Genomic DNA, 57,671 nt, shown 5'->3' with positions numbered 1-57,671 from the left:
GTATCTATCAAGGCGACCACGTTTAGATTGCATAGCTAACTTTACGACTCAAAATCAAGATAACGGTGCGATTCGGTAAGCGCAGCGACGGGCCCCTTCGACAATATGCTCTTCGCGACTCACACTGGCGACATCGGCAAACAATTGCTGGAATAATTGCAGTTCTGAGCGACAAAAATTTTGGCATTTCGTTGCCGCGCTACAGATAGGGCAATGATTTTCAAACAACCAGAACACCCCATCCATTTCCCCCTGCGATGCCATATAGCCCTCAAGGGTTCGCAGCTCCGCCAGTTTAGCGAGACGACTCGCAATATCGGCCATACCAAGCATTGCCGCACTATACTGCTGCATCGCAGTGTGTTCGCGGTGTTCGATCAGTTTTTCTAACCCCTGATCGCCAAATATCATTTTAACGGAATCAATCAATTGCAAACTGAGTTCACTGTGACGGTCGGCAAAATGTGTCCGGCTCTGTTCCGTGAGTCCCCAATATCGTGTTGGGCGGCCACGACCTTCGACTCTATCTTCAATATCGACATCACCCGACTCTTCTAAGGCTTGCAAATGCTGGCGAACCCCCATGGTCGTTAATGCCAACTCTTCAGCTAAGGTCTTAGCCGTTAACGGGCCATGCAATTTGAGTAATTGAATAATCTTATCAGTGGTTTTCATATGCGCTCTCCGCTCTTCGCCGCAGATTATCCCTTAATCGCCCATCTTTTAACAGAATAAATAAAGTTTTTTATTTATTTTATCCTTTACAAGATTAAATAAAGTAATTACCTTACAAATAATTTATAAACAAATAGGTTTACATAATGAAGTTACTCATCGTCAGCACCAGCCAAAGATCCAACTCGCAAAGCACTAAAGTGGCAAGATATATCACCGAGAATCGTTTTTTAGCACCGCATTCGGAAGGCTACGAGGCTATCCATCATTTAGAACTTTGTAAGTTCAACCTGCCATTTTGGGATGGTGAAGAAGACAACAAGGGCGAGCATTGGCCAGAAATAGCACTAAAAGTGGCACAGGCAGACGCGCTGATCCTGATCACGCCAGAATGGGGCGGAATGGCTTCGCCGCTTCTGAAGAACTTTTTATTGATGTGTAGCCGCCAAGAAACGGCCCATAAACCAGCCTTGTTGATCTCAGTATCCAGCGGTATTAGCGGTACTTATCCTATTGTTGAGGTCAAAATGAATGCATTAAAAAACAATAAATTGGTCCCTATTCCTGACCACTTAATTATTCGTGATGTTGAGAATGTGCTCAATACAACGCCCCAAGGTGCACGCAATATCGCCTTAAGAGAGAGAATGGAATACAGCCTGTTTATGTTGCACCAATACGGCCAAGCATTAGCACCGATTCGCCAACGCCATATTCATCAATCCTACCCCAAGCAACAGGAGTACTGCTACGGTATGTAAGCCGCTTGGATGAATAACACTTATAATAAGGAACGCATTATGATCCATTTAGAGCACATCAACCTCGTCGTCGACGATATCCCTAAAGCATTAACCTTTTACCAAGCCGCATTCCCCCATTGGCGTGTTCGCGGTGGTGATAAAGGAACATGGTATGGAAAGCCCCGCAATTGGATCCATTTTGGTGATGATTATCAATATATTGCTTTTAGTGATAACGGCGAAGGTGAAAACCGCGATTTAACGGGTCATCAAATTGGATTAGCTCATTTTGCCTTTGTCGTAAGTGATTTAGATGCCGTCATTACCAGACTGACTCAAGCAGGTTTTCCGATAGCAAAAGAGGGGATGGAAGATCCCTATCGCCGCAATATTTACTTTTTTGATGCCCACGGATTTGAGGTCGAGTTTGTAGAGTATCTGAGTGATATTCCAGCAGAGCGAAATTGCTATTAAATCCTAAATGTACTAAGGCGCAGGTATAGGATAACTCTGTATTTTGCGCCATATCTCTTGTACAGACTATTCCCTAAAAATCGTTACATTGAGAGGCTAACCCGCTAAACTAGCACGCTATCCGACTCTTGATTTTTAAACTTTCGATTAGTAAATAAGACGATGACAACACCCTATTGTTATTCCACAACTTACATCTTAGATAAAGCGCATTTTGAAGAATGTTATACCCAGTCCGTTAAAACCGATCCCACACTCAAACCTTACTATAAAGCTATGGGATTTGGGCTCATTGGTATTGCACTGATTTTTGCGGATTTCAGCCTCTATCTAGCCTATTTCTTTGTTGGGCTCGGGGTGATTGAAGCATTAAATGTAAAATACAACAAAGCGTGGTGGTTGATGCGGCAAATGATGAGCAAAGCCGCCAATAATGAAGTGACACTTATTGTTGATGAGCAAGGTATCCACACAAAATCACAATATGTAAACGCTCAAATTCTCTGGACGGATATTTATCGTATTGTGCAAACGGATAAAGGGTTCCTAATAACCCATAAAACGGGGACCAGTTATATCTCTAACCGTAGCCTAGATGATGTCTGTATCGGATTTATCCAAACCAAAATCTGATATTGGAAATTTTAAATTACTGACTCATCAAAAATGAAAAAGGCTGAATAATTCAGCCTTTTTGCTTAAATGAAGAACCACATATTAGCTCTTAGGCTTAAGCTCACCTATCGGCAAAATCGTGCGACCATATTCATTATTAAGCACTTGCGCCATGGCAAAGTAAATCGCACTCGCGCCACAGATAATCCCTTCAAAACCGGCGATAGTGCCAATTAGCACGCTGCCAGTAAAATCTCTTGCCGCCAGAAGGAAGAATAGAATCGTCAGCGAGGCAAACACAAACTGCTTAGCCCTTGGATAACGTAACGATCCCACAAACATGAAGGCTGTAAAAATTCCCCACAGGGTTAAGTACCACCCCATAAAATAGGTTGGACTCGCCGCAACCCCAGCATTTGGCATCAAAATAAGCCCAACTAAGGTCAACCAGAATAAACCGTAAGAGGTAAAGGCAGTTGTGCCGAAGGTATCACCGCGCATAAAACACATAATACCCACGATAATTTGACCCAGTCCGCCATAGAAAATCCCCATAGCTAAAATCATCGAGTCAATCGGAAAGTATCCCGCATTATGAATGTTTAGCAGGATAGTCGTCATACCAAAGCCCATTAAACCTAATGGAGCAGGATTCGCCAGTTTTGTCGACACAGAAAGTCCCCAAAATAAATAAGTAAATTTCAGTACAGTGATTTGTACTTCTAGTTCGATAAAAAGCGGCGAATTTTAGATAACAATGAAATGGATCACAACCTAAATCTGATTACTGTAAGATATCGAAATATTTTAACTTAAAATCATATACATATAAAAAATTAAAATCAAAAAACTAACAGTTCAAAAATTAACCTCTTAAGATTCAACCATCTATAAAATGCTTGTATAAATAGTGCGCTAACTCTTATTTAAATAGCATTCTTGCTGTAGCGCAAACTTCACATATTTCCACCATAAAAAGCTTACTCACTAAACGGAGATAAACCATCAAAAAGATTAACTTCATCCCATAAACCTAACAAAGTTGATATAAGTCTACTTTTAGAAAAATTCATAACATTGACTCCCCCAACCATAAATGAAACTTTGAGGCTAAAAGGAAGTCGTAGTAAAACAGACTAAGCTCCGCTATGGAAAATTCAGGAAATCAAAGCACGTTGCGACGTATTTTGCCTTGAAATGGTAAGCTGCACAGCCCCGAACTGCTCATAAAACAACCAAATTAATGCGGCAAAAATGGCTCACCAAATTAGCGAAAAATTATTTATATCTAAAAAATAATAGCAATGATAGATTGCTATCTGTTGACGCAGCGGCATGATGGGAAACCAGTTAGGCTGTTGTTAACTATCAATAACTAAAGGAAATAAAATGAAGACGTTATCAGCTGTAATCACACTCTCTGCGCTAATGAGTTTCGCAAGCTTTGCCGAAGAATCGACACTTCCCCCTGCGCCTGCAAATGATATCGCTCAACTGACTGAAGTGTGCCAACAAATGGCCTCAGAAGATCAGATTGAAAATGCCGAGCTTAAGCAATATGTCCTCGACTGCGTCAATGACCAGCTAACTGAAATGGGCTATCAGACAGTAAAAGAACTCAATTAATCGGTTTTACTTCCTTTAGCCTGTGGCTCTAATTAGGCTTCATCGTGTGTTACGAATGCCATTCCCACAGTGAATGGCATTTTATTTGCTCAAAAAACCTGTTTTCGCAACTCCCACTGTAAAAAAGCAAAACAATACCGATACAAATTGCCAATATAGCCTAAAGCGCTAAACAACCGCATTTTATACTTTTATTCCTCCTTTCAACTGATTACGTTTCCTACATATATGCTATTTGTATGATATCTGTATCATTTTGCATCTCCACAGGTGAAATCGATGTGGAATTCAGCATAAAATGCTAATCTGTTGCCCATTACCGACTGACATTAAACCCGAACGCAAAATCATGTATCGAACATTATTAATCTTACTCGCCGCACTCAGCCTGCCTTCAATCGGGGTGGCAAAAGAGCCGTGCGTAACTAAAGATGAATGCATTGAAATGCGCAATTGGGACTTAGGCGTGGCAATAGGCTGGGGGCAAAAAACTAATCCGCTTAGGGATTTTGATGATATTCCGGTCTTTTTTATCCCGACAGTTGCTTACTATGGTGAGCATTGGTTTTTTGATAATGGCAACTTAGGGTATAGCCTAGTTGAACAGCAATATTTCAGCTTAAACTTAGTCACCAGCTATAGCATGGACAGAGCTTATTTCTATCGCTGGGATCCTTCAAATATCTTTTTAAAACGCAGCACACAAGACGGGGTAAGAATGTTCGACACCCCAGCAGTGATAAACGCTGAACCTGAACCAGTGTTTAATTCCTTAGAATCGCGCAATTTTACCTTGTTAGGTGGCGCTGAAGCATTTATTTATACCCCATTAGGTGTAGTTAGGTTAGCCTACACCCATGATATGTTTAATGTGCATCAAGGTGCTGAAGCACAAATAAAATGGACCTATGGCTGGCATTTTACTCGCTGGGTCTTTGATATGTCACTCGTCCTTGATTGGAAAAGCACTAATGTGGTTGACTATTATTATGGCGTTCGCCCGAGTGAAAATGACTATTGGAGCCAACATTACCATGCTGATGCAGGCTGGGATAAAGGGGTCGAAATGACAGCCCGTTATATCTTAACAGATAATTGGGATATGCTATTTGCATTCCGCTACACTCAAATTGCAGATGAAATTGCCGCCAGTCCCTTGCTCGATCAAGACTATAGCAGCACATATTTTATTGGCGCAGCGTATAGGTTTTAATTCGAGTGACTCCCCTTCAGATCAGGATGCTGTACATCTTGGGCCTAAGCGTAAGCTTGATGGGGTCCTTTAAGGTACTTGCGGCACCAAATGAAGAGTCAAAATTAAAGCTAACCCCTGAAATCTGTATTACAGGGGATGAAAACCAAGCTTGCGAGATCCATGTAGAATTACAGTGGCAACTCGCCAAAAACGAGCTGGTGTGTATCTTGTCTGATAATAACGCCTATCCTAAATGGTGCAGCGAATCACTAGAACAACACAAAATGACATTGAGTGTCAGCACGCAAAGCGATATTCACTTTGTTTTAGTCAGTAAAGAAACCAATCAAACACTGGCTGGAGCCAAATTAAAAATCACGTCGACCTCGCAGCCTCAGGTGCGCAGACGTTACCGTAACCCTTGGAGTTTATTTTAATGACGAATCCACAATCACCCCACAGAGTGTTATTGGTTGAAGACGATGTCCGTCTTGCGAATTTAATCGTAGATTATTTGAAATCCCACGGCATGCACGTTGAAGTAGAACGTCGTGGCGACACAGTGTTAACCCGCTTAATCAACTATAAGCCTGATATCATACTGTTAGACATTATGTTACCAGGGATTGATGGCTTAAGCCTGTGTGAAAAGTTACCCGATTACTTTGCCGGCCCTATCCTGCTGATGAGTGCCTTAGGTTCGAGCGAAGATCAGATCAAAGGGCTAGAACTCGGCGCCGACGACTATGTCGTCAAACCCGTCGATCCTGCACTGCTTGTTGCTCGAATTAACAACCTATTGCGCCGCCAAAACCAACCGCCTCAGGCCGAATCCCATTGCCTGACCTTTGGTAAACTCAGTATCGATCCCCATACCCATGCGATTAGGCTCGACAACAAAGAAGTCGACCTCACCAGCCATGAGTTCGAACTCCTATGGTTACTGGCATCACAGGCAGGACAGGTGCTGAGCCGTCAGTACATTTATCAATTACTGCTTAATATTGATTTTGATGGTAAAGACAGAAAAATTGATGTGCGGATCTCAAGACTTCGCAAAAAGCTCAACGATAATATTGAGACACCTTTTAGAATTAAAACCGTTTGGGGACAAGGCTACCTCTTTGCCCCAGAGGCTTGGAACAACTAAGTACTACCGTGAAACGTCTCTTTATCAGCTTATATTTACTGCTGAGCCTCAGTTTTCTGGGCATAGGCTGGACATTGGACAGCCTGTGGAAGAAAAATGTTGATGAAAATAATCCCTTAGATGCTCCTCTGGTCGCATTTGCCCAGCTGTTAACCCAGCTACCAGAGGAGAGTCGTCAAGACTACTTAAGCGCACTGCCAACCGATCCCCAGCTGCCGTTAAACCTGCTGAGTCCAGATCAAATTGCATTGCCAAAAGATCAAATTATCACCCCCAATCACCTAGTCACCACGACAACCAGTGAAGGTGAGCAATTCCAGTTTATTCAAGTAGGCGAACAAGTGTTGATGGCGGGCCCTATCGAGATAGACCCAAGAGCCGATCTGCGTAATTTATTCACCCTATTTTTCTATTTGTCGCTGGCATTCGTGGCGCTAATTTGGGTTGGGCCACTCTCGCGGGATTTAAGTATTCTGCGTAAAGCCACCAAGGATTTTGGCGAAGCTAAGTGGGATACTCGCATTAACCTCTCTAACCGCTCTCAAGTAAAACCCTTAGCTAATACCTTTAATGAAATGGCGCGTCATATCAGCGCGTTAATTGAAAACCAAAAACATCTTTCCAATGCAGTTTCCCACGAAATACGCACCCCTCTGGCGCGGCTAAAATTCGCCCTCGCCTTAATGCCCATGTACTGCAAACCCGACTCTGACGAACAAACACGTCAGGATTTTCTCAATGAAATGCAGCTCGACATTAAGGAAATGGAAAACCTACTGCAGGAATTACTCACCTACGCCAGTTTAGAATCCCAGCGTGAAGGTATACCTTTGGATGAATACGACCTTATCACCCTGATTAACCAGTGCATTAAGCGCTTAAGTACATTAAGTGAAACCCCAATAACCTTACATGCAGATATGGACGCTTTACCCTTGGTCGGTGAACCCGCTCTGATTGAACGTGCTCTGCAAAATCTACTGACCAATGCGCAACGTTTTGCTCGCCATCAAATCTTGATTGAAGTTAGCCAAACCCCGCAACGGGTAACCTTAAGTGTAAGTAATGATGGGGAACCGATTCCAGAGGTGGATTTACCTAAGGTGTTTGAGCCCTTCTATCGCAGCCAATCGGTGCAAAATGGTAACAAAGGTCATGGATTAGGCCTGGCGATCATCAAGCGGATCATTCAGCGCCATCAGGGAGAGGTGAGTGTAAGCAGTAATCCCACTCAAACACGTTTTACCTTAAGTTGGCCAAAGAAGCGGCAAATTTAGCTTCTGTAGTTTGTACTATCGTATCAAAAAGGCTCATTGAGATTATTCATCGAGAGCAAAATCCCCTAAATCCAACTCTGCTGCGATCTGAGGCTCGAAATCAAGCTGTGGATTGATAGCTGCCCGCTCCTGCTCAAGCGCTTGCTGACGTGCTTTATATAAGGCCAGCTCCCGCCGACGTTTACGTTGATGGCACAAGCGGATCACATCGTGCTTTTGGGCATCAGTAAAATACAGCCAATTAAACCGCTCATCACGATTGCGCAGGCAACCTTTACAATAGCCCCTTGCATCGGTTTGGCACACACCGATGCAAGGGCTGGGAATATCAAAAAAGGCTAACTGTTCCATTAACTTGGGCTACTCTGCCAATTTAAGCACATGAAATGCGAGAGCATATATACTTAACAAAAATCAAACACTTTTCACTAAATTACTTGCAGTGAGCAAGTTAATCAAGGCACATTGAATACAGTTTGTACAACTTGGAGTGCAATTATGAGATACAAATACTTCGCCAGTTTATTCATCACCATGGTCTTTTTAGGTGCCTGCAGCACTAAGCCGAAAAACGATTACGATCTCAATTACGACTTTAAGACATTGCAGAGTTTCTCGCAGCTTGCTCCACAGCCTAATGACGATCCGCTCAGTGCCCAACGCATTCAAACTGAGATCTCACAGCAGTTACGTCAAAAAGGCTTTACCGAAAGCCAATCTTCCCCCGATTTTAGCGTTGCCTATGGGCTATTGACTCAAGATAAACCCAAAGACTCAGGCTTATCGATAGGCTTAGGCACGGGCAGTTTTGGTCGCTCTGGCGGCATTGGCATAGGTACCAGTGTGGGTGTACCTCTTGGCAGCGATACCGCTAAAATCCAAACCATTCAAATTGATATTATTGACACCAAAACCAATAAGCTGATTTGGCGTGGCAGTGATAGTTTCGATTTTGATGTGGGTGGCGATAAAAAAGCCCAAGACACAGCTAAGGCTGTAAGCCGGATTTTGGCGCAGTTTCCACCACAGCCATAATCATTTGGCCATAATGGCTTAAACAATGATTGAATTCGGGTATGAGTAACAAAAATGGGTGATAAACGCCCATTTTTATTGCCCAAAAAAACCGAATAAGGTGCTTAGGAATAGGGTTAAGAAAATAACCCAGATGACAAATAACGATCGCCCCTATCGCACACAATCGCGACCACTACAGAGCCTGGATACTGCCTTGCTAACTCAAGTGCTGCATATACCGCGCCGCCAGAACTCACGCCAGCACAAATGCCCTCTTCTCGCGCTAAGGCTCGTGCCATGGCTTTGGCGTCTTGCTCTTCGATATCCATCACTAAATCGACACGGGCAGCATCAAAAATACCCGGTAAATATTCTTGCGGCCAGCGGCGAATGCCAGGAATCGAACTACCATCGGCAGGTTGTAACCCCACAATGGTCACATCAGCATTACGGCTTTTAAGGTATTTCGACACGCCCATAATCGTGCCAGTGGTGCCCATGCTAGAGACAAAATGGGTGATCTTACCTTGGCTCTGCTGCCAAATCTCTGGGCCGGTTGTGAGAAAATGCGCGTTAGCATTATCTTGATTATTAAACTGATCCAGTACCTTGCCCTTACCTTCAGCCTGAAGCGCTAAGGCTAAATCCCGCGCAGCTTCCATGTTGTCCACCAGCAGCAGCTCAGCACCATACGCCTGCATGGCATCTTTACGCTCTTGGGTCGAATTAGACGGCATAATCAGGATCATCTTGTAGCCTTTAATGGCCGCGGCCATCGCTAGGGCAATTCCTGTATTACCACTGGTGGCTTCAATCAAGGTATCACCTGGGGCGATTTCTTGGCGAAGCTCCGCCTGATTAATCATATTCAGTGCAGCGCGATCCTTTACCGAGCCAGCAGGATTATTCCCCTCCAGCTTTAACAACACGGTTGAGCTACCGCAATCAAGCCGCTGCAGACGAACTAGCGGCGTTTGCCCGATACAGGCTTCAATAGTCATAAAGTCAGACACAGGATTTATCCTTTATTTGATAAAAGCGACTTGCATAGGGATATTTTAAGGGGCTTAGCTACAACTCACACGATGAATCTCACCTGAAGCATACAATTATTCGCTCATAGTTATTCAAAAAAGTTCTATTCGACTAGCTTTTTATAAACAAAAACTTCAATTACTCTATCTCTAAAGCTGACACAAAAGCTGACACAGTTGCCAGATTAAGGAGTACAAAATGCCAGTAAAATTCACTAAGGCCCTGCTGGGAACCCTATTACTGGGAGCCTCCCTCAATGTCGCAGCCGCCGATCAAACATTACTTAATTCCTCTTACGATATCTCACGGGAATTATTTAACGCCTATAACCCTGTATTTGCTAAACATTGGCAAGAAAAAACCGGCAAAACGGTTGAAATCAAACAATCACATGCAGGCTCATCAGCGCAAGCTCGCTCAATTCTGCAAGGCTTACCAGCGGATGTGGTGACCTTTAACCAAGTTACTGATGTGCAGATCCTGCATGATCGCGGCAAATTGATCCCAGAAAATTGGCAACAATTACTGCCTAATGCGAGCTCACCTTACTATTCAACCATTGCGTTTTTAGTCCGCAAAGGTAACCCAAAGCAAATTAGCGATTGGAATGATTTAGCCAAAGATGACGTCAAGCTAGTATTCCCTAACCCAAAAACCTCAGGTAATGCTCGCTACACATATTTAGCCGCCTTAGGTTTTGCCCAAAAAAACTATGGTAAAGATAATGAGGCTTCTTTAGATGCGTTTTTGAAAAAGTTCTTGGGTAACGTCGCTGTGTTTGACACTGGTGGTCGCGGTGCAACCACCTCGTTTGTTGAGCGCGGTATCGGTGATGTGCTGATCACCTTCGAATCTGAAGTAAACAATATTCGCCAGCAGTATGGTGCCGATGATTATCAAGTTGTCGTGCCAAAAACCTCGATTCTGGCAGAATTCCCTGTTGCGGTTGTGGAGAAAAATGCCAAGCGCAATGGCACACAGGAGTTAGCGACTGAGTATCTAAGCTATCTCTACAGTGAAGAGTCACAACGTTTGCTAGCAGGGTTTAACTACCGCGTTCACAACGAAAAGGTGGTTGCCGAATTTACTAAGCAATTCCCTTCGGTAGAGCTGATGACGGTCGAGCAAATCATCGGCAACTGGGACAACGCCATGAAGACGCAATTTGCCAATGGCGCCAAACTGGATCAGTTATTAAAACGTTGATATTGCCCAAAAAGAGATAAGTAATCAAACTGACAACCCGGGCAACGTCCCGGGTTTTATGGTTATATCACAGCAAGGATTTATATCAGTTGCCTTTAACCGCAATTGGGTAATAACTTGCTAATAGCATGATAATATTGGATTAACTCAATTAATCTTATCGGGTGGTTATTCAGTGATTTTTACTAATGGGCGTTTACGCCATAAGCGAGTTCTGCCAGGGTTTAGTATTAGCCTTGGTGTGTCCTTGCTATTTGTCAGCTTAATTCTCCTACTCCCCACCACGGGCCTGATTATGCAAACCAGTCAGATGAGCTGGTCTGAATACTGGGGTGTGATTGCCGATCCTCGTGTGCTGGCAAGTTATAAAGTCACCATTTTGTCGGCGCTCGCTGCATCGATATTTAATTGTCTTTTCGGACTTTTGCTCGCATGGGTACTGGTTCGATATGAGTTTCCCGGCAAACGCATCCTCGATGCCTTGGTCGATTTACCCTTTGCCTTACCGACAGCGGTTGCAGGTATCACCTTAGCCACTCTCTATGCTGAAAATGGTCAGATTGGCAGCCTATTAGCAGAATTAGGCATCAAAGTGGCTTATACGCCACTGGGCATCGTGGTTGCAATGATCTTCACCAGCATTCCCTTTGTGGTACGAACCGTACAGCCAGTACTGGAAGAATTATCCCATGAGGAAGAAGAAGCGGGCATGACCTTAGGCGCAACAGATGCAGCGGTTTTTTGGCGAGTGATTTTACCCTCACTGTGGCCAGCCTTAATGGTTGGCACGGCATTGTCTTTTACCCGCAGTTTGGGTGAGTTTGGCGCAGTGATTTTTATCGCTGGTAATATGCCATACATCAGTGAAATTACTTCATTGATGATCTTTGTTCGCCTACAAGAGTTTGATTTTGCAGGCGCAAGTGCCATTGCATCTATCGTGCTGATGACATCGCTACTGTTGTTACTGCTCATTAACCTGTGGCAAGCGCGTTATTTACGCCGTATTCACGGCCGATAAGGAGCAAAAATGAATTCATTTAAACCTTTAAAAGTCGGTGAAGCGCCCCTGATAAAATGGAGCCTGATCACCCTTGCCGTGCTACTAGCGATGTTGTTACTGCTGCTGCCCTTAGTCAGTATTTTTCAGCAAGCCTTTGTCGGTGGCTGGGAGCGTTATATCGAGCATCTGAGCCAACCCGACTCTCTTCATGCCATTGGGCTAACGTTGATGGTGGCGGCGCTCACCGTGCCGATAAACTTAGTGTTTGGGGTCATGCTCGCGTGGAGCGTGACACGCTTTGAGTTTCCGGGTCGTAAGTTACTGATCACCTTAATTGATATCCCGTTTGCGGTATCCCCCGTGGTTGCAGGCTTACTCTACTTATTGCTTTACGGTAACAGCGGTTGGCTCGGTGCATGGCTGTTCGAACACGATTTACAAGTTATGTTTGCTTGGCCAGGGATTTTACTGGTAACGATATTTGTCACTTGCCCCTTTGTCGCCCGCGAACTCATCCCCTTGATGCAACAACAGGGCGCCTCGGAGGAAGAAGCCGCGGTGATCCTTGGCGCCTCTTGGTGGCAACTGTTCCGCCGCGTAACACTACCCAATATCAAGTGGGCACTGATTTATGGGGTGATCCTCACCAATGCCAGAGCCGTAGGTGAATTTGGTGCCGTTGCCGTGGTATCAGGCAATATCCGCGGTGAAACCAACACCTTACCTTTGCATGTGCAATTACTTTATGAAGATTATCAGGCCGAAGCCGCCTTCGCGAGCGCCTCACTGCTTGCCTTAATCGCCCTATTCACCCTCATGCTAAAAGCCTTAGTGGAATGGCGTCAACAACGCAGCTTATCCGCCAATAACAATCAACAGCAGAGCCAATCATTATGAGTATTCGTCTAACTAATATTTCCAAAAAATTTGGCCAATTTCAGGCGCTATCGCCACTCAATCTGGATATACAAGAAGGCGAAATGATTGGCCTTCTCGGACCATCGGGTTCGGGTAAAACCACGCTGCTACGCATTATTGCCGGCCTTGAGGGCGCAGATAGCGGCCACATCCATTTTGGCAATCGCGATGTGACCCAAGTGCATGTGCGCGACCGCAGAGTGGGATTTGTCTTCCAAAACTACGCGCTATTCCGCCATATGACGGTAGCCGATAACGTCGCCTTTGGGCTCGAAGTTATTCCCAAAAAACAGCGGCCTTCGGTTGCAGAAATCCAAAAGCGCGTCAGCCATTTACTCGAAATGGTGCAACTTGGTCACCTAGCACAGCGCTACCCTGAGCAGCTCTCGGGCGGACAAAAACAGCGTATCGCCTTGGCCCGCGCCTTAGCGACTCAGCCCGAAGTGCTGTTACTCGATGAGCCCTTTGGCGCCCTCGATGCTAAAGTGCGTAAAGAACTGCGCCGCTGGTTGCGCAGTCTTCACGATGAGCTGAAATTCACTAGCGTGTTTGTGACCCACGATCAGGACGAAGCCTTAGAGCTTTCCGATAGGGTGGTGGTGATGAGCAACGGCAATATCGAGCAGGTCAATACTCCGATTGAGTTGTATGCCCAACCCAATAGCCGCTTTGTGTTTGATTTCTTAGGTAACGTCAATCGGTTTGAAGCGAGCTGGCAACAAAATCGTTGGACCAATGGTGACGCCTTCTTAGTACCGCCAGAACAAGCGCCACTGCAACAAAACGGCGCGCTCTATGTGCGTAGCCATGAGCTGGCACTGGCGGATAAGCCCAACAGCCAAGCCCATATTCCCTTAACCATAGTGGCGATAACACCGGTGGGCGCCGAAGTGCGTGTCGAACTGGCGCCTATCGGCTGGCAGAGTGAAGAACTGTGGGAAGCCACCTTTACCCACCATCATCTGCAAGAATTAGGACTGCAAAAAGGCAGTGTGGTCTACGCCACCCCAAGAACGGCTTATTTCTTTGGTGAACAAGGTGATGGCTCGCCCGTGCGTCAAAGCTGGCCCTTCCTCCCGCCGGGCAGCTTGGCCTTCGATATTTAATCTCAGCCTGCATTCACCTACTGCACATAACAAAAAAGCGCAGACAGTCTTGTCAGCGCTTTTTTATTCACTCTTGGACAGCTTAACACCAGCTCCAAGCGAAGTCGTTAGCGTAAAACTCTGCTAGTGCCCATCGAAGAACAGGTAGTTTAACCAGCCCTGCATCCGCAGCAGCACTTTACGCATCACGGCCACATGGTGGAAATGTTCAGTGTACACAGCCACTTGTCCAGCAACACCCGCCGGGAATTGGCGGCGTATCGCGTCATCTTCAATATCGATTAATACGATAACCCGACCACTTTGGAACAGTTGATTAGACGACTGCAGCGTACCATTCATCTGAATTTCCCCCTCAGCCATCGCAGGGAGAACCTTAGCGACTTTACCCTTAAACACTTGCCCGGGCGCCGCATCTAATACCACTTCTGCCTCATCCCCTTCCTGCAAACGCAGCAGGGAGTTTTGCCAGAATGCGCCAGCAAAATAACGCTGCTCGTCGGGGATAAAACTCATCACCGGCCGTAAAGGTAAAGGCACCGCCATCGCACCTGGGCGCAGCGCCATTTGGGTGACAATACCATCGGCCGGAGCCCGCACTATAGTTTGCTCGAGATTATAGAGCGCGCTTTCAAGATCACCCTGTAGTCCAGCAACTTTAGAATTCACCCCATCCACATTGGACTCATAGGCAAGACGCGCGCGTAACTCTTCCGCTTGCACCGCGGTCAATTGTGCATCAGAAGCTAGATACAGTTGCCGTTTATTGTCTAATTCAAGCGCGGTGAAAGGAGAATTAGCGCCCCCTTTACGATGACCTTGCTCATAACGATCATAGGCAGACTTATTGCGCTCTCTATCTGCAGCCACTCTTGCCACGTTTGCCTTGGCAGATTCCCAGGCCGCCTTGAGTTGAGGAACCTCTTGCTCTGCCGCCAACAACGCCGCTTTTTTGGTTTTAACAACCGCTTGATAGGGTGTTGGGTCAATACGGAATAACACATCACCTTGTTTGATAAACGTATTAGGTTTGACATCAACCGAAATCACTAATCCTTTTACGGCTGGCGTGATGGGGATAGTGACATAGTATTCCCGTGCAAAACGCGAATAAGGGTGGTTATAGTTCATGATCAGTAATAACGCCCCGATCAGGAACACACCACCTAATACCGCGGTTGGCACTGTCCATTTGTTCATCGGGATCTTAAAGACTTTAAAAATCACAATGCAAATCGAGGCATAGGTTAGTATTAGTAGTAAATCCATGTTATACCTCGACTTTTTTACTATTTTCGACAGTATTGGCTTCTATCGTATTCACTTCTTGCGCAATAACGGCCGTAGAAACGGGTGTCGTTTCAAGTTGTTCAAGCTTTGCCTGTAACGCTAATACCGTTTCTCTAAGGGCTTTAACATCATCCTCCAAAGCCTGCTCACGCTTCATCACAGTGCTAAATCCCCAGCCCCGATCCTCTCGATACAAGGTCGCCCAAATCCACAAAAAAGGCCAAATGGCATGTAAGGTAAATAAACTCACCCATCCCGCAATATGCAATGCATCCTGTTGCGGATGATTGCGCTTTTTTGCTATTTCATAGGGGATATCGTGAATGGCAATCACCCCATAAAAAATCACCACTATGACAAAAAACAAAACGCCTAAGGCAAAATAATCCAAAAACATGCTCCCCCCCATTCCCTACCTAATGTTTATTTCGGCTAGAACCCCTTCCCAATACCGAAATAACGCTATACCTGTCGTAAATTTTGATTTTATACACGCCATATATCGACACTCTAAATGATAACGTTTAGACACTCTCCTATTAATAATTTGCGACATAACGCCCGCATTGATATCTGCATCTGTCATTCCGCACAGGCTAACTCATAGACTGAAAATGCTTGTAATCTTGGGATGTTACATAACCCAATACTTAGTCTAGAACTAAAAGTTGATAACCACATCTGGCCACCTATAAAAATCATTTAAGAGTCACATCTGATGAATGTATTGTCGTAAATTTGCCCAAAAACCTTACCATCAACGCGCAAACCAACAACATCAAACACTTTCAGCTTGCTTACCATTAACGCAAGCCAACATTAGCTTAACAACAGCAATTAAAGTGATTGAATGGCAGATTACCAGCGTCATATAAAATGACTTAAGGCTAATACCAAAGCTAACCCAAATGGCAGGATTGTATGCGTGAACCAGACTAGGCAAGTCTGATTCACTAGCTCACTTTGGGACAAAAGAGGGTTAAATATTGAAGGGCGCCCCATGGTATTTGCTCGACGACACGCTGCGAGTCCATCCTTGGATGCTCGACCGCCCCGTCCGTGAGGCGGACGGTCGTCTCGCTAATCGCCATGGCTCACCTGTTTAGCATCGGCGAAGCCTGTTTGTTTTAAAGAAGATAGTGACTCGTTTTGGGACAAAACCTTGTTAGATAATTCACTCTTATTAGCCAGATTCGGATTAGCTATTCTATTAGTAATGCTTCGGTTGGCTGCAAACTAATCAATGCTCAATATAACCAATCGGAATAGGCATAACAGGGACATGAATAAGTTCTCTAGAGATTTGATTCATCTTAAGAAAAAACCGCCCCAGAATAACCGCAAATGGGGCACTAGAGCGGGTTTTAGCGGTTGGCGTGAATCAGTCTGGTGTAGAGTGATTCACTGGCTCACTTTTGGGACAAAATGAGTTAGGTTATTAACTCTAACTCGTCATTTTAGGATGAAAATCTCTATGGGCTAGTACAGCTAACTTTTACTTAAATGGCGGCACGTAGTGCCGTCCAGTTTCAAGTTTTTGTTATATTTTTATTATGATTGGTATTTCATTTAGCGAACCACGATACAATTCATGATGCATTGCAAAATGAACCTTTTCTCTAGTAAATACATCAACTGACTCCCATAAATCAGGTCCTAAACAAATATCTTCTGATTCACAAATAGCGATATAGTTAATGAATTTTTCTAACTGATTTTCCATTGCATCGTCAATCCAGTGATTATCTTTGTCATGTTCCGTCAACCAAGATACAACAACATGAGTTTCATTAGCGGTTGGAACTAGATTGAAAGTAGACATGACCTGAGGACAGGCAATTGCTTGGTGATAATACCTTTCTACTGAGTCTCTTATCGGACAAAATACCGTACAATTGGAAGCTTTAATAACTTTATTTATAACAATCCACTTGCTTTTCAGTACACCTGAGTTTGGTGTGTTACACGCTGAATAAGCTTTTTTTAGATAAAATGGCAAGTCATTATTAATGAATTTCTCTCGACCTAGATTTTGGAGTTTATAATTTTCTACTGTTTCTGCAGGTAGTAATTTGGCGCACTTTTCAAGTATTTTGTTTGTTTTAAAATGTGCTAGTTTTTTACGTGTAATTTCGTAAGTGATCGCACGTAAAAATAATGTTGCTACTTGTAGTGTATTATTTAAATGTAGTGAATGCTTTTCTATTGGTGCGAATATCTGGCCATCATGACTTTGACAAAACCCAGGATATGTTGACGCATTTTTAATTGGAGTTTTAACTAATGAGAATGCACTTGAGCCTTTAGTTAGAACTTCATACATATTGAAATTCATTGCGTAAACTTCATCATTTTTGCTTATTATTTTAAGCTGTCCATTGTGTTGCTGTGAATGTGAACCAATTGACATTGCTTTACAATCAGGATGAAGGCATTCAAATTTTTTATTTTTATTCAGTTTCTCAATAGATCCAATTTCTTTCTTTAGTTTATTGTCCACTGAAGTCTCCAAAAATATAACATTTTATTAGTGCGCATGCGCGTTTATCACGTTAGACCAGTAAAAATGCGCACAGCTAACTATCTGTTTATGCTGAATTTATCAGATATTTATCAAATACACCATCTGTAAAAACGCGCATGCGCGTTTTCCAAACCTATTAACTAAAATTCAGTTACTATATTCAACTGATTTTAAAGAGTTTTATTTATTTCAGATGGAATTAGTGCGCACTGATTTTGTCTAAAAATCATACCAAAACACCTAAATTTAAATACGACTGTATACCCATACATTATATGTCGATTTCTGGTAAGGCCAAACATAGGCAAATAGATAAGAATTTGTATGGCAGCAGGAGTGGGAATTTTCGGTTGAGCTAACGAGCCGAAACACGGAATGGGGCACCCGAAGCCAGGGCAAAATGGCTGTGTTTTCGCGTGTGAACCAGACTAGGCAAGTCTGATTCACTGTAACTGATGTTGAAATCCCTTATCGTCAGGTCTGACTTTTCGGTATCCATTATTTTATTTATCTCAAATGTTCAGCGACAAAGGGCTAGCCTTCAAGCTATGGCAAGCCTTGGGGGACTAAAATGCCAAACCTATTCATGGGCATTGACTGTGCGGCCTGCGGCCCATTGCCTGAGGGCATTTATCTTATCGCCCATCACAATCGATAACGGTCTGGTTTTAGTTAGCTCTTCTAATAACAAGTCTTGGTCAAGACTGCGCCCTAAACTGCGGGCGCTGTACATGGCGGCGATCACCGCCTGCTCGATTTCAGCCCCCGAAAACCCTTGGCTATGGCGTGAAAGCTGGGCAAGATCGAGCCGAGTCACATCGATACTGCGGCGCTGGCAATGGATCAAGAAAATCGCCTTGCGGATGGTTTCGTCGGGTAAATCAACAAAAAAGATTTCATCCATTCGCCCTTTACGCATCAATTCTGGCGGCAAGGCTTGAATATCATTGGCTGTGGCCACCACAAACACCTCGGATTTGCGCTCGGCCATCCAAGTTAATAGGGTGCCAAGAATGCGGGTGGATGTGCCTTGATCACTGTTACTGCCGCTTAAGCCTTTTTCAATTTCATCAATCCATAGGATACAGGGCGACATCATATCGGCCAATTCGAGGGCATTGCGTAGATTCTTCTCGGTTTCGCCTATGTATTTGTTATATAAGGCGCCCATATCGAGTCTAAGCAGTGGTCGTTGCCACACACCCGCCACCGCTTTGGCCGCGAGACTCTTGCCACTGCCCTGCACTCCGAGTAATAACACGCCCTTTGGAGTATCTATCTGGGCGGCGGCACTCATTCCTTGGGGACTATGTGCCGCTGGCGCGCGCTGCTTTAACCATTTTTTGAGATTATGTAATCCGGCAATCTGCGAAAAATCACTGGTGTCGTACTCAAATTGCAATATGCCGTTAAGATCGAGCAACTGGAATTTGGCTTTGTTAATCAGATCCACATCTGAGTGAGTAATGGCGCCATCATCCACAATGGCTTTATGGATCAATCGTCTGGCATCATCCAAGGTTACACCACGCAGGTTTTCCGCTAGTTTAACCACAGCCTGCTCATCCACATTCAATGGCATGCCTTGGGTGCGCACTTTATCCACTTCAAGGTAAATCAAGTTCTCAAGCTGCGAGGTGCTCGGCAAAGTCAGCTGAAAATAGGCACAGTAACGCTTAATTTCGGGCGGGATCTCAAAGGCATGGCTGACCAGCACTAAGGTATGTTGCAAAGCATCGTATTCGAGGGCGATTTCTTTCAGTAGGCGGACGTTCTTAGGTGCGTCAACAACAAAGGGATGAAAATCACAAAGCACATAAATCCCCTGCTGGGTCGTCGCTTTAATCTGCCCCAAGATATCGCCGGGTTCAGTATTAAATTTCTGTGCTGGCATCGGCTTATCAACCCGCGTGAGCCCTTGGGTAATACTCCAAGTAAATAGCGGCTGATAGAGTACATTCGCGATTCGCTTAAGCATGTCAACAACACGATATTCTTCATAGGTTTCAATCACCACGATGGGCGTTTTAGAGCGTAGTACAGCGGTCAAATCGCGAATGTCTTGCATATCTTAAGTCCATAATCCGTTATGAAACGAAAAGTTAACATAAAATACCGCCACAAACAGGATTTTTACCACGCCAAGCACTCATCGAACTTAAATAGCTTGATCAAAAACACAGTTGTTAATTTCAGTCTCATGCTTTGCCACTAATCGGGGTAGACTATGACGTAAGAACGTCCCAAGGCGTCAATTATCCCAATATAAAAAAGGTACCCACACCATGATAGGAACCCCCTACACCGAGGGCGCTCGACGCGCCATGTTGCTTGGCTGCGGTGAGCTAGGTAAAGAAGTCGCCATTGAGTTACAACGCTTAGGCGTTGAAGTGATTGGCGTTGATCGTTATCCCAATGCCCCCGCCATGCAAATTGCCCATCGCTCCCATGTGATCAATATGCTCGATGCTAAGGCCCTTCGCGCCGTTATTGAGCTAGAAAAACCCCACTTAGTGATCCCCGAGATTGAAGCCATTGCCACCCAAACCTTGGTAGAGATGGAGGCCGAAGGCCTCAATGTGGTGCCGACCGCGCGCGCAACCAAGCTCACTATGGATAGAGAAGGCATTCGCCGCCTCGCCGCTGAAACCTTAGGTTTACCGACGTCGCCCTATTTCTTCTGCGACACTGAAACCGAATTTAATCAAGCGATTAGCAAAATTGGTGTGCCCTGCGTGGTCAAACCTGTGATGAGCTCATCGGGTAAAGGCCAAAGTGTTATCCGCGAGGTGGCCCAAAGCGCCAAAGCTTGGCAATACGCCCAAGAAGGCGGCCGTGCGGGCGGTGGCCGCGTGATTGTCGAAGGCTTTATCCCCTTCGATTACGAAATCACCCTATTAACCATTAGTGCGGTTAACGGTATCCACTTCTGCGCGCCAATTGGTCATAGACAAGAAGACGGCGACTACCGCGAATCATGGCAACCTCAAGCCATGTCAGCCGACGTGCTGGCAAAATCCCAAGCAATCGCCAGCAAAGTAGTCGAAGCCCTCGGCGGTTACGGCTTATTTGGCGTTGAGTTATTTGTGAAGGGCAGTGATGTGTACTTCTCTGAAGTCTCACCTCGTCCGCACGATACCGGCTTAGTGACCTTAATTAGCCAAGATTTATCAGAATTTGCACTGCATGTCAGAGCCATTCTCGGCCTGCCGATCCCTAATATTCATCAACATGGCCCCAGCGCCTCGGCGGTAGTTTTGGTGGAAGGCAAATCGAAAAATATTCGCTATCAAGGCCTTGCAGCGGCATTAGCGGCAGAAAATACTCAACTCAGATTATTCGCTAAGCCTGAAATCGATGGTCGCCGCCGTTTAGGTGTCGCCCTCGCCCGCGATAAAGATATCGACAGCGCCGTGAATAAAGCACTGGATAGCGCATCTAAGGTAAAAGTGATTTTCTAAGGTTAACCACGAAGCCATTGTTCGCAATGAGATTGCCGCGTTGAGTTTGCGATAAGCACTGCGCCCAGCGATATCGCTGGGCGTTTTATTGTATCCCCCATCTTAGAGACACACAGTTCGCCTTAAAACAGCATTGATTTGTCTTCTGATGCAAAAGCCTGATGCAATAGCGGGGTGTTTTAAGGCATAGTAGTCCCACAATTAGCATGACCTACGCTAGGCTTTACTGTTACTCAATGGATTTACTCAGCCGTTATTTCCAGCTCCCCAACTCGCTGTTAACCTATACGCGACCCACAAGTGCGCCGTTAAAAAACTCAATTAAAATTCAACTAATTAACAAATTGACCAGTGCTCGATGCCGCTCATTATCACGATTGATTTGTTTAGGTTTAGCCTCTTGTTTACTTTTACTCAGCGCTTGTCAGCCATCGAGCAATGACCCTTCGCCCTTCAAGGAAGATAAAGCCAAAACCCGTGAATTGTCCCAAGAAGTCTATGTATGGCAACGCCAATGGCGCGATGCCAATCAGAGCGCCTTGGTTGAAAGCCAAGGGGCATTTAACGGCGTGAGGATACTCGCCCTGCAAGCTCACCCTAAACCCAATGGCGCCGATATTTGGTTTGAGGTTAACGTCAATCATGCATGGTTACAGGCAGATCCTCGCCCTAAAGTCGCGGTCATCAGATTAGATGGGCAACTGACGCGCCTTAACAATAGCGAAGTGATCAGTAAAATCCGCGAGTTACTAAAACAATGGCAAGCTCAAGGAACTGTTATTGCAGGCATTGAAATCGATCATGATAGCGCCAGCAGTAAACTCGCGGCCTATAATGCCTTTTTGCGCCAGTTAAAAAGCCAAATACCAAACACGCTCAAACTCAGTATCACCGCCCTGCCCGCTTGGCTAAGCAGCAGTGAATTTCCGTCCCTGTTTGAGCATATCGACGAACTCGTACTACAAATTCACAGCGTGAGCGATCCGCGTTTAGGGCTGTTCGATGCCACTCAAGGTTGGCACTGGATCGAACAGCTTTCTCAATTAGCTAAGGTACCCTATTTGATTGCACTGCCCTCCTATGGCTCGGCGGTGTATAGCACTACATCGGATTATCGGGTGGAGAGTGAAGTGCCACTACGAATGCCACTGGCAGACACTTCATCGCAGTATTTAGCACGGCAGGAGCTAATGGCCGATCCCGAGGTGTTACAGTCTTTTGTCAAAAAACTGCATACCTTTGCCGATCCCAACCTGCGGGGAATGATTTGGTTTAGATTGCCATTAGAAGGCGATAAACGGGTGTGGCCACTATCAACCCTCATTGCCGTCGCCAAGCAGCAACCGCTCGCACCTCAGGTAGAATTACAGATGGTAAGCCAACCCATGACAGAGTTAGCACAAGAGCCAGCTCCGAATGCAAAGCAAACCGATCAGCAACCCAAGGCGAACAAACCTCCCCAAACCACATTATTTCAACTTGTTTTAGTCAATAAGGGCAATCTTGCAGGCAAGGTACCGAGCCAGTTGTCCCTAGCGGCACAGTCGTGCAGCGGGTATGATGCACAGAATGGTTATATAGCCAAATTGGCAAAGGGAACATTAACGTGGCAGTTACCGCAAGTCGCCCAATTAGAAGATAAAGCCGCGCCACTCACCCGCCTTTCTGCGCCGAGTGCAATATCGGCAACCGTGTTAAGCCCTAACGGACGCAGAGTTATCGGCTGGGCACGTTGTGAGTCATTACATTTACAGGGAATTTATGCGCCATAACTCAAATCCATTGCCAGCGAATGCGATTCAACGCTGGAAAACAAGCTTAAAACAAACCAGCCTGATTGGGTTAAGTCTCTTATCCCCCGCGCTCTTAGCCTGCGGCCCAGATTTCCCATTGCAATTAACTCAAGACAGGCAATACAACTTAAGCTATTTACCGCAAACCGCCTTTAGCCAGCAGCTGAGTAGCCTTGCAAAGCCATTGGCGTGGCAATTTCAAGATGCGCCAGCGGCGCAGGAATACCTTTGGGATGAGGTGCACAGTCGCTATCTTTCCCAAACCCGCGCCTATGAAAACAGTGAGTTATCTGAAGCGCAGCTTGCACAGGTGAATAGTCTGCGGGATGCACCCAGTTTGGCGCAGGCCGAGCAAATCGCCGTACAACTGAAAGACTCCTTACCACCAGCTTTAAGCTGGTACAGCCTTGGTGCCATGGCGTTTGATGCAAAAGAGTACGATAAAGCCAGCAATTACTTTAAAAAAGTCATTGAGTTACCAGCAAGTGAGCGCGCAGGACGCAGCTTGTGGGCGCTGTATAGCTTATCTCGCATTGAGCTTATCCAAAGCAAAGCCTCGCCCGAAAACGCCCATTTTGCAAAGGCCAATGCCTACTTGATGCAGCTACAGGCTGAGGTCATCCAAGGAGCCGCCGATCCGCTGCGCTTAAGTCTCGCCAGCCTAGGTGAGCAAGCTTACATTCTGCTGCATCAAGGCCAACCGAGCATTGAGATTGCCCACGAGGAATATGAAGCGCCTAAAATAGACGTAGCCTTAAATCCCGCCACCTTAGGTAAGGTGATCGAACTGTATGCAACACAATCGGCCGAGGGCGACAGTAGTGGTTATGACTCGCTACTCATGTTAAGCCGCAGTTTGATGGCGAAAAATCTCACCGAGTTAACCCCCTTATTACAGCACCCAAGTGTGCAGCAGTTACTGATTGCTTACTGGCAAAGTAGCGCCAATGATTTCGCCTTCGATGGACAGCTCACAGAGATGGGTCAACAGGTCGCCAAGATCCTCAGTATATTTCCAGCCGATGGCGTAGTGCTCACCCATGGCGATAAGCTCGCGGCGATTTATTATCAATTGGGCGACTATGCCAGTGCCGAGCGGCTGATTGCGCTCGCTAAACCGAGCGGACTCACCTGGTGGCTAACGGCTAAATTAATGCTACAAAAGGGCGATCAAGCACAAGCTGCCAACGCCTACGCCCAAGCAGCGCGTCATTTCCCGACGGATATGAGCGCATCCGCCGCCAATTCAACATCACAGCAAGATACGCAACAACAAGCCATTGAAGCCGATGCAGAACAAGCAACCTATTGCCGCATTCGCGCCGAACAAGGAGTGCTATCCCTTGAGCGCGGCGACTATGTCGATGCCCTCAGTCAACTATTCGCCAGTGGTGATGAATATTGGCAAGATATCGCCTATGTCGCCGAACGGGTACTAACCACCGCCGAACTAAAACGGTTTATCGACGAGCATGTGCCGGTGATGAACTTTGAATATCCAAAGGATAGCGATTGGTATGACAGCGTTGAACCTATCAACAATCGTCTGCGTTACTTGCTTGGCCGTCGATTATTACGTGAAGGCGCCATGGCCGAAGCCCCTGTTTACTTTAGTAATCCCAAACTCAATACCAGTGTACAAGACTATGCTAACGCATTGACCACAGCGAAGAGTCGCAAAGGAATTGAGAGCGCCAGAGCCTATTGGACTGCCGCAGAACTCGCTCGTCATCAAGGCATGGACATTTTAGGTTTTGAATTAGCGCCGGATTATTCAATTTACGCGGGCATGTTCGACCTAAGAGATTGGTATTCTGCGGAAAAACTCAACGATAAAGAACAGCAACGCATTAGCGCCAGCCAAGCCGTTCCTGATAAACGCTTTCACTATCGCTACCAAGCCGCAGAGCTGGCAAACAAGGCCGCCGACTTAGTCCCCCACAACAGCCAAGCCTATGCAGCGCTATTGTGCCAAGCCACAGGTTGGGTGTTATATCGCGATGATGAACTCGCCCGCCGTTACTATAAAAAATACGTCGCCAACGGCCCCTTTGTGCCTTGGGCCGAAAACTTTGGTTTGCAGTGTGAAACACCGGATTTTGACCGCGCGGTTGAAAGGGAAAAAGCCAACCAAGTTGCCAAGTGGAATGCGATATACCATAAGTTGAAAAAGCCCGTAGCCTTCAGTTTTGCCGTTATCGCCGCCCTGCTTGGTGCTTACGCGTGGCGCAGAAGAAAGCGTAAACAGTAATAATGCCAAGCGCCTTTCTTAGACTCCCAAAGAAAGGCGCTAAAGCTGAGCAAATATTCCAGCCTCTACACAGTGCTATATCGTGCACATTTACTTTTATTCATGTTGTTACCTAAATGGGTTTTGAGGGGAACATAACATTTCTTATTAGGTGCCCAAATTCACTATGCCACTTCATTCTGCGATTCAGCTGAATGTGTAATACCAATCGTATTAAATATCTGTTCATTCAGCGGGAGTTAAACGCGCTTTAGACAAGGCGAAGGCTTGAAGGCATAGTGGCGCTCTGTCGAAAGCCTTAAACGCAGTATAAAGCCCGTTCAACCCCGCCCTTCGGGAGCCTCACAGGCATCTCACTCCCGTGTTACATTGACTTAAAAGGGAGTAACCATTTCTTCGTCAATGCGCCTTGGATTGAGATGCCTGTGAGGCTCTGAACTGATTAGATATTTAATGTGATTGGTATAAATCTGCTCGAATCAGCTAGACTAAAAAAGATGTTATGGAAGCACTACAATGACAAGGAAATCTCAATGCAATCATTACATATCAAGCAATTCAATCAATTCGGAAACACTCGATACGATAGAGCCAGCCTCAAAAAGCAAATTCTAACCGCATTAAGCATACCAATTAATTGTGATTTGGCAGCGGCCAAGTCCAACAAGCAATTTATGCCCTGTAAACTGCACAGCGCATAAAGACTAAGACGTTAGGGAAAACTCTACTGCAATCAACCAAAAGGGAGTAAGCACAATGCTATTTGAATTACTTTATACGAGTATCGCACCGGCAGGTTTATCTGATACTGAACTTTTAAGCATTTTAGAAAAAGCCAGAGCAAAAAACCGAGCCTTAGATATAACTGGGATGCTGGTCTATCACAATCGGGAGATAATGCAAATTCTTGAGGGTGAAGAACTAAAGGTCAGAGGGCTTTTTCAAACTATTTTTAGGGACGAAAGGCATACTAGTGTCGAAGTTTTTTATCAGGGTAATATTGATCATAGGGCATTTTCTGAATGGTCTATGGCATTTAAACTGCTCGATGAGAACACAGTCAAAAAAATGTTGATTGGGTATGAAAATTTCAACCCCGCTAAATCCCCCATCAGTATGATTGCAAGCAGTCCAAATCGAGGTAAGAAAACCTTTCTGAAATTGCGAGACTCGTTGTAACAGAACATTCGTTGCTGCAGGTTTTACCCTAACAATCGGCTTAATTCGACCCCACAAATTAGAGTAAAGAAACCTCACGCGTATTTGTCCAAAAGTTTGTTGTATGTGGCCTTTCAATCTAAAGATTACGGAAGTACTAAAAAAGTGAGCCATGGTGATCATGGCTCACTAAAAAATGGGCAACTGTCAGATCAGGTCAGAGCTAGTACAACTTAACCTGTCGTTCGACGTTCTATTTTATGGGGTATTATTTAATCTAAAAGTGGGAGCACGATAAGATTCACTTCTTTTATCTCAGAAAAAACCTCTGAATCAGCGGATAAAACCTCTGTAAAAGGCGATGAGATAAACACTGCAGATTTTACAGCTTCATTAAGCTTAATAACTTTGCTAGGTTCTAATATTGTGTAACTAATAACATTAGCGCTTTGATCAAGATGAAAGTTAACTTTTACCGCCTGATCTTTAAATGATTCATCAAATTCAAGATTGGATTGAATTTTGAGCTTTATTAATTCTGCACACTCGTTTACGGTTTGGCAGGAACTTGGCACCCTGATCTGATTAGCACAGCCATTTAAAGCGAATCCAAACATACATACTAATAAGGTTCTATACATAACATTCCTTGTTCACATTATTTGCTATTTAACCTGAACTCGGGGTAACGAGTGTCGGAAAGATCTAAATTTAACAAACTAAATCAATGCTATAAATGATTATTTTGAAAAGAAGAATTTTTTTCTGACTGAATGCGCAGATTTTTGCGCATATCAAGGGACTCTGTCATACACCCTAACGAGCTATGGTTAGACTGAGCAACGCAGAGAGGCCCGAAAAGATGCCTATTCAGCGGCTCTATTTATTCCGAGCTCAGGTTATTTACACAATTGCGAATATTATCTTGGAGAAAAGACTTAAGATTTTCCGTCGCGATATTAAGTAAATTCTGCCGCGCTTCCTTTGTCGCCCAGGCATTGTGCGGGCTGATGCTAATATTAGGCGCACTCAGCAGCGGATTATCGGCACTCGGTGGCTCAGTTGATAACACATCAACGCCAGCAAAGACTCTGCCCTGCGTTAATGCAACAGCAAGCGCAGCCTCATCAATTAATCCACCGCGGGCGGTATTGATAAGTAATGCCTTCGGCTTAATCAACTCAAGGGTCTGGGCGTTGATAAGCTCGTTAGTTTCTGGGGTTAATGGGCAGTGGAGTGAGAGAATATCGGACTCCTTTAAGACCTTATCCCGTGATGTCCAACTGACGCCTTGGGGTAAGTGTGCAAGTTCAGTGCGGGTATTGACTAATACTTTCATGCCGAAGGCTAAAGCAAGATGGGCGACCTGTTGACCAATATCGCCATAGCCAATCAGTCCTAAGGTTTTGCCTTTAAGGGATTGCAGCGGCATTAAGGTAAAACAAAAGTCACTGCAATTGCTCCATTGCCCTGCGGCAACGGCTTGATGGTGCGCCGCAACAGCTTGCGTGTGATGCAAAATATGGGCAAACACCATTTGTGCAACGGCATCGGGACCATAGGCGGGCACGTTTGTTACGACTATGCCGAAGCCTTTTGCTGCTGCTAGATCTACCACATTAGTGCCCGTAGCCAGCACACCGATATATTTAAGCTTGGGCAGTTTGGCTAAGGTGTTGGCATCGAGGGGGGTCTTGTTGGTGAGCACAATTTCCGCATCCTGCGCACGCGGGATAATCTCGGCATCGGGTGTGCGGGCAAAACAGTTAAATTCCCCTAAGTCGCTGATAGCCTGCCAACTTAAGTCCCCAGGGTTTAACGTTTCACCATCGAGTACGACTATTTTCATCTTTACCTCTTAATCTCGCTTAGCCTTACCAATCACATCGGATATTAGAAACTCAGTTTTACCCCTACGTTAGCTTGAACCTGCCACATCACATCAGAGGTGACACGCCATAAGCATTCATTTTCATTACAAAAAAGTGAGGTATCGCTATCAATAAAGGTGGCGTATCCCCGCAGATCCGCAAACACAGAGAAATGTTGCATCATGCGGTACTCGACGCCGCCACCAATGCCCATGGAGAAACGGGTTTCCGTAGACCAATCATCGGGCATCATACGGGTTACACCTGCACTGGCGGTAATGTAAGGCTGAAAATCCCCGTTAGGAAAGAATAAGGTACCGCCTAGATGGATATAGTCTACATCCAATGAGGCGACTAAATCTGGAGTAAACAGGCCGCCACTTTTGAGCTCGGACGACTGACGACTATAAAGAAGATAAATATTGCCAGGATCATTGGTACCAATCCCGAGCATTAAGCCTAAGTGGCTCGCCTCTTCAATACCCACGCTCTGTTTATTACTCGTTCCCGCGTTTTCGGCATCCACTTGATTGATATCAAACGAACTGCCACCAAAGCTGTAACCACCAAAGGGGGCGACAAACAGCTCTGGATCAGCGTGGGCGGGTAAGACAAGACTGAGGGGTAACAAACCTGCTATAGCAAACAATTGGTTAGCGTATTTCATCTTAATCCCTTTATGTATTTTATAATTCCTTGCGTCGACAACGCTAACCGAAGGTTTAGCGCATCCCACGCTCCGATTTCACCCTATCATACGCAGCTTGAATATCCTGCGCTTTACGGTTAGCAATTTCCATCATTTCAGGCGGCAAGCCCTTAGCGACTAACTTATCGGGATGGTGTTCATTCATCAGCTTACGATAAGCCCGCTTAACCTCCTGATCCGTTGCCTCAGCTGTTATACCAAGCAAATGATAGGCATCGGTAATTGAGGTTTTATTACCGCTCGAGGTTTGATGGAAACGAAATTCCGCCTGCCAACGTTTAAGTAGTTCATCGAGTTGCCCACGACCATACCCTAATTCTTGGGCTACCGTCATCAAGATCGCATGTTCAGCGGCATCGAGCTCACCATCCGATAAGGCGGTTTGAATTTGGATCTCGATAAACATTTGTACTAATTCTTGACGGCCTTGGGTGACTGCACGAAAAGCTTGCAGGCTGCTACGCAGGTCAAAATCAGGCTCCTTGCCCTCACGAAAGGCCTGCTGCGCTTCTTTGCGGGCATCCCCCGTTAAACGCATTTGATCCATCAACAGGGTCGCGATGCGAATATCGGTCTCGGTTACCCGCCCAGATGCCTTAGCCACATGGCCCATTACAGCGAAAGTGGTGTTAAAGAATATGCCTTGGCGATTCTTTGCCTGCCCTAAGATTTGGCTAAAACTGGCGCCAACACTGGCGCGTTTGTCGTAGAGATGCCCAAGCCATAAGCCCAGTAGCGCACCAAAGATACGGCCAAACATAAACCCGATAACAAACCCAAAAAACTTACCCCAAAAGCGCATCTTATATCCCAAATTTTTATGATGTATTAAGTCACTCAATCGAAACAAAGAGTGAAAACCACTAACTTAAGGCGTCAGGCTATATGGCTAACGCTTACGTCAGTGCGGACTCCAACGTTGACTCTAACGCTTGCAGACGTGGTATCGTACCTACGTCGCACCAAAATCCATTAAAGCGTGTCCCTGTAATGTGACCATCGGCCATCTTTGCCCGCAGTAATGGGCCAAGGGCAAACGCGCCATCGGCCGTGCCATTAAATAATGATGGACGATATAAGCCTATCCCCGAAAAAGTGTACTTATGCTCGCCTTGCTCACGCACAATACCTTCGCTCAAGGCAAAATCCCCATGGGGATGTTGTTCGGGATTCGGCACCAGCCATAAATGTGCGAGTGCAGCCTCAGCTAATGGCATGATTTGCGGCAACGCATCGATAAACACATCACCATTAAGCACTAAGAATGGCGCATCAGAGTCGTCATCACAGAGCAATGGCAGGGCTTGTTTAATCCCGCCCCCAGTTTCGAGGGCGCAAGCTTCGGCGCTGTAACGGATTTTAACCCCAAAGGCACTGCCATCGCCTAAGGTTTCAACCAGTTTATGCCCAAGCCAAGCATGATTAATCACAATATCAACAATACCTGCGGCGGCTAATTTCTCAATATGGTACACAATCAGCGGTTTACCTAAAACGGGCACTAAGGGTTTTGGCAAAGTGTCCGTTAATGGGCGTAAACGCTCTCCCCTACCAGCCGCCAGGATCATCGCCTTCATTGCTTGTCTCCCTGCTGAGTATTCTTTTCCTTAGCCGCAAACGCAGGCACAACGCGCGATTGCAGCCAAGCGGAAAACGGTGCCAACTCAGGATAAAGGCTGGCAATATCCACAATGTAGGACAAGGTCAGCGGAATGTCGGCCATATAGGCAGGCTTGTTATCACGATAGTGTAAACGGGCAAAAATCCCTGCGGCCTTGATATGGCGCTGTAGCCCCATTAAATCAAACCAGCTTTGATACTGGCTAAACGACGTACCTTCGGGAATGTGCCCCGACTCAAGCACTTGCTGATAATGCTGCTGCATTAATTCCTGCACCATGGTTTGCGGCCAACGGATATAGCAATCACGTAGTAAAGACACAGCGTCATAGGTCACAGGGCCTAACACCGCATCTTGGAAATCAATCACACATAAGCAACCATCTTTAAGCATCAAGTTGCGGCTATGGAAATCCCGGTGCATCCCCACCTTTGGCTGAGCGAGGGCATTTTCGACTAAGAGGCCAAAACTCTTCTCCAGCAGTAAGCGTTCCTCATGGCTAAGTTCGAGTTGTAAATGCCTCTCTAACAACCACTCAGTAAAGATCCCCAGCTCACGGCGCACAAACGCCTCATCATACAAAGGTAATGGTTGCGTGATGCCAGAAACGGGATCTTGGCTTTCAACTACAGTCGCTATCTGCGGTAATAATGCCAACGCGCGCAGGTAATAGTCGGCTACATTGTCATCCGTGAGCACAGACAATAACTGGATATCCCCCAAGTCGCTCAATAGCATAAAACCTTGCTCTGCATCAGATGCGATAACTTTTGGAACTGTCAGTCCCGCTGCCGCGTAAGCACTCGCAAGGGCGATAAAAGGCGCGATAGGCACCAGCGCAGGCGGTGAATCGGCGACAATGTAACGAGTATCATGTGCAAACACGCGAAAATAACGTCTAAAACTGGCGTCCCCTGAAATCAATATCGGGGTCACATCATCGGAAAAATAACGGTTCAGCCACTGATTAAGGGAAATAAATCTCGGATCAGATAAAGTCATTTCATGGCTCTTATAGAAAAATTGCTTTATTATAGCTGGCATATAATTTGGAAACAGCTAAGAAATTGAGAGATTTATTTGCTGCGTTGCACTTGTAGTTTGCAACTTTCCCCGTCGATACTTGTCCAGACTAAGAAATCATTATTATTGACCTAAGATGCAGATCCGTTACCTTCTGGCTTTGAGCCTGTTACCTAAATTAGTCCTGGCAGACGAATCTCCCGCAACCTCAGCATCACAATGCCTAATCGAACCGCCAGTACCTCGTATCGTATCTCAACCGGGGTTGAGTGCGGCTGATCAAGAAAAAATTCGTATTGCATCAGACCGCTCAAAAGCTGAAATGGGTAAGCAAGCGATTTTTACAGGTGATGTGGTCTTCAGCCAAGGCGATAGACACATCGCGGCCGATGAAGCCATCCTCGATCAAGCCACAGAACAATTTGATGCTAATGGCAACTTAGTCTTCCAAGACAGCAATTTTACCGTTACCGCAGACTCGCTACAGGCGCAAATGCGCAGCAATCGAGCCACCCTCAAAGGCGCACAGTATTGGCTGCACGGGCAACAGGTGCACGGTGATGCAGAAAAACTGCAAATCACCATAAACAACAACCTGATTTTAACCAATACGAACTTTACCACCTGTCCGCCTGACAACGTCTCTTGGTTGCTTGAAGCCGAAAAAATTAAGATAAACAGCGAAGAAGAATGGGGCGAGATCTGGAATGCTAAGCTTAGAGTCGCTGATATTCCAGTGTTCTACATCCCTTATATGACGGTTCCGGTTTCCGATAAACGTAAAACAGGCTTCCTCTATCCAAGCTTTAGCACCAGCACCACCAACGGTTTTGAGGTGTCAGCGCCCTACTATTGGAATATTGCACCTGAATACGATCTGACATTTACACCAAACTATATGACTAACCGCGGGTTATTCACTAAAACTGAGTTTCGCTATCTTGCGGGTGAAGCTCAAAATGGCCGTTTGAATCTTGAGTATTTGGGCAGCGATCAAATGATTAGCGGCAGCCCCAATCGTTACCTCTACAACTGGCAACACCAAGGCGCTATCGATAAAAATTGGCGAGTACTCGCAAACTTTACCGAAGTGTCAGATAACAACTATTTCAATGATTTAAAGTCAGATGTTAACCGAGCGACCGATAACCAATTATCACGGATCGGTGAAGTCAGTTACTTCGAGCGCGATTGGGATATCAGCACTCGGGTGCAAGACATTAAAGTACTGGGCGAGGATGAAAAACCCTACCAAGTGATGCCGCAGGTTAACTTTAACTATCGCGCGGCTGACTTTTGGAACAACTTGGACTTTGGCTTTAACTCAGAGCTGACCAACTTTGCCCATCAAGACGACGACGTCAATACCGCAACCCGTTTACATATGGCGCCCAGCTTAACATTGCCAATACACGGCCCTTCGGGTTCGTTCACCAGCCAAGTTAAACTGATGCAGACCAACTATTGGCAAGAAAAAAACAACAGTGGATTTGATGAGTTAGACGACACAGTCAGCCGCACCATTCCGCAGGTGCGAATTAATGGGCAAATCAACTTCGAACGTTTTACCGAACTGTTCGATCAAAACTACCGCCAAACACTCGAACCCCAGTTCCAATATCTTTACGTTGGTTATGAAGATCAGCGGGGCATTGGTATTTACGATACCGCCCAATTACAGGACGACTATTTTGGTCTGTTCCGTGATCGCCGTTTCTCTGGCCTTGACCGTATCGCAGATGCCAACCAAGTGACCCTTGGTATAACAACGCGTTTATTCGATGATCACAACCAAGAAGCCACCAAATTCAGCCTCGGGCAAATCTTCTATCTTCAGGACAGTAAACTGGGTTACGAAGATAATATTTTTGAACAAGATCAATCGACTTCAGTGTTGGCTGCCGAATTAGATACCCGTTTAACCCAAGATTGGTATCTGGGTGCGGCTATTCAGTACGATACTAACACCAGTGACAATAAGAAGACCGAAGTCACTTTAGACTTCCGTCCCGAAACGAACAAGCTACTACAGTTTAGCTACCGTTATGTACCGGATCTTTTGAATTCCAACACTAACGATTTGGTGAACATCTCCCAAGCGGGTGTGCGCGGTGCTTGGCCAATCAATGACAGTCTCTATTTTGTCGGCAACTGGTACTATGATCTCAACGAGAGTCGTAGCATAGAAACCTATACGGGTTTCCAATATGAATCATGCTGTTATGCTATTCGCCTCAGTTATCACTACCGCATTAAGACCAACTACGATGACAATATCGGCTCAACCATTATCGATGAGCGCGAGCAATTTGAAAGTGGCGTTTACCTTAACTTAATCATCAAAGGACTCGGTGGTTCAGGCCCACTAGGTGTAACCGATATGCTTAATGATGGGCTGTTTAACTACAGAAAACCGCTTTATCTGAGGAATTAGTGAAGAATTGTGGTAGATTGCTGAACCTCAACAAGGACTGAGAGTCCAAACAGGTTAATGAAAGCCGTGCGTTCCCCAAAACAGAACCTAGGAGCGCACAGTTTTAGAGTTACTAATAAAAGAATATTTAGGCAACTCACTGTAATTTAAATATAAATGGTAAAGTTAACTTAAATAAGCCGTCGAATCTGACCTTAGAACGTGCCAAGGATTTTGTGGATGAAACCCAGTAAACATCTGATTTTTGCTTTATTTGCACTCGCTATCAGCCAGCCAACCATGGCCGCACCCCAGCCACTCGACCGTGTTGCCGTTCAAATCAACGACGGTATTGTGCTCGAAAGTGAAATCACCAATATGATTGACACAGTCAAAGCCAACGCTAAGGCTGCCAATCAATCGCTGCCCTCCGACAGTGCACTGCGCACTCAGGTTATCGAGCGATTAATTTTGACTCGTCTGCAATTACAAATGGCGGATCGCATTGGTCTGCATATTGGTGATCTCCAGTTAGACCAAGCGATTGAAAATATTGCGCGTGAACAAAAAATGACCGTAGCGCAAATGCAGCAAAAAATTGCAAGCGAAGGGATAAGTTTCAGCCAATATCGCGAACAACTTCGTGAAGAAATCACCTTAGGTGAAATTCAACGTATTCAAGTACAGCGCCGTATCCAAGTTTCACCTCAGGAAATCACCGGTCTAGTGAAACTGATCCAAGAACAAGGCATGAAAGACGTTGAATACCAAATCGGCCATATCCTGATTGACGTTCCGAATAATCCCACCAGTGAGCAACTCGAAGCGTCAAGCAAACGCGCGAATGCCGTGCTTGAACGTTTAAAGAGTGGTGAGGATTTCCGCCGTACCGCCATCGCGTCTTCATCTGGCCCAAAAGCACTTGAAGGTGGTATCTGGGATTATATGAACATCAACGAGATGCCAACCCTGTTTGCCGAAGTCATTAACGGCGCGAAAAAGGGCGATATTATTGGCCCAATTAAGAGTGGTGCAGGCTTCCATATCATCAAAATCATGGATGCTCGCGGCTTACAAACCAAAGAAATTGAAGAGGTAAGAGCACGTCATATCCTGCTCAAGCCATCACCGATTTTGTCTGAAGATCGCGCTAAAGCAATGCTCGAGCAGTTCCTTAAACAAATTCGCTCTGGCGAAGCTAAGTTTGAAGATTTAGCCCGTCAATATTCTGAGGATCCAGGTTCTGCGACTAAGGGTGGTGAACTAGGTTGGGCTGAGCCTAGTATTTATGTGCCAGAATTTGCGCAAACACTCAATAGTTTAAGCCCAGATCAGATCAGTGAGCCTTTCCGTACAACCCACGGCTGGCATATCACTCAGTTAGAAGAGCGCAGAAAAACCGATGCCACGGATCAATTTAACACCAACCGTGCGCACCAACTGATTTTCCGTCGCAAATTTAATGAAGAACTGCAAAACTGGCTAGACGAAATGCGTGCCGACGCATACATTGAAGTCTTTCAGCCTGAGTCTAATCGAGGTTAAGCTAAATTGACCACTAAACGCATTGCCGTTACCCCCGGGGAACCAGCGGGTATCGGCCCCGATTTAGTCGTACAACTAGCTCAGCAGGCTTGGCCTGCTGAGTTAGTTGTTTGTGCCGATCCCGAATTATTAGCCAGCCGAGCTAAACGACTCGGCCTGCATGTCACTTTTCGCCCTTATTTGCCCGATCAAGCACCAAGGCCTCAAGATGCGGGCACACTGACGATCGCGCCTTTCAAACTGGTGACTGACGCCGTTTGTGGGCAGCTCGATGAGCAAAACAGTGCCTATGTGGTTGAAACCCTGCGCTATGCGGGTGAAAAAAACATGAGCGGCGAGTTTGATGCTGTGGTCACTGGCCCGGTGCACAAAGGGATCATCAATCAAGCAGGGATTTCCTTTAGCGGCCATACTGAGTTTTTTGCCCATCAGGCAAACTGCCCCGATGTAGTAATGATGCTAGCTACCCAAGGTTTACAGGTAGCTCTTGTAACAACCCATATTCCATTGGCCTATGTGGCAAAAGCCATTACACGCCAGCGATTACACCATATTATCAAAATCTTACACGCAGACCTTATCAGTAAGTTTGCCATTACATCTCCTAAGATTTATGTCTGTGGTTTAAATCCCCACGCAGGTGAAGATGGCCATTTAGGGCGGGAAGAAATCGATGTGATTATTCCGGCATTAAATGAGCTTCGCGATGAGTTTCAAATGAACATTGTCGGCCCACTCCCCGCTGATACCTTGTTCCAACCCAAATATTTACAGGACGCAGATGTCGTCTTGGCCATGTACCATGACCAAGGTCTACCCGTCCTAAAGTCACAGGGATTTGGCAAATCGGTAAACATTACCTTAGGTTTACCTTATATCCGTACCTCGGTTGACCATGGTACGGCGCTCGATCTTGCGGGAACGGGCAAAGCCGATATTGGCAGCTTTGTCTGCGCCTTGAATAAAGCCATTGAGTTATCCTCAAAAAACTAAACGATTAGATATTAATGAGTAGCAAAGTACATTTAGGCCACACGGCCAGAAAGCGTTTCGGACAGAACTTCTTAACCGACGACAATGTAATTAATCGCATTGTGGGTGCGATCGCCCCAGATAATGACCACGTGATGGTCGAAATCGGTCCAGGCCTTGGCGCCTTAACAGAGCCTGTCGCCACTGCGATAGATAATCTCACCGTTGTCGAGTTAGACCGCGATCTGGTTGAGCGCTTGCAACATCACCCCGTACTTAAGGATAAGCTCACCATTCACCAAGGCGATGCGCTGCAGTTCGACTTTAGCCAATTGGTCGTGCCGGGTAAAAAACTCAAAGTGTTTGGTAACTTACCCTATAACATTTCGACGCCTTTAATGTTCCATCTGTTCGAGTTTGCTGAGCAGATTGAAACCATGCACTTTATGCTGCAAAAAGAAGTGGTACTGCGTTTATCAGCAAGTCCGGGCACGAAAGCCTATGGCCGATTAACCGTCATGGCACAATATTTCTGCCAAGTGGTCCCCGTTCTCGAAGTACCACCACACAGCTTTGCGCCACCACCGAAAGTTGACTCCGCAGTGGTGCGTCTGTTGCCCTATGCTGAAAAGCCTTTCCCCTGTAAGGATGTGAATGTGCTGCGTCAGCTGTGCACCACAGCATTCAATATGCGGCGCAAAACGCTTCGCAATAACCTTAAGCAAGTGTTAAGCGACGAAGAATTCGAGCAGTTAGGTATTGATCAAAACCTGCGTCCAGAACAAATCTCCGTTGAACAATATGTTGCAATGGCGAATATGGTATGTGATAAGCAGGCTTAAGCAGTTAAGTTTGATGGGCACTTAGGTGCCCAATATCATTGTAGGAAGTCAAATGAGCGCATTGGATAACTCTATCCGAGTCGAAGTCAAAACCGAGTACATTGAACAACAATCCTCACCTGAGGATGAGAAATACCTCTTTAGCTACACTATCACCATTATTAACCTCGGTGAGCAAGCTGCAAAACTCGAAACCCGTCACTGGATCATTACCGACGCTAATGGCAAAACCAGTGAAGTACAAGGTTCGGGTGTTGTCGGTGAAACGCCCACCATTCCCCCTAATACTGCTTACCAATATACCAGTGGCACAGTACTCGATACCCCCCTTGGCATTATGTATGGCACTTATGGTATGGTCAGCGAATCTGGCGAGCATTTTAACGCGATTATTAAACCGTTTCGCTTAGCCACCCCAGGCTTATTACATTGATTTAACTAAAGAAAGGATACTGTGGCCCATTATTTTGTCGGTGATATCCAAGGCTGTTTTGCCGAACTCCAAAGATTACTTGCTAAAGTCGACTTTAATCCATCCCGTGATGAGCTCTGGGCAGTTGGCGATCTTGTTGCTAGGGGCCCAGACTCATTAGCTACCCTGCGTTTTTTTCAGTCCCTAGGTGATGCCGGAAAAGCCGTCCTCGGTAACCACGATCTGCATTTACTCGCTCTGCATGGCAAACTTAAGCGGGATAAACCCAGTGATAACCTCACACCACTCTTAAACGCACCAGATATTTCAAGTCTTATCGACTGGCTTAGGCAGCAACCCCTCATGCGGGAATTGCCAGAACATAAAGTCATCATGACCCATGCTGGCGTACCGCCGCAATGGTCGTTAGAAGTACTCAGGCAAGAATCCCTTTTAGTAAGCCAAGCGCTCAAACAACATGATTATCTTGATGCACTTATTAGCCAAATGTACACCGACACCGCAGAGCGCTGGGACCCGAGTGCCATAGGTATAAATCGCCTACGATTTTGTATTAATGCCCTAACCCGCATGCGCTATCTTTACGTCGATGGCCATTTAGATTTTGACTGTAAACAGCCCCCCGAGGATTGCAGCAACCCACAATTACGCCCTTGGTTTGAATTTACATCTGCGCTACGCAATAGTCACACATTAGTCTTTGGGCATTGGGCTGCACTAATGGGAAAAGTCGACAGCCCCAACCTAAAAGCACTCGATACGGGCTGTTGTTGGGGAGAACACTTAACCCTATGGCACCTTGAAAAAGACCAAAAAATTACGCAAAAAAGGTTAAAAAGGAGTTAAACTTGCGTCAAGATTGGTCGATAAACGCAGTGCATCTTCACCCTGAATTAAATAATCTTTTCATTCGGAAAAATATAATAATAACCGGAGTATCCTATGAAAGTTAATGTTGCCACCCGAGTCATTGGCGGGTTTAGCGTAGTCACGCTTTTACTTGTGTTGTTAGGATTCACCTCTTATCTGACAAACATTAGCCTCAAAGATAGTTCAACAATGATGCAGCAACTCAGCCTGCCAGCACTTAAGTCGACCAATCATTTAACTGAGTCCCTGAGTGAACAACAACGCCAAGTGTTAATCGCTTACCATGCACCGAAATCCCTACTTATTCCCGATATCCGCAAAGTATTTAACGACCATAGTGGCCAGTTTAAAAATGAAATAAGCAATCTGACCTTACTCGTTCAAAAGCAAAACAACTTGTCATCCTTGATTTCTCAGCTAAGTAATAGCTTCACCACCTTTGAGCGGGATAGTTTGGCCATGCTGAGCGAGCGAGAAGCTGCGCTAAGCAAACAAGAACAGCTTATCAACCTAAAGAAGAAGCTTGAAAATGCCGCCGATGATGCCTCATCAGTACTGTTAGATGTTATCGATCTTGAGAATAGCCAAAACCCAGATGCACAAAGTATTGCAGCCTCTGCAAGTGCCATCGATACCAGTATGGGCAACATCATCACCACAATCGCAGATTTAGTGACCAACGACGAAATGAGTAAACATGAGCTCATTTCAAAAGAACTTGACTATATCTTAAGCGAAACGAAGAACAAGCTAGAATATGTTAACCGCCATGCCGAAGGTATTGTTGATGCGGACACCTTAGAATCGATTAACCAAGATGTTAAAAAAGTACTGGATCTACTCGATGGCTCAGACTCTATGGTGCAACAAAAAGCGACCCAGCTGAACCATGCACAAGCGACATCGAATCAACTTGCCATCATAGAGAAAGACGTTAAAGTCATTAATCGTAATATGGAAGAGGTTAGCGATAATATCGAAGCGGTTGCAGCACAAATGAGCCAAGCAACCATAACCCAAATTGATGCAGCCAGTTTCCGCACTATGATAGTGGTACTTATCGCCATAGTTGTCGCCATTATCATTAGCTATGCCGTCGTAACACCTTTAAAACGCTCACTCAATCAAGTCAATAATGCTTTGAATGTGCTTGCCTCTGGTAACTTAACCCACAAATTAGATGATTCTGGCCACGATGAGTTTGCTGAACTTGCCAAAAACTGTAACCGTTTAGTGGACAGTTTACGTGGATTAATTGCGGGTATTTTAGATCGTTCAAACCAGCTTGCGGCCGCAGCAGAGCAGACCTCTGCAATCACGGCGCAAACCACCACAGGCATCCAAGAACAAAAAAGTCAGGTCGATCAAGTGGCAACGGCCACGACAGAATTAAGCTCAAGTGCGCAACAAGTGTCTATGAGTGCTGATGATGCCCTCGCACAAATAAAACAAGCCGATCAAGAAGCCAAGCATATGCGCGCGATTGCCGAGGAAAATAAACACACCATTCTCGCTTTGGCTGAAGAAGTCGCTAAAGCAGGCCAAGTGATTAATAAAGTCCATTCAGATAGCGCCGCCATTGGCTCAATTCTTGATGTGATCCGGGGCATTGCCGAACAGACAAATTTGCTAGCATTAAACGCAGCGATTGAAGCCGCGCGTGCAGGTGAGCAAGGTCGCGGCTTTGCAGTTGTCGCCGATGAAGTGAGAAGCTTAGCATCACGAACCCAAGTCTCGACCCGTGAAATTCAACAAATGATTGAAGTACTGCAACAGGGGGCACAGCAAGCGGTAGCAGCGATGGATATGGGTCGCGCCCAAGCCAATGCTTGCGTACAAAAGACCGAGCAAGCCAACCTCGCCCTTGAGACAATCAGCCAGTCAGTTCATAAGGCCTATGATGCAGGTACTCATATTGCCCATGCGGCGCAGGAACAAAATTTAGTTAGCCAACAAGTTTCCGAAAAACTCGAACATATTGCCGCGATTTCAGAAGAAACAGCGATTGGTGCCGATCAAACCGCCCAATCGAGCCATCAAGTGGCTAAATTGGCTGAAGAGTTACAAGCCTCGGTCGGTGAGTTTAGGGTGTAATCAAACACTCAGTTAACTCAGGGTCGCTGCTGCGGCCCTTTTTTCCCAAATTAACCTGAACTCAGGGTAACGAGTGTCGAAAAATATCAATTTAACAAACTAAATCAATGCTATAAATTATTTTTTTGAAAAATCTTTTTCTGACTAAATGCGCAGATTTTTGTGCATATCAAGGCGCTCCGTCGTACACTATGGCGAGCTATGGTTAGACAGAGCAACGCAGAGAGGCCCGAAAAGAGCCTATTCAGCGGCTCTACTGTTTCCGAGCTCAGGTTAATTAAAGTGTTCTCTTTGCTTTTTACAGCGTTGTATTTCAATGAACAACTCACCTTGGTTGACAGAAATGCTAATACCAATCGTATTAAATATCTGTTCATTCAGCGGGAATTCAACGCGCTTTAGACAAGGCGAAGGCTTGAAGGCATAGTGGTGCTCTGTCGAAAGCCTTAAACGCTGTATAAAGCGCGTTGCCATGCAGTGAACATCAGCCGCCCTTTGGGAGCCACACAGGCATCCCACTCCGATGTTGCATTGACTTAAAAGGGAATGACCATTTCTGCGTCAATGTGCCTTGGATTGAGATGCCTGTGAGGCTCTGAACTGATTAGATATTTAATGTGATTGGTATAATGCAAAGCGCTCACATCAGTCCCATAAAAAATGCCGAACTGAGTTCGGCATTGTTAATGAATCATTTTTCCTTAGCAAAACATATTGGCAAATGAGAAAAGGTATTACTCCTCCTCACCGCCAGCAGCAGCGCCTAAACGCTCTTTCACAGCCGCGGTGATGGGGTTAGCGCCGTGACCATTCGCCTCAGCCCAAGCTTGAATGGTCATGCCATCCGCTTCAGCTACGCTTAGTTCATTGACTGATAAACGCTTAGCCACAAACTCACCCGCATCATTCGCATTCGTGGTATAGGCGGTGCGTAGTAAGCTTTGGCCATCGCAGCTAATACCACTGTAAACTTGACGTAATTTTACACGACTTTCTTTTAGTTTTTTACGTAACCGGTTTTTATCGTTCGCTTTTACGTAATCACATATACTTGCAACAAGTGGATCTGCTTCAGCAGCTTTAGCCGAGGTTGGCACAGAAACGTAGCTAAATCCAAGTAATGCAGCCAAGGCTACAGGCATTAAACGCATCTGATACTCCTTAATACTTTCTTATAGTTTTAATATGTTTTGTATGGTCTGCGTCTATATCTAGCTTATATTTGCCTCTTAGGTTCAGATAATTCGTAATAACACCGTTATATCGACCTACTTGCACCTATCAGATCTAATACCTTAGACATATTGGCAATCCATACGTTCAGGGTACACAACAGAACGACACAATTTAACATTTTTTTACCAAATTGATAAAGTTATATTCAAGTCCATCGGCGCTTATACTCGGCTGGGTTTCAGTCTTTTGCCATTCATTTTCTTCCCACAAGGGGAAAAAAGTATCACCATCCACATCGAGATTAATCTGAGTCAGGTAGAGTCTATCGGCTTGAGGTAATAACTGCTTGTACAATTGTCCACCACCTATTACAACCAGTTCTTCACAATCGCCAGCAGCCCGTTTAGCAGCTTCGAATGAAGTCACGCAGGTTACGCCCTCAATTTGCAAATCTGCTTGGCGAGAAATAACGATATTGTGGCGCCCAGGCAACGGTCGACCAATAGACTCGAAAGTTTTACGTCCCATCACTACAGGCTTACCTAAAGTCATGGCTTTAAAATGGCGTAAGTCTTCTGGTAGATGCCATGGCATTTTATTGTCTTTTCCTATGACTCGATTTTTTGCCATCGCGGCTATCATTGCAATGCGCATGGGCACTCCTTTGGGATTGTTTTTATTGAATGACTGGACGGGTTCTAAAATACAGTAGACTAGGTAAAGCTAGGCCTACCGACAGTGCACCTAAAATAAAAACCGTTTTCAAACCGTTACTGATCACTTGTCCTGTCAGCTCTTGGCTAACCTGCGATTGTGCCGTTAGTTGCACTAAGGCGATCACGGTATTAAAGGCGTAAGTGCCAGGGATCATGGGAATAATAGCTGCAACTGCATACATTAACGGCGGCGCTAAATGACGCTTAGCAAAACCGATGGTGATAGTGCCCACTAGCGCCGCTGCAGCAAAGGTTGCCCACTCAATAGGCAGTCCAAATTGCAGCATAAGCGTACGGGAACTATGTCCAATCGCCCCCGCTAACGCGCAATAGGGTAAAAAGCGTTTAGGCACGTTAAATACCATGGCAAAGCCAACAGCAGGGATTGCCGAAAAAAAGGCATCGTGCAACAAAATGCTCAGTAATTCCATCATAGAAAAATACCACCAAGCTGCATTGCTATCGTGATGCCAATGACCGAAGAAACTGTCAAGAGAGTCGCATGTCCCCAGCGGGAAATACCGACATTCATATGGCCTTTGACCATATCGGAAATGGCGTTAATCATAGGAAAACCAGGCACCAGCATGAGCACACTCGCTGCCATCGCAGACTGGGGCGTATCGCTTAACGAAAACATATAACCCAACTGGGCAATCATGCTGGTGACAAAGGCAGTCACGGCAAAATTCACCAATAGATTAAAGTGTCGCTTAGCAATTGTCAGTCGTACTGACATTCCCACTGCAGAAGCAAAAAAAGTAATCACACTAGCCGCGATATCGCCGCCAAAGAGGTGACAAAAACTGGCACAGGATAACCCTATCATTAACACCACCAAATAAGGTGGGTAGGTTTTTGGCTCAATTCGAGCTAAGCGCTTACGCACTTCGTTAGGACCATAAAGCCCTTTCTCTGCGAGTAAGCAAATGCGCTGTAATTCGCAGACTATGGTCATGTTAATGCCATGCTCACGGATCCGACGCGTTGTCGTGATACAGCGACCATGCACTAAACTGGTTAATACGAGGGAATTAGAAGAGATAGAAAGCTCGACACTTGCCACCCCTAAGGCCTGACCTAGGCGCTGGCTGATTTCTTCAACTAAATCAGATTCAGCACCGTAGGCCAGCAAGAGTTGTGCAACCCGCACAACTTGCCGAGTAATATCATTTTGAGTATCAGCGTACACGGGACTCTCAAAACTTAGATATGGTTATTATCTTTGGTAGATTACTTCTACATCGTAGTCGTCATCATCATCAAAGTCATCGTCGAAGTCATCATCATAATCTTCATTGATGGCATCAATGTTGGCTTGATGATAATTATCCCACTTGAATTCGACTTCATCGTCAGGATTTGCATCTTTATCTTCAGGTGGAAGACTCTGGATGAAATCCCACAGCTTAGCGGCTAATTCCTTAGTGCCATCGCGGCCATAAGCGGAAATAGTGTAAACCTCACCTTCCCAACCCAGCTCCTTAACAACACGATCAACCTTGTCTTTGAGCTCATCTTCGAGCAGTAGATCCGCCTTGTTAAAGACTAACCAACGTGGCTTGCTGGCTAATTTAGGCGAGTATTTTTCAAGCTCACCCACAATTGCACGGGCAGAATCGACAGGATCGGTACCATCAATCGGCTCGATATCGATGATGTGTAACAAAATTCGGCAACGTTCTAAATGCTTTAAGAAACGGATCCCTAAACCAGCCCCTTCTGCAGCACCTTCGATCAAACCAGGAATATCGGCGATCACATAGCTTTGGCCTGGGCGTGGGTTAACCACACCCAAGTTAGGTACTAATGTAGTAAAGGGATAATCCGCAACCTTAGGTGTTGCACGAGACACAGCTCGAATAAAGGTAGATTTACCCGCATTAGGCATGCCGAGTAAGCCAACATCGGCTAACAACAGCAATTCTAATTTTAGGCTACGCACTTCACCCGGAGTCCCTAAGGTTTTCTGGCGTGGCGCCCGGTTTGTACTGCTCTTAAAGCGAGTATTCCCTAAACCATGGAAACCACCTTTTGCCACTAATAACTTCTGGCCATGGGTGGTTAAATCACCGAGCACTTCCTCGGTATCATTATCGATAGCACGAGTACCTACTGGTACTTTTAAAATCAAATCTTTACCGCTATGGCCGGTACAGTCACGGCCACGACCGTTTTCACCGCGCTCAGCCATGTGGAAACGTTCAAAACGATATTCGATCAAGGTGTTAAAGTTTTCGTCGGCCTCCAGATACACGCTACCGCCGTCACCACCATCACCACCATCAGGACCACCATCAGGGATATATTTTTCGCGTCTGAAACTCACACAACCGCTACCGCCGTCGCCTGCTTCGACCCTAATTACTGCCTCATCGACAAACTTCATACTTACTCCTGGCATCACTGAATGAAGGAATTATACCGTTTAACTTCATCGGTCGCCAAAAAACTCGAGATACTTGCTCCCAATCTTACCAGTCAACGCCCTCAATTTGATAAAGATTTACCAAACTCTCCAGAAACGCAGGCAAGTAGAAGCATAAAAAACAGAAAGCCCCACCAAAGGCGGGGCTTTACAGTATAAGCTAGACTCGAAAATTAAGCTTCGATGCTAATAAACTTACGGTTATTAGGACCTTTAACTTCGAATTTTACTTTACCGTCGGTCAGAGCAAACAGAGTGTGGTCACGACCAATACCCACGTTTACACCAGCGTGGAATTTAGTACCACGTTGACGAACGATAATGTTACCAGCTAGAACTGATTCACCGCCAAAGCGCTTAACACCTAGACGTTTACTTTCTGAATCACGGCCGTTACGAGTAGAACCGCCAGCTTTTTTATGTGCCATGAGTTAGACTCCTATTATGCGTTGATAGCAGTAATTTTAACTTCGGTGAACCACTGACGGTGGCCCAACTTCTTGTCGTGGTGCTTACGACGACGGAACTTAACAATAGTTACTTTCTCGCCACGACCATGACTTACTACTTCAGCAACGACTTTACCGCCAGCTACTAAAGGAGCACCAACGTGCACTTTTTCACCGTCAGCGATCAGTAAAACTTGATCGAATTCAACAGTTGAACCAGTTGCAACTTCTAATTTTTCTAAACGAACTGTGTGGCCTGGGGCTACACGGTGTTGTTTACCACCACTTTGAAAAACAGCGTACATAGCTATTTTACTCCGATATTCCTAACACGCTGGCCCACATTCTTGGGGGCAGGATGCTACAAAAACTTTATTGACAATGGGCGCGGAGTTTACGCGAAGAATCCTTATCTGGCAAGCCCTAATTAGGAAAGAATAAAAAAAGGCCGGAATAACTCGCACATTACAGTGTGAGTACTGTCATATGTCGGAATTTTAGGTAAAATTCATTCTATATAACACGTGAGCCTAAAATAAAGGCCGGGTACGCAATGGCCCCACAACCAGAGTCTATTATGGATTTAAACGCTATTCGTCAACTGGCTGACACTGATATGCAAGCAGTCAATCAGCTGATCTATAAACAGCTGGAGTCAGATGTCGCCCTGATTAACCAGCTAGGTTTCTACATTATTAATGGTGGTGGTAAACGTCTTCGCCCTTTACTGTCCGTACTTGCTGCTCGCGCAGTCGACTACCAAGGTGAAGCCCACCTCAAACTCGCCGCCATTATCGAATTTATTCATACCGCCTCACTACTGCATGATGATGTGGTCGATGAGTCAACCCTAAGACGCGGCCGCGAAACTGCAAACGCTCTTTTTGGTAATAGCGCCAGTGTATTAGTCGGCGACTTCCTTTATACACGCTCATTCCAAATGATGACTGAACTCGATAGCATGCGCGTATTGCGAGTATTAGCCGACACCACCAACGTATTAGCAGAAGGTGAAGTATTGCAGCTAATGAACTGCAATGATCCAGATACGACTGAAGAAAGCTATATGCGGGTGATTTACTGTAAGACCGCAAAGCTATTCGAAGCGGCGACCTTACTTGCCGCAGTATTAGCTGGCGCCTCACCTGAGCAAGAGACCGCATTAGGCGACTATGGTAAGTATTTAGGCACCGCCTTCCAATTGACCGACGATTTACTCGATTACACCGCGGATAGCGACGAGTTAGGTAAAAACATCGGTGATGACCTTGCTGAAGGGAAGCCAACCTTACCGCTGATTTATGCTATTGCCCACGGCACAGAGGAAGAAAAGCAGCTTATACGCCAAGCGATTGAGCAAGGTGATGGTACTCATGCCATTGAGAAGATAGTTGCCGCTCTGCATCATTGCGGCGCCCTCAACTACACTCAGCAAAAAGCCATTGAAGAATCAAATAAAGCCATTGCAGCGCTCTCGGTATTACCCGACAGTGATTTCAAAACCGCATTAATTTCGCTGGCAAAAATCTCTGTTGATCGCAACCACTAAGTAACTGTTAAATGAAAAAAAGGCCTTATTCTGTAAGGCCTTTTGTTTTTTATGCATTGAGCTCCCCAGTGCTTAAATCTGCCATTGAATCGGCGCTTCACCCCGTGCCATTAGCAATTGATTCACTTTAGAAAAATGCCCACAGCCAAAAAATCCGCGATAAGCCGATAACGGTGATGGATGCGGCCCAGAGAGAATTTGGTGTTGTGGTGCGGTAATCACCGCGCCTTTTTTGATGGCATGACTGCCCCACAGCACGAAGATTATCGGGCGTTCCTGCGCATTAAGCAGCTTTAGCGCTTCAGTCGTAAAGATTTCCCACCCCGCATTGGCATGGGAATGCGCTTGCCCCTGCTCAACCGTCAGCACGGTATTAAGCATTAAAATCCCCTGCTCTGCCCATTGGGTTAAATCGCCATGATTAGGAATCTGGAAGCCGGGCATATCGTTCACCAATTCTTTATACATATTGGCAAGCGAAGGCGGTGGTTTAACGCCGCGTTTAACGGAGAAACACAAACCATGGGCTTGGTCAGGGCCATGATAGGGGTCTTGGCCAATTAACACTACGCGTACTTGCTCCAGCGGCGTAGTCTTAAATGCATTAAACACATCCTCTTTGGGAGGATAAATTACCTTGCCTACTTGTCGCTCTTGATTCACAAACGCGATCAGCTGTTGATAGTAAGGCTGTGTACGTTGATGGTCGATAAATGCTTGCCAAGTCACCAAAATCAGTTTCTCTTGCTTAAGTTACAATGCCGTTAGCTTAAAAGTGATAAGCAACCATGACAAGCTAACAGTGCGGTTAATTCGCCAGAATTAGCGATAGTTCAAGTTAAAATGCCGCTAATTAAGTGCTATAGTGTCGCCACTTATTCCCTATTCATTCAGATAAATGATCCGCGACCGCTTACAAGGCTTAAGTCCACAATCCGCAGGCTTTACCTTAATTGAACTCGTTGTTGTGATTATTGTGCTTGGGATCCTCGCTATCGTAGCTCTGCCCAAATTTATCAACGTACAACAAGATGCGCAGATAGCGACAGTCAAAGCCGCGGGCGCGGGTTTTAAATCGGGGTTAAATTTAGCGCGTTCAGTTTGGGCAGTTAAAGTCGGCTCAGGCCCCAAGGAAGATTTGCCCGTATTTGGCACAGCACAGTCTGAACAGGTGGACTTTAATGCTAACGGCTGGCCCGCTCAGCACTATATTTATGGCAATGAGGCGTCACCTTCACTCGATAATGTGGAAGATTGTGTCTCGGTGTGGGAAGTGTTATTCCAAAATGCCCAACCTAGTGTCTCACGACTCAATGTTGATGCCACTGAAACAGACTATAAAGCCAGTTATCTCAACCCTAATCAATGCCGATATTTTTATCGGGCTAACAATAAATTATCTATTTATTACGATTCACGAACGGGAACGGTCACAACAGACTTAGATCCCAATAGTTAAGCCTTCGCGATTCTTTCCTATCAAAATTAGGATAGAATCGCGCACCAATAAATTATTTTGAGTAAGCGCTATGACTGACACGAGCAACACCACTATTTTTGAACTTGCCGATCAATTTATTGCCTTAGCCAATCAGCTAAGCCAGCAAGAAGGTGATGTGGGCAAAGTAGGTACCGCCCTACGTTTTGCGGCGGCCCGTTTTAATGCCTTTGAAGCAGCGATTAAATCCGCCGACTTAGGTGCTGAAAAAGACAATGCTCTCGAATGGTTTAGCGCAGAATACCGCGAAATGCTAAGCGATAATTTAGACGACCATATCGCCAACCCGCCGGTAATGCAGGAAGAACCTGCAGAAGTGGATGATTCGGTACAAATCTTTAAAGGCTGAGTTGGTATTTAGAGCAAAGCATTGCCAAACCATATCCCATAAAAAAACGCCATCTTGTGATGGCGTTTTTTTATCTCATTGATAACCTAAAGGGTATACAGCACTCTTATTGCCAGCAGGATCAAAACCACGCCAGAGAGTTTATCAATCAACCCTGCTTTTTCCCGCAATTTGGGTAATACACTCGAGTGGGATAACACTAAAGCAATTAAGCTGTACCAAAGTCCATCCACCACCATTGGCGTTAACACGATCAGTGCTTGACCGGTAAAACTATCGGCCACCATTACAAACTGACTGAATAATGCTAAAAAGAACAGCATAATCTTGGGGTTGAAGAGGGAAATCGCAATGCCATCGCGCGCCGCTGTAAGTGCATCTGTGGCCTCGCCTGCCGCAAGTTTTGCCTGCATGCCACCGTTTGAGCGCAGCGCTTGAATGCCCATCCATGCCAAATAAACGGCACCTAATATAGCGATACCATTAAATATCAGGGGCGCCTTTTTCAACACCACCGCAAGCCCGAGTAGTGTCACCAACGCATAAATGCCGATACCAATCGAGTGTGCCCAAGCACAAATAATTCCCTTGCCGCGTCCACCGCCTAAGGTATGACGCACCACCATGGCTAAGCTAGGCCCAGGTGACATGGCCCCCAAACAACAAATCGCAAGCAATCCTAACCATGTACTAAAACTCATCTTTACCCCTTCAGCGCATAAAAAGGCCCGCTAGAGTGCCTTCATAGGAGTAGCAGTTTAACACTCGCTAACCCATGAGGTAACACTCATTTAGCCGAGTTTGGATGATAAAAAGCACCAATAGATTTCCCTCGATGACACTAACGACGCGGGATTCACTTTCATCTTACTGCCCGTCATGTAACCGTACATAATGACGTAAAATCGATGTTATCAACCTCAATACCATTAATAGAGGATTGATCCCGCTGGATCGATAAACACAGGACCAAACGCTCAAACATAGCGCCATCGTTAGCTTTTATACGATAAGGCTTGCAGGCAAAAACATAAATTCACGCAGATTTAAGCTGTTAGCCGTTAAGATAGGGATGGATTATCTGAAACTTATGTAGGCATTTATGGGCACGATCACGCTTATCAGTCTTATTATTCTCGCTTTGCTCATCGGTGCCATTGGCTTGTTACTCTGGCAACGCAGCAAAGGTAAACGTATTCCACTGGCAGTGATTGTTGTCCTTGGATGTTTCGCCCTTGGTCTGGGTGGGGCTATCGGTTTTGTGCATAAAGGCGAAGATTATCAAGCCTATCAAAAGCTGCGTTGGCACACGCTGGCACCTGAAAAAATCGCCCCGCTGGTTGCCCAAGGTTACACAGTATTTGTGGATATCACTTCTGATTGGTGCAGTATTTGTCAAACCAACAAGGCAGAAGTCACCCATAGGGAACAAGTCGTCAATGCGCTTATGGCCGATAATATTATTTTGATGCAAGGAAACTGGAGCGAAGCCGATACCACCATTGCAGGCTATATGCAGCATGAGGGCATCCTGGGTACGCCTTACAATAAAATTTATGGTCCTAGTGCACCTAACGGCATAGTGCTTCCTTCTAAACTCACTATAGAGGCAGTTATCGATGGTCTAGCACAGGCCAAAGCATTATAAATCGCCTCGATATACACCAATACCACAGCCAATAAAAAAGGCTGCATCGCAGCCTTTTTGCACACTTCAAATCAGTAGAGAGTGAACTTCCGGAAAGGTGGGCAGAAAATCACTCTGTACTCTTAACAGCTGTCTAACCCCAAAACGCTATTTAAATCGCTCACTAGCATCTAACTTCAATAAATATCCCTGCGTTGCCGTGCCCCCCAATATTAAGGGCAAGCCTGCTTAGTTCAGGTAAGCTGAGCAAAGATATTTATGAAACATTTTTATAACAATTAATTCCTTTACGCCAGCACTAAATACAACTTTCGATCGATTAAAATATAAGCTTTTCATTATCAACAAGTTAATGGTCTGACCTCTAAAACCTTCCACATACATATCATCCACGTCTGATATCACTCACGATATATCGCGACACGAGTCGACGGGTTATACTCAGGGCTATTCATTCGTATTAAGGAATCAACTGAATGACATCAATACAGCCAGCCACAATGCCTTTAGACAAACATTTTCTGCCAGAAAATCAGTTACTGCTTAATGCCGTAGGTGAAGGTATTTATGGCTTTGATTTAAATGGTAATGCCGTATTTATCAATCCCGCTGCCGAGCGTATGACGGGCTGGAAGAATGAAGAGTTACTCGGCAAGAATATCCATAATTGCCATCACCATAGTCATGCGGACGGTAGTCATTACCCCCAAGAAGACTGCCCGATTTACAACACCTTAAAGGATGGGATTGCAAGGGAAATTACCCACGATGTGTTTTGGCGTAAGGATGGCAGCAGCTTTCCCGTGTATTACAGCTCTACGCCCGTCTATCGGGATAACAAGCTTATCGGTGTGGTCGCGATATTTCGCGACATCAGTATTCAGAAACAAACCGAGCAGTCGCTACGCCAAGCTTTAGCGCAGGTTCAGGCGCTATCGGAACAGCTGGCGAGCGAGAATCACTATCTCCAAGCCGAATTAGCCGATAAGACCGGCGATGTGGACATTTCGGGCAGTAGCGCGGTGACCCGCCATATGATCCAGCAACTGCATATGGTGGCTAATACCGACAGTACCGTATTGATTTGTGGCGAGAATGGCACGGGCAAAGAACTGGTTGCCCGCAACTTACATCAACTGAGTCGTCGTAAAGATAAGCCGATGATCAGCGTTAACTGCGCAGCATTTTCAGCATCTCTATTAGAAAGTGAGCTCTTTGGCCATGAAAAAGGGGCATTCACAGGCGCGACTTCGCAACGCAAGGGCCGCTTCGAACTCGCGCATCAAGGCACGCTGTTTCTCGATGAGGTGGCCGAATTAAGTTTAGAGGCGCAATCTAAGTTGCTGCGGGTGATCCAAGAGCAATCTTTTGAACGCCTTGGTGGCAGTGAAACCATTAAGGTCGATATTCGCTTAGTCGCCGCCAGCCACCATGATTTACTTAAGCGAGTTGAGCAAGGCTTATTCAGGATGGATCTCTATTACCGCTTGAATGTGTTCCCAATTCAAGTGCCGCCTCTGCGAGCAAGACTTGGGGATATGCACGAATTAGTCAGCCATATTCTTCACACTCTTAACCGCAAACTCGGTAAAAAAATCCGCGGCGTAAGCCAAAAAGGTATGCAAAAACTACTGGCCTACAGCTGGCCCGGCAATGTACGTGAATTGCAAAATATCCTCGAGCGGGAGGCCATTTTATCTCAAACGGATATTTTACATATCCATGCCATGCCCACGAATAATCTGCAGACTCAGACCGCGACATCGACGTTACAAACCTTGGCCGAGGCGGAAGCACAGCATATAGAACAAACATTAAAGCAGCTCAACTGGCGTATTTCGGGTCCTAATGGTGCGGCCAATGTGCTTGGCGTCCCGCCCAGTACACTCAGATCGCGGATGAAGAAGCTAGGGATTACACGTCAAATCACTAATCAAATCACTAATAATGAATAGTCTCAAAAACGCGATATATCGCCAATAAGCGATATATCGCGAATAAAGCTTACAGCAAATCAATTTTAACCATTAAATATCAATACGTTAATAACAAGCCCATATTGGCCTAACGCTTGCTATAAGGAGCCGAATCTTATTTAAGCCGTTAGGACTGCATATGCCAAAGAGTGACCCCCTACAGAGTGAGAGCGCAAAGCGTCCCTCTGCCGAGCAATTTATCCCCGTTAAAAATCTATCGACTGGCGATAAGCCTACACAAAAAAGCAGTGGCCAGATTCATTTCCGTGAACAAAAAGGGTATTTTCAACGCCTAAGAACCACGATGAATAGCCTGTTAATTCTGCTCTTTTTCACTCTGCCTTTTATCTCCTTTGATGGTCGGCAAGCGATACTGCTGGATGTGCAGCAGCAACAATTCTTCTTTTTTAACCTCACACTCTGGCCACAGGATTTCACCTTACTCGCTTGGGTGTTTATCGCCGCTGCCTTCGGCTTATTTTTCATTACCGTGTTTTGGGGGCGAGTCTGGTGTGGCTATCTTTGCCCGCAAACCGCGTGGACCTTCATGTTTGTCTGGCTAGAAAACCGCATTGAAGGCAACAGCAATAAGCGAAAGTTGCTCGATAAGGCACCATGGTCTGCCAATAAACTCGGCAAAAGAACGCTTAAACATAGCCTGTGGGGATTAGCCGCCTTGATTACGGGTTGTGGCTTTATCAGTTATTTCATTCCTGCCCGTGAACTCTATTTGGAGATATTTACTGGCAATGCTGGCTTTTGGAGCACCTGCTGGGTGTGGTTTTTCGCGATTTGTACCTATTTGAATGCGGGCTGGATGCGTGAGCAAATGTGCTTACACTGCTGCCCCTACGCCCGTTTTCAAGCTGTGATGTTCGATGCCAATACTAAAACCGTAACCTATGATGTCGCGCGGGGCGAAACGCGCGGCCCACGTAAGCGCAAACAAGAAACTCAACTCGGGGATTGTGTCGATTGCAATTTATGCGTCGAAGTCTGCCCTACGGGGATTGATATTCGCCAAGGCCTTCAATACGAATGTATTAACTGCGGAGCCTGTGTTGATGCCTGTAATGAAACCATGCAAAAATTCGACTATCAACAAAACCTGATTAGCTATGTTAGCGAGAATGAATTAAAGGGCATAGCCCATTCCAACTGGCGTTCGCCACGCTTTTTAGGTTATGGCACAGCGGTAGTCATTATGTTGATTGTAATTGCCATAGACCTCTCTAATCGCAGTGAAATTCAGCTCAATGTGATCCGAGATAGGCAGAGCCTATATCGTGAAACCGCTGATAATAGAGTTGAAAATACCTATCAGCTGAAGATCCGTAATAAGACTCAGCAAACTAAGCAATACCAACTCGCCGTCAATAGCGAAATGCCCTTTAGCTTAATTGCTGCCCCGGTTATCACGCTGGCAGCGGGGGAACAAGCGGATTATCCCGTCACAGTACTAGCCGATAAGGACGCAATCCCAGCGGGGCGCAAGATTATCGAATTTTCGGTAACAGATATAAGCGAGCCTAGGCAAAGCGTGAGCCAAGAAACCGGTTTTTTTAGCCCTTAATTCATAGCCTCAACACTCCCATTTAGCTGTAGACAACCAATAAGACGCCATCGATTGAGCGTCTTATTGGTTTTTAAAATGGCCACATCCTATTGCGCGCCCTTTTCTTTCCCCTATTCACCTAGCAATTGCTATAAAAATGCCCCTAAAACATCAACACGCCCTAATATACCCAAGTTAATAAAGACTTAACTTTACTCCGCCTATATAGAGTAAAAACACTATTTTTAACATAAAGATAGAGCCTGTTGCAGGATAGAATTATTTATCGATAAACATTGACCTTATAGGTTGAATCCTTCTAATCTAAACACCCGTTTGATTTTAAAATAATAATAACGACTAAACCTATTTGAGGTAGTTAGGCATGGCATACGATCAAGAGTCACAACTCGAACTTGGCAAGTACTCATCACTCATAGACTTAATCGAACGCACTAGCCAACGCTTTGGCGATAAAACGGCATATGCTTGTTTAGGGAAAAACAGCAGTTTCAATGAGGTAGAACGCGACTCACGTTATTTTGCAGCCTATTTGCAAAATAACACTAACTTAAAACCTGGTGATCGCATCGCGATTCAATTACCCAATATCACCCAATTTGTCATCGCGGCCTATGGGGCGCTGCGAGCGGGTCTTATCCTTGTCAACACGAACCCGCTGTACACTGAACGTGAGCTCATTCACCAGTTTAATGATTCGGGTGCTAAAGCATTGGTGGTGTTATCGGACTTACTGCCAACATTAGCCAAAGTCGTTGCTACCACCCCCATAGAACTAGTGATTTCGACTCATCCGTTAGATCTTATCGACCCACAAGTTCAGCCCAAGACAGGGCTTAAAAATGTTGAATTCTGCCATGTGTTACAACAAGGTGCGCTGTTACCCTTCACTCGCTTTGTACCAACATTGAGCGATCTGGCGGCACTGCAATATACAGGTGGAACAACAGGTCTTTCTAAGGGGGCAATGCTAACCCACGGCAATATGCTTGCCAATGCGGCGCAGGTCAAATCCCGTATTGGCAGCGTGATCAGCGAAGGCGAAGACATTTTTGTCGCGCCATTGCCGATTTACCATATTTACGCCTTTATGGTGAACTTGGTGCTTTATTTTGAATGCGGTGGTTGCTCGGTATTAATCCCAAATCCCCGTGATATTAATGGCTTAATCAAGACGCTGGCGAAATACCCCTTCACAGGCTTTGCAGGGCTTAACACCTTATTTGTCGCCCTCTGCCATCAACCCGAATTTAAGGCGCTAGATTTTAGCCATTTAAAAATCACCATTTCGGGCGGAACAGCACTCACCGCCGCCGCAGCCAACCTGTGGCAACAAACCACTGGTAATACTATTAGCGAAGGTTATGGATTGTCAGAAACCTCGCCTGTAATCTCTCTCAATGCGCCGGGATATCAAAAGATTGGCACGATTGGCAAACCCGTTCTCGGCACTGACGTCAAACTGTTAAACGAAAACGGTAATGAAGTCGCGCAAGGGGAAGCCGGTGAGCTCGCCGCACGTGGCCCGCAGGTGATGCTAGGTTATTGGAATAATCCCCAAGAAACAGCCAATGTGATGACACCCGATGGCTTTTTTAAAACGGGGGATATTGCGATTCTAAACGAGGAAGGCTTCCATCAAATCGTTGATCGTAAAAAGGATATGATTATTGTCTCCGGCTTTAACGTCTATCCTAATGAAGTCGAAAACGTGCTTGCTAGCCACCCAAATATCATTGAATGCGCCGTCGTTGGCGTAAAAGATGAGCACTCGGGGGAAGCGGTTAAAGCCTTTATCGTACTGAAGGATGACAGCCAAGAGCATGAGAAAATAAAAACGGCCATCCTCAACTTCTGCCGAGAGCAACTCACGGCCTATAAGCTACCTAAGCAGATTGAATTTATGCCGCAGCTACCTAAGAGTACTGTGGGTAAGATTCTGCGTAGAGAACTCAAAAATCAGGCTTAAACTTGGCTAAACATCAGTTAATTTGAGCAGACTTAAATCCAAAACAAAACCCCAGGTAGCACTCTGGGGTTTTATTTGAGCCTCTTTACCCAATCCAAGCCTTACTCGCTCAATGGGCTAACCTCATCCGTTAGCAGCTGCAAACTGGCAAACTCTCGATATAAGGCATTGGTTTGCATTAGAGTTTGATGCTTACCACTGGCAACAATTCGCCCCTTATCGAACACGATAATTCGATCGGCATTAATTACGGTGGCTAGCCGATGGGCGATGATCAGCGTAGTTTTACCCGCCATTAACTCATCGAGCGCCTGCTTTACTTTTTGCTCGCTTAAGGCATCGAGTGCACTGGTAGCCTCATCGAGTAATAGGATGGGCCTGTCGGCTAAAATGGCCCGAGCAATAGCAATCCGTTGTTTTTGCCCACCGGATAAGCGCACACCGCGCTCACCCAAATAGGTTTGATAACCTTCATTAAATTCACTGATAAACTCATGGGCACGGGCCGCAATACAGGCATCGATCACTTCCTGCTCGCTAGCATCGACGCGGCCATAGCGCACATTTTCCAGCACACTGGTGGCAAAAATCACTGAGTCCTGCGGCACCAGCGCAAACTGCGCCCGTAAATCCTGTGGTGAAAGCGCAGCAATATCAATCCCATCCAATAAGATACAGCCCGATGACGGCACATAAAACCGCTGTAATAACTGAAATAGCGTGCTCTTGCCCGCACCACTCGGGCCGACCAAAGCCACACGCTCGCCGGCATTTATTACAAGGTCTAAGTCGCTGAGTACTAACTGAGTTTGCTCTGGATAATGGAAGTTAAGCTGATGTAGTTGCAGCTCGCCGCGGACTTTATCAGGCAGGGTTTTAGGCACCAGCGGCGCCGGAATATCGACCTCAGTTTCGGCTAATTCGATTAAGCGTTCTGCAGCGCCCGAGGCACGTTGGATTTCCCCGACCACTTCACTAATGGTCGCAACCGCGCCAGCGACCATCACGGCATAAAACATAAAGGCAGAGAGTTCGCCGCCCGTCATCTTACCCGACATCACATCGTGGGCACCGACCCAAGTCACTAGCGCAATGGCGGCAATACTGAGGAACATCACTGAAGAAATCAGCAGCGCGCGGTAACGAATGCGGCCGCTGGCGGCGGTCATCACATCTTCGACACGGCCGTTAAATAAGCTGCGGTCTCTATCTTCGTGGCCATAGGCCTGCACTGTGTGGATCTCATGTAAGGTTTCATCCACATAGGCACCGAGATCCGCCACCCTATCTTGGCTTTCGCGCGCTAAGGTACGCACTTTTCGGCCAAAGAAACCGACAGGCCCCAACACCAAAGGCACGGCCAGTAGCACGAGCAGCGTCATCTTCACGCTGGTGATCCCCATCATCGCCAGCCCACCAATAACCGT

57 protein-coding genes (2 of these 57 cut by a window edge) are annotated in these 57,671 nt (G+C 45.8%); 31 read left to right on the top strand and 26 right to left on the bottom strand.

The genetic code is table 11. The features are described from left to right. Both H9J30_RS10445 and H9J30_RS10440 read right to left on the bottom strand, forming a co-directional pair. Positions 1-33: the 5' end (the start) of a pseudouridine synthase gene (locus H9J30_RS10445; RefSeq protein WP_240130974.1), read on the bottom strand. Its footprint begins 681 nt before the window's first position; 33 of the gene's 714 nt are visible here — the first part of the coding sequence; it begins with the start codon at positions 31-33; its stop codon lies beyond the left edge, outside the window. Positions 34-54: 21 nt separating this feature from the next. Further along, positions 55-675, bottom strand: a complete 621-nt coding sequence (locus tag H9J30_RS10440) for a helix-turn-helix transcriptional regulator (RefSeq protein ID WP_240130973.1) — start codon at positions 673-675, stop codon at positions 55-57. Positions 676-821: 146 nt separating this feature from the next. Here H9J30_RS10440 and H9J30_RS10435 point away from each other — a divergent pair, with 146 nt between their 5' ends. From H9J30_RS10435 to H9J30_RS10425, 3 genes are all read left to right on the top strand, one after another. Further along, a complete protein-coding gene (locus tag H9J30_RS10435; protein WP_240130972.1) occupies positions 822-1,436 on the top strand; it encodes an NADPH-dependent FMN reductase in 615 nt (204 codons plus the stop codon). A 39-nt stretch (positions 1,437-1,475) separates the two neighbouring features. Further along, positions 1,476-1,892, top strand: coding sequence for a VOC family protein (locus tag H9J30_RS10430; RefSeq protein ID WP_240130971.1), 417 nt, complete (start codon positions 1,476-1,478; stop codon positions 1,890-1,892). 162 nt (positions 1,893-2,054) lie between these two features. Beyond that, the gene (locus tag H9J30_RS10425; RefSeq protein WP_240130970.1) at positions 2,055-2,525 is read left to right on the top strand and encodes a YcxB family protein; all 471 of its coding nucleotides are present in this window, start codon (positions 2,055-2,057) and stop codon (positions 2,523-2,525) included. An 84-nt stretch (positions 2,526-2,609) separates the two neighbouring features. On the opposite strand, the gene H9J30_RS10420 is transcribed toward H9J30_RS10425, so the two are convergent. Beyond that, complete coding sequence (locus H9J30_RS10420; RefSeq protein WP_240130969.1) at positions 2,610-3,179, bottom strand: acetate uptake transporter; 570 nt, start codon at positions 3,177-3,179, stop codon at positions 2,610-2,612. Between the two features lie 717 nt (positions 3,180-3,896). Here H9J30_RS10420 and H9J30_RS10415 point away from each other — a divergent pair. The 5 genes from H9J30_RS10415 to H9J30_RS10395 all read left to right on the top strand — a co-directional run bounded on the left by H9J30_RS10415 (position 3,897) and on the right by H9J30_RS10395 (position 7,755). Then, positions 3,897-4,133, top strand: coding sequence for a hypothetical protein (locus H9J30_RS10415; protein WP_011073409.1), 237 nt, complete (start codon positions 3,897-3,899; stop codon positions 4,131-4,133). A gap of 349 nt (positions 4,134-4,482) precedes the next feature. Beyond that, the gene (locus tag H9J30_RS10410) at positions 4,483-5,346 is read left to right on the top strand and encodes a MipA/OmpV family protein (RefSeq protein ID WP_240130968.1); all 864 of its coding nucleotides are present in this window, start codon (positions 4,483-4,485) and stop codon (positions 5,344-5,346) included. Between the two features lie 26 nt (positions 5,347-5,372). Next, the gene (locus H9J30_RS10405) at positions 5,373-5,765 is read left to right on the top strand and encodes a DUF3019 domain-containing protein (RefSeq protein ID WP_240130967.1); all 393 of its coding nucleotides are present in this window, start codon (positions 5,373-5,375) and stop codon (positions 5,763-5,765) included. After that, positions 5,765-6,478, top strand: a complete 714-nt coding sequence (locus H9J30_RS10400) for a winged helix-turn-helix domain-containing protein (protein ID WP_011073412.1) — start codon at positions 5,765-5,767, stop codon at positions 6,476-6,478. Before H9J30_RS10405 ends, H9J30_RS10400 begins: the two co-directional genes overlap by 1 nt. Positions 6,479-6,486: 8 nt before the next feature. After that, on the top strand, positions 6,487-7,755 hold the full coding sequence (locus tag H9J30_RS10395) for an ATP-binding protein (protein ID WP_240130966.1): 1,269 nt from the start codon (positions 6,487-6,489) through the stop codon (positions 7,753-7,755). Between the two features lie 42 nt (positions 7,756-7,797). On the opposite strand, the gene H9J30_RS10390 is transcribed toward H9J30_RS10395, so the two are convergent. Further along, a complete protein-coding gene (locus tag H9J30_RS10390; RefSeq protein WP_240130965.1) occupies positions 7,798-8,106 on the bottom strand; it encodes a DUF1289 domain-containing protein in 309 nt (102 codons plus the stop codon). Between the two features lie 147 nt (positions 8,107-8,253). Here H9J30_RS10390 and H9J30_RS10385 point away from each other — a divergent pair, with 147 nt between their 5' ends. Further along, positions 8,254-8,790: a DUF4136 domain-containing protein gene (locus tag H9J30_RS10385; protein WP_240130964.1), complete on the top strand. Its 537-nt coding sequence runs from the start codon at positions 8,254-8,256 to the stop codon at positions 8,788-8,790. Positions 8,791-8,906: 116 nt separating this feature from the next. Here H9J30_RS10385 and cysM read toward each other — a convergent pair whose 3' ends face one another. Continuing rightward, a complete protein-coding gene (cysM, locus tag H9J30_RS10380) occupies positions 8,907-9,785 on the bottom strand; it encodes a cysteine synthase CysM (protein ID WP_240130963.1) in 879 nt (292 codons plus the stop codon). Positions 9,786-10,005: 220 nt separating this feature from the next. On the opposite strand from cysM, the gene cysP reads away from it, so the two are divergent. The 4 genes from cysP to H9J30_RS10360 all read left to right on the top strand — a co-directional run bounded on the left by cysP (position 10,006) and on the right by H9J30_RS10360 (position 14,040). Next, complete coding sequence (gene cysP, locus H9J30_RS10375; RefSeq protein WP_240130962.1) at positions 10,006-11,013, top strand: thiosulfate ABC transporter substrate-binding protein CysP; 1,008 nt, start codon at positions 10,006-10,008, stop codon at positions 11,011-11,013. 175 nt (positions 11,014-11,188) lie between these two features. Then, entirely contained in the window at positions 11,189-12,034 is an 846-nt protein-coding gene (gene cysT, locus H9J30_RS10370) for a sulfate/thiosulfate ABC transporter permease CysT (RefSeq protein WP_011073418.1), read from the top strand. 9 nt (positions 12,035-12,043) lie between these two features. Continuing rightward, entirely contained in the window at positions 12,044-12,913 is an 870-nt protein-coding gene (cysW, locus tag H9J30_RS10365) for a sulfate ABC transporter permease subunit CysW (protein WP_011073419.1), read from the top strand. Next, positions 12,910-14,040 (top strand): sulfate/molybdate ABC transporter ATP-binding protein, encoded by a 1,131-nt coding sequence (locus H9J30_RS10360; RefSeq protein ID WP_240130961.1) that lies wholly within the window; start codon positions 12,910-12,912, stop codon positions 14,038-14,040. Before cysW ends, H9J30_RS10360 begins: the two co-directional genes overlap by 4 nt. 123 nt (positions 14,041-14,163) lie before the next feature. Here the strand turns inward: H9J30_RS10360 and H9J30_RS10355 are convergent, their stop codons facing one another. The 4 genes from H9J30_RS10355 to H9J30_RS10340 all read right to left on the bottom strand — a co-directional run bounded on the left by H9J30_RS10355 (position 14,164) and on the right by H9J30_RS10340 (position 19,922). Then, positions 14,164-15,309 carry an HlyD family secretion protein gene (locus H9J30_RS10355; protein ID WP_240130960.1) on the bottom strand — a complete coding sequence of 382 codons (1,146 nt, stop codon included), beginning with the start codon at positions 15,307-15,309 and terminating at the stop codon, positions 14,164-14,166. Position 15,310: 1 nt separating this feature from the next. After that, on the bottom strand, positions 15,311-15,727 hold the full coding sequence (locus H9J30_RS10350; RefSeq protein WP_240130959.1) for a DUF3302 domain-containing protein: 417 nt from the start codon (positions 15,725-15,727) through the stop codon (positions 15,311-15,313). 1,143 nt (positions 15,728-16,870) lie between these two features. After that, the gene (locus H9J30_RS10345; protein ID WP_240130958.1) at positions 16,871-17,830 is read right to left on the bottom strand and encodes a hypothetical protein; all 960 of its coding nucleotides are present in this window, start codon (positions 17,828-17,830) and stop codon (positions 16,871-16,873) included. A 604-nt stretch (positions 17,831-18,434) separates the two neighbouring features. Further along, positions 18,435-19,922, bottom strand: coding sequence for an AAA family ATPase (locus H9J30_RS10340; RefSeq protein ID WP_240130957.1), 1,488 nt, complete (start codon positions 19,920-19,922; stop codon positions 18,435-18,437). Positions 19,923-20,139: 217 nt separating this feature from the next. Between H9J30_RS10340 and purT the strand changes: the two genes are divergently transcribed. The 4 genes from purT (at position 20,140) to H9J30_RS10320 (ending at position 26,538) form a co-directional block, all read left to right on the top strand. After that, positions 20,140-21,315 carry a formate-dependent phosphoribosylglycinamide formyltransferase gene (gene purT, locus H9J30_RS10335; protein WP_240130956.1) on the top strand — a complete coding sequence of 392 codons (1,176 nt, stop codon included), beginning with the start codon at positions 20,140-20,142 and terminating at the stop codon, positions 21,313-21,315. Between the two features lie 236 nt (positions 21,316-21,551). Continuing rightward, the gene (locus H9J30_RS10330; protein ID WP_240130955.1) at positions 21,552-23,087 is read left to right on the top strand and encodes a DUF3142 domain-containing protein; all 1,536 of its coding nucleotides are present in this window, start codon (positions 21,552-21,554) and stop codon (positions 23,085-23,087) included. Beyond that, entirely contained in the window at positions 23,077-25,359 is a 2,283-nt protein-coding gene (locus tag H9J30_RS10325; protein WP_240130954.1) for a tetratricopeptide repeat protein, read from the top strand. Before H9J30_RS10330 ends, H9J30_RS10325 begins: the two co-directional genes overlap by 11 nt. Positions 25,360-26,115: 756 nt before the next feature. Further along, positions 26,116-26,538 (top strand): BLUF domain-containing protein, encoded by a 423-nt coding sequence (locus H9J30_RS10320; RefSeq protein ID WP_240130953.1) that lies wholly within the window; start codon positions 26,116-26,118, stop codon positions 26,536-26,538. A gap of 251 nt (positions 26,539-26,789) precedes the next feature. On the opposite strand, the gene H9J30_RS10315 is transcribed toward H9J30_RS10320, so the two are convergent. The 6 genes from H9J30_RS10315 to H9J30_RS10290 form a co-directional block, all read right to left on the bottom strand. Then, on the bottom strand, positions 26,790-27,158 hold the full coding sequence (locus H9J30_RS10315; RefSeq protein WP_240130952.1) for a cell envelope integrity TolA family protein: 369 nt from the start codon (positions 27,156-27,158) through the stop codon (positions 26,790-26,792). A 242-nt stretch (positions 27,159-27,400) separates the two neighbouring features. After that, entirely contained in the window at positions 27,401-28,366 is a 966-nt protein-coding gene (locus H9J30_RS10310) for a D-2-hydroxyacid dehydrogenase (protein ID WP_240130951.1), read from the bottom strand. A 44-nt stretch (positions 28,367-28,410) separates the two neighbouring features. Beyond that, on the bottom strand, positions 28,411-29,055 hold the full coding sequence (locus H9J30_RS10305) for an outer membrane beta-barrel protein (RefSeq protein WP_240130950.1): 645 nt from the start codon (positions 29,053-29,055) through the stop codon (positions 28,411-28,413). A 55-nt stretch (positions 29,056-29,110) separates the two neighbouring features. Continuing rightward, the gene (gene djlA / locus H9J30_RS10300) at positions 29,111-29,899 is read right to left on the bottom strand and encodes a co-chaperone DjlA (protein ID WP_240130949.1); all 789 of its coding nucleotides are present in this window, start codon (positions 29,897-29,899) and stop codon (positions 29,111-29,113) included. 94 nt (positions 29,900-29,993) lie between these two features. Continuing rightward, positions 29,994-30,674, bottom strand: coding sequence for an N-acetylmuramate alpha-1-phosphate uridylyltransferase MurU (gene murU / locus H9J30_RS10295; protein ID WP_240130948.1), 681 nt, complete (start codon positions 30,672-30,674; stop codon positions 29,994-29,996). Then, entirely contained in the window at positions 30,671-31,762 is a 1,092-nt protein-coding gene (locus H9J30_RS10290) for an aminoglycoside phosphotransferase family protein (protein WP_240130947.1), read from the bottom strand. Before H9J30_RS10290 ends, murU begins: the two co-directional genes overlap by 4 nt. A gap of 115 nt (positions 31,763-31,877) precedes the next feature. Here H9J30_RS10290 and lptD point away from each other — a divergent pair, with 115 nt between their 5' ends. The 7 genes from lptD (at position 31,878) to H9J30_RS10255 (ending at position 40,910) form a co-directional block, all read left to right on the top strand. After that, the gene (gene lptD / locus H9J30_RS10285) at positions 31,878-34,175 is read left to right on the top strand and encodes an LPS assembly protein LptD (RefSeq protein ID WP_240130946.1); all 2,298 of its coding nucleotides are present in this window, start codon (positions 31,878-31,880) and stop codon (positions 34,173-34,175) included. A gap of 219 nt (positions 34,176-34,394) precedes the next feature. Continuing rightward, the gene (gene surA, locus H9J30_RS10280; RefSeq protein ID WP_240130945.1) at positions 34,395-35,699 is read left to right on the top strand and encodes a peptidylprolyl isomerase SurA; all 1,305 of its coding nucleotides are present in this window, start codon (positions 34,395-34,397) and stop codon (positions 35,697-35,699) included. A gap of 6 nt (positions 35,700-35,705) precedes the next feature. After that, entirely contained in the window at positions 35,706-36,692 is a 987-nt protein-coding gene (pdxA, locus tag H9J30_RS10275; protein WP_240130944.1) for a 4-hydroxythreonine-4-phosphate dehydrogenase PdxA, read from the top strand. A gap of 14 nt (positions 36,693-36,706) precedes the next feature. Continuing rightward, a complete protein-coding gene (gene rsmA, locus H9J30_RS10270) occupies positions 36,707-37,513 on the top strand; it encodes a 16S rRNA (adenine(1518)-N(6)/adenine(1519)-N(6))-dimethyltransferase RsmA (RefSeq protein ID WP_240130943.1) in 807 nt (268 codons plus the stop codon). A 52-nt stretch (positions 37,514-37,565) separates the two neighbouring features. After that, the gene (gene apaG, locus H9J30_RS10265) at positions 37,566-37,946 is read left to right on the top strand and encodes a Co2+/Mg2+ efflux protein ApaG (protein WP_240130942.1); all 381 of its coding nucleotides are present in this window, start codon (positions 37,566-37,568) and stop codon (positions 37,944-37,946) included. A gap of 21 nt (positions 37,947-37,967) precedes the next feature. Further along, positions 37,968-38,792 (top strand): symmetrical bis(5'-nucleosyl)-tetraphosphatase, encoded by an 825-nt coding sequence (locus tag H9J30_RS10260; protein WP_240130941.1) that lies wholly within the window; start codon positions 37,968-37,970, stop codon positions 38,790-38,792. 96 nt (positions 38,793-38,888) lie between these two features. Then, positions 38,889-40,910, top strand: a complete 2,022-nt coding sequence (locus H9J30_RS10255; RefSeq protein WP_240130940.1) for a methyl-accepting chemotaxis protein — start codon at positions 38,889-38,891, stop codon at positions 40,908-40,910. 273 nt (positions 40,911-41,183) lie between these two features. Here H9J30_RS10255 and H9J30_RS10250 read toward each other — a convergent pair whose 3' ends face one another. From H9J30_RS10250 to rplU, 8 genes are all read right to left on the bottom strand, one after another. Further along, positions 41,184-41,384 (bottom strand): hypothetical protein, encoded by a 201-nt coding sequence (locus H9J30_RS10250; protein WP_240130939.1) that lies wholly within the window; start codon positions 41,382-41,384, stop codon positions 41,184-41,186. 260 nt (positions 41,385-41,644) lie between these two features. Then, positions 41,645-42,061, bottom strand: coding sequence for a DUF3718 domain-containing protein (locus tag H9J30_RS10245; protein WP_240130938.1), 417 nt, complete (start codon positions 42,059-42,061; stop codon positions 41,645-41,647). 196 nt (positions 42,062-42,257) lie between these two features. After that, positions 42,258-42,740 carry a type 3 dihydrofolate reductase gene (gene folA / locus H9J30_RS10240; protein WP_240130937.1) on the bottom strand — a complete coding sequence of 161 codons (483 nt, stop codon included), beginning with the start codon at positions 42,738-42,740 and terminating at the stop codon, positions 42,258-42,260. A 22-nt stretch (positions 42,741-42,762) separates the two neighbouring features. Continuing rightward, a complete protein-coding gene (locus H9J30_RS10235; RefSeq protein WP_011073448.1) occupies positions 42,763-43,236 on the bottom strand; it encodes a threonine/serine exporter family protein in 474 nt (157 codons plus the stop codon). After that, a complete protein-coding gene (locus H9J30_RS10230; protein WP_240130936.1) occupies positions 43,233-43,994 on the bottom strand; it encodes a threonine/serine exporter family protein in 762 nt (253 codons plus the stop codon). The genes H9J30_RS10235 and H9J30_RS10230 overlap by 4 nt, the downstream gene beginning before the upstream one ends. A 27-nt stretch (positions 43,995-44,021) precedes the next feature. Next, the gene (cgtA, locus tag H9J30_RS10225; protein ID WP_240130935.1) at positions 44,022-45,191 is read right to left on the bottom strand and encodes an Obg family GTPase CgtA; all 1,170 of its coding nucleotides are present in this window, start codon (positions 45,189-45,191) and stop codon (positions 44,022-44,024) included. Positions 45,192-45,403: 212 nt separating this feature from the next. Further along, on the bottom strand, positions 45,404-45,658 hold the full coding sequence (gene rpmA, locus H9J30_RS10220) for a 50S ribosomal protein L27 (protein WP_007650346.1): 255 nt from the start codon (positions 45,656-45,658) through the stop codon (positions 45,404-45,406). Positions 45,659-45,672: 14 nt separating this feature from the next. After that, complete coding sequence (gene rplU / locus H9J30_RS10215) at positions 45,673-45,984, bottom strand: 50S ribosomal protein L21 (protein ID WP_011073451.1); 312 nt, start codon at positions 45,982-45,984, stop codon at positions 45,673-45,675. Positions 45,985-46,256: 272 nt separating this feature from the next. Between rplU and ispB the strand changes: the two genes are divergently transcribed. Beyond that, entirely contained in the window at positions 46,257-47,228 is a 972-nt protein-coding gene (ispB, locus tag H9J30_RS10210) for an octaprenyl diphosphate synthase (protein ID WP_164925908.1), read from the top strand. 72 nt (positions 47,229-47,300) lie between these two features. Here the strand turns inward: ispB and ung are convergent, their stop codons facing one another. Then, the gene (gene ung, locus H9J30_RS10205) at positions 47,301-47,966 is read right to left on the bottom strand and encodes a uracil-DNA glycosylase (RefSeq protein ID WP_240130986.1); all 666 of its coding nucleotides are present in this window, start codon (positions 47,964-47,966) and stop codon (positions 47,301-47,303) included. Between the two features lie 160 nt (positions 47,967-48,126). Between ung and H9J30_RS10200 the strand changes: the two genes are divergently transcribed. After that, on the top strand, positions 48,127-48,687 hold the full coding sequence (locus H9J30_RS10200) for a pilus assembly FimT family protein (protein ID WP_240130934.1): 561 nt from the start codon (positions 48,127-48,129) through the stop codon (positions 48,685-48,687). Between the two features lie 70 nt (positions 48,688-48,757). Next, positions 48,758-49,075 (top strand): DUF3144 domain-containing protein, encoded by a 318-nt coding sequence (locus tag H9J30_RS10195; protein WP_011073455.1) that lies wholly within the window; start codon positions 48,758-48,760, stop codon positions 49,073-49,075. Positions 49,076-49,161: 86 nt separating this feature from the next. Here the strand turns inward: H9J30_RS10195 and H9J30_RS10190 are convergent, their stop codons facing one another. Continuing rightward, positions 49,162-49,776: a LysE family translocator gene (locus tag H9J30_RS10190; RefSeq protein WP_011073456.1), complete on the bottom strand. Its 615-nt coding sequence runs from the start codon at positions 49,774-49,776 to the stop codon at positions 49,162-49,164. A 401-nt stretch (positions 49,777-50,177) separates the two neighbouring features. Here H9J30_RS10190 and H9J30_RS10185 point away from each other — a divergent pair, with 401 nt between their 5' ends. The 4 genes from H9J30_RS10185 to H9J30_RS10170 all read left to right on the top strand — a co-directional run bounded on the left by H9J30_RS10185 (position 50,178) and on the right by H9J30_RS10170 (position 56,244). Next, complete coding sequence (locus tag H9J30_RS10185; protein WP_240130933.1) at positions 50,178-50,723, top strand: thioredoxin family protein; 546 nt, start codon at positions 50,178-50,180, stop codon at positions 50,721-50,723. A gap of 476 nt (positions 50,724-51,199) precedes the next feature. After that, positions 51,200-52,678 carry a sigma-54 interaction domain-containing protein gene (locus H9J30_RS10180; protein ID WP_240130932.1) on the top strand — a complete coding sequence of 493 codons (1,479 nt, stop codon included), beginning with the start codon at positions 51,200-51,202 and terminating at the stop codon, positions 52,676-52,678. Positions 52,679-52,838: 160 nt separating this feature from the next. Next, positions 52,839-54,272 carry a cytochrome c oxidase accessory protein CcoG gene (ccoG, locus tag H9J30_RS10175; protein WP_240130931.1) on the top strand — a complete coding sequence of 478 codons (1,434 nt, stop codon included), beginning with the start codon at positions 52,839-52,841 and terminating at the stop codon, positions 54,270-54,272. Between the two features lie 367 nt (positions 54,273-54,639). Beyond that, the gene (locus H9J30_RS10170; protein WP_240130930.1) at positions 54,640-56,244 is read left to right on the top strand and encodes a long-chain-fatty-acid--CoA ligase; all 1,605 of its coding nucleotides are present in this window, start codon (positions 54,640-54,642) and stop codon (positions 56,242-56,244) included. 101 nt (positions 56,245-56,345) lie between these two features. On the opposite strand, the gene H9J30_RS10165 is transcribed toward H9J30_RS10170, so the two are convergent. Then, on the bottom strand, positions 56,346-57,671 hold the 3' portion of the coding sequence (locus tag H9J30_RS10165) for an ABC transporter ATP-binding protein/permease (RefSeq protein WP_240130929.1). Its footprint extends 462 nt past the window's final position; only the last 1,326 of its 1,788 coding nucleotides appear in the window; its start codon lies off the right edge, out of view; the stop codon is at positions 56,346-56,348.

This window comes from Shewanella cutis, from assembly GCF_022410515.1.
Taxonomy (GTDB): domain Bacteria; phylum Pseudomonadota; class Gammaproteobacteria; order Enterobacterales; family Shewanellaceae; genus Shewanella; species Shewanella cutis.
This window is presented reverse-complemented; position numbering and strand designations above follow the sequence as displayed.

Bases quoted from the DNA above. Each gene is read 5' to 3' on its own strand.
- H9J30_RS10425 (WP_240130970.1), top strand. From the start codon at position 2,055: ATGACAACACCCTATTGTTATTCCACAACTTACATCTTAGATAAAGCG.
- H9J30_RS10250 (WP_240130939.1), bottom strand. From the start codon at position 41,384: ATGGCAACGCGCTTTATACAGCGTTTAAGGCTTTCGACAGAGCACCAC.
- H9J30_RS10390 (WP_240130965.1), bottom strand. From the start codon at position 8,106: ATGGAACAGTTAGCCTTTTTTGATATTCCCAGCCCTTGCATCGGTGTG.
- H9J30_RS10415 (WP_011073409.1), top strand. From the start codon at position 3,897: ATGAAGACGTTATCAGCTGTAATCACACTCTCTGCGCTAATGAGTTTC.
- H9J30_RS10195 (WP_011073455.1), top strand. From the start codon at position 48,758: ATGACTGACACGAGCAACACCACTATTTTTGAACTTGCCGATCAATTT.
- lptD (WP_240130946.1), top strand. From the start codon at position 31,878: ATGCAGATCCGTTACCTTCTGGCTTTGAGCCTGTTACCTAAATTAGTC.
- H9J30_RS10435 (WP_240130972.1), top strand. From the start codon at position 822: ATGAAGTTACTCATCGTCAGCACCAGCCAAAGATCCAACTCGCAAAGC.
- apaG (WP_240130942.1), top strand. From the start codon at position 37,566: ATGAGCGCATTGGATAACTCTATCCGAGTCGAAGTCAAAACCGAGTAC.
- H9J30_RS10360 (WP_240130961.1), top strand. From the start codon at position 12,910: ATGAGTATTCGTCTAACTAATATTTCCAAAAAATTTGGCCAATTTCAG.
- H9J30_RS10170 (WP_240130930.1), top strand. From the start codon at position 54,640: ATGGCATACGATCAAGAGTCACAACTCGAACTTGGCAAGTACTCATCA.
- H9J30_RS10310 (WP_240130951.1), bottom strand. From the start codon at position 28,366: ATGAAAATAGTCGTACTCGATGGTGAAACGTTAAACCCTGGGGACTTA.
- H9J30_RS10355 (WP_240130960.1), bottom strand. From the start codon at position 15,309: ATGGATTTACTACTAATACTAACCTATGCCTCGATTTGCATTGTGATT.
- H9J30_RS10315 (WP_240130952.1), bottom strand. From the start codon at position 27,158: ATGTATAGAACCTTATTAGTATGTATGTTTGGATTCGCTTTAAATGGC.
- H9J30_RS10330 (WP_240130955.1), top strand. From the start codon at position 21,552: ATGGATTTACTCAGCCGTTATTTCCAGCTCCCCAACTCGCTGTTAACC.
- rpmA (WP_007650346.1), bottom strand. From the start codon at position 45,658: ATGGCACATAAAAAAGCTGGCGGTTCTACTCGTAACGGCCGTGATTCA.
- H9J30_RS10190 (WP_011073456.1), bottom strand. From the start codon at position 49,776: ATGAGTTTTAGTACATGGTTAGGATTGCTTGCGATTTGTTGTTTGGGG.
- H9J30_RS10340 (WP_240130957.1), bottom strand. From the start codon at position 19,922: ATGCAAGACATTCGCGATTTGACCGCTGTACTACGCTCTAAAACGCCC.
- H9J30_RS10185 (WP_240130933.1), top strand. From the start codon at position 50,178: ATGGGCACGATCACGCTTATCAGTCTTATTATTCTCGCTTTGCTCATC.
- H9J30_RS10255 (WP_240130940.1), top strand. From the start codon at position 38,889: ATGAAAGTTAATGTTGCCACCCGAGTCATTGGCGGGTTTAGCGTAGTC.
- H9J30_RS10200 (WP_240130934.1), top strand. From the start codon at position 48,127: ATGATCCGCGACCGCTTACAAGGCTTAAGTCCACAATCCGCAGGCTTT.
- cysP (WP_240130962.1), top strand. From the start codon at position 10,006: ATGCCAGTAAAATTCACTAAGGCCCTGCTGGGAACCCTATTACTGGGA.
- H9J30_RS10320 (WP_240130953.1), top strand. From the start codon at position 26,116: ATGCTATTTGAATTACTTTATACGAGTATCGCACCGGCAGGTTTATCT.
- folA (WP_240130937.1), bottom strand. From the start codon at position 42,740: ATGCGCATTGCAATGATAGCCGCGATGGCAAAAAATCGAGTCATAGGA.
- H9J30_RS10350 (WP_240130959.1), bottom strand. From the start codon at position 15,727: ATGTTTTTGGATTATTTTGCCTTAGGCGTTTTGTTTTTTGTCATAGTG.
- H9J30_RS10430 (WP_240130971.1), top strand. From the start codon at position 1,476: ATGATCCATTTAGAGCACATCAACCTCGTCGTCGACGATATCCCTAAA.
- H9J30_RS10325 (WP_240130954.1), top strand. From the start codon at position 23,077: ATGCGCCATAACTCAAATCCATTGCCAGCGAATGCGATTCAACGCTGG.
- djlA (WP_240130949.1), bottom strand. From the start codon at position 29,899: ATGCGCTTTTGGGGTAAGTTTTTTGGGTTTGTTATCGGGTTTATGTTT.
- H9J30_RS10405 (WP_240130967.1), top strand. From the start codon at position 5,373: ATGCTGTACATCTTGGGCCTAAGCGTAAGCTTGATGGGGTCCTTTAAG.
- H9J30_RS10410 (WP_240130968.1), top strand. From the start codon at position 4,483: ATGTATCGAACATTATTAATCTTACTCGCCGCACTCAGCCTGCCTTCA.
- surA (WP_240130945.1), top strand. From the start codon at position 34,395: ATGAAACCCAGTAAACATCTGATTTTTGCTTTATTTGCACTCGCTATC.
- H9J30_RS10385 (WP_240130964.1), top strand. From the start codon at position 8,254: ATGAGATACAAATACTTCGCCAGTTTATTCATCACCATGGTCTTTTTA.
- ccoG (WP_240130931.1), top strand. From the start codon at position 52,839: ATGCCAAAGAGTGACCCCCTACAGAGTGAGAGCGCAAAGCGTCCCTCT.
- rplU (WP_011073451.1), bottom strand. From the start codon at position 45,984: ATGTACGCTGTTTTTCAAAGTGGTGGTAAACAACACCGTGTAGCCCCA.
- purT (WP_240130956.1), top strand. From the start codon at position 20,140: ATGATAGGAACCCCCTACACCGAGGGCGCTCGACGCGCCATGTTGCTT.
- H9J30_RS10290 (WP_240130947.1), bottom strand. From the start codon at position 31,762: ATGCCAGCTATAATAAAGCAATTTTTCTATAAGAGCCATGAAATGACT.
- H9J30_RS10180 (WP_240130932.1), top strand. From the start codon at position 51,200: ATGACATCAATACAGCCAGCCACAATGCCTTTAGACAAACATTTTCTG.
- cgtA (WP_240130935.1), bottom strand. From the start codon at position 45,191: ATGAAGTTTGTCGATGAGGCAGTAATTAGGGTCGAAGCAGGCGACGGC.
- ispB (WP_164925908.1), top strand. From the start codon at position 46,257: ATGGATTTAAACGCTATTCGTCAACTGGCTGACACTGATATGCAAGCA.
- H9J30_RS10235 (WP_011073448.1), bottom strand. From the start codon at position 43,236: ATGATGGAATTACTGAGCATTTTGTTGCACGATGCCTTTTTTTCGGCA.
- H9J30_RS10400 (WP_011073412.1), top strand. From the start codon at position 5,765: ATGACGAATCCACAATCACCCCACAGAGTGTTATTGGTTGAAGACGAT.
- H9J30_RS10440 (WP_240130973.1), bottom strand. From the start codon at position 675: ATGAAAACCACTGATAAGATTATTCAATTACTCAAATTGCATGGCCCG.
- H9J30_RS10245 (WP_240130938.1), bottom strand. From the start codon at position 42,061: ATGCGTTTAATGCCTGTAGCCTTGGCTGCATTACTTGGATTTAGCTAC.
- H9J30_RS10305 (WP_240130950.1), bottom strand. From the start codon at position 29,055: ATGAAATACGCTAACCAATTGTTTGCTATAGCAGGTTTGTTACCCCTC.
- cysW (WP_011073419.1), top strand. From the start codon at position 12,044: ATGAATTCATTTAAACCTTTAAAAGTCGGTGAAGCGCCCCTGATAAAA.
- murU (WP_240130948.1), bottom strand. From the start codon at position 30,674: ATGAAGGCGATGATCCTGGCGGCTGGTAGGGGAGAGCGTTTACGCCCA.
- rsmA (WP_240130943.1), top strand. From the start codon at position 36,707: ATGAGTAGCAAAGTACATTTAGGCCACACGGCCAGAAAGCGTTTCGGA.